This is a genomic window from Amycolatopsis sp. N2S4-7, from assembly GCF_058119595.1.
In genome coordinates this window covers 5097561-5153816 of sequence record NZ_CP172299.1, presented here as the reverse complement: position 1 = coordinate 5153816, position 56256 = coordinate 5097561, and the positions used below count along the sequence as shown (strand labels likewise).

52 protein-coding genes (2 of these 52 running past the window's edge) are annotated in these 56256 nt (G+C 72.7%); 33 read left to right on the top strand and 19 right to left on the bottom strand.

What is annotated here, in order from left to right:
* On the top strand, positions 1 to 101 hold the 3' end of the coding sequence (gene nirD / locus ACH54P_RS23840; RefSeq protein ID WP_489916258.1) for a nitrite reductase small subunit NirD. It extends 244 nt beyond the left edge of the window; the window shows 101 of its 345 coding nt (coding positions 245-345); its start codon lies off the left edge, out of view; it ends in the stop codon at positions 99 to 101.
* On the top strand, positions 98 to 1201 hold the full coding sequence (locus ACH54P_RS23835; RefSeq protein WP_489916256.1) for a uroporphyrinogen-III synthase: 1104 nt from the start codon (positions 98 to 100) through the stop codon (positions 1199 to 1201). The genes nirD and ACH54P_RS23835 overlap by 4 nt, the downstream gene beginning before the upstream one ends.
* 48 nt (positions 1202 to 1249) lie before the next feature.
* Here the strand turns inward: ACH54P_RS23835 and ACH54P_RS23830 are convergent, their stop codons facing one another.
* The gene (locus ACH54P_RS23830; protein ID WP_489916254.1) at positions 1250 to 1684 is read right to left on the bottom strand and encodes a hypothetical protein; all 435 of its coding nucleotides are present in this window, start codon (positions 1682 to 1684) and stop codon (positions 1250 to 1252) included.
* 162 nt (positions 1685 to 1846) lie between these two features.
* On the opposite strand from ACH54P_RS23830, the gene ACH54P_RS23825 reads away from it, so the two are divergent.
* The gene (locus tag ACH54P_RS23825) at positions 1847 to 2512 is read left to right on the top strand and encodes a DUF4097 family beta strand repeat-containing protein (protein ID WP_489916252.1); all 666 of its coding nucleotides are present in this window, start codon (positions 1847 to 1849) and stop codon (positions 2510 to 2512) included.
* A 16-nt stretch (positions 2513 to 2528) separates the two neighbouring features.
* Here ACH54P_RS23825 and ACH54P_RS23820 read toward each other — a convergent pair whose 3' ends face one another.
* A complete protein-coding gene (locus tag ACH54P_RS23820; protein ID WP_489916250.1) occupies positions 2529 to 3632 on the bottom strand; it encodes a DNA glycosylase AlkZ-like family protein in 1104 nt (367 codons plus the stop codon).
* Positions 3633 to 3640: 8 nt separating this feature from the next.
* The gene (locus ACH54P_RS23815) at positions 3641 to 4036 is read right to left on the bottom strand and encodes a DUF3224 domain-containing protein (protein WP_489916248.1); all 396 of its coding nucleotides are present in this window, start codon (positions 4034 to 4036) and stop codon (positions 3641 to 3643) included.
* 62 nt (positions 4037 to 4098) lie between these two features.
* On the opposite strand from ACH54P_RS23815, the gene ACH54P_RS23810 reads away from it, so the two are divergent.
* Together ACH54P_RS23810 and ACH54P_RS23805 are read left to right on the top strand one after the other, a co-directional pair.
* Positions 4099 to 5067 carry a helix-turn-helix transcriptional regulator gene (locus tag ACH54P_RS23810; RefSeq protein WP_489916246.1) on the top strand — a complete coding sequence of 323 codons (969 nt, stop codon included), beginning with the start codon at positions 4099 to 4101 and terminating at the stop codon, positions 5065 to 5067.
* A complete protein-coding gene (locus tag ACH54P_RS23805) occupies positions 5060 to 5869 on the top strand; it encodes a uroporphyrinogen-III synthase (protein ID WP_489916244.1) in 810 nt (269 codons plus the stop codon). Before ACH54P_RS23810 ends, ACH54P_RS23805 begins: the two co-directional genes overlap by 8 nt.
* Here the strand turns inward: ACH54P_RS23805 and ACH54P_RS23800 are convergent.
* Both ACH54P_RS23800 and ACH54P_RS23795 read right to left on the bottom strand, forming a co-directional pair.
* Entirely contained in the window at positions 5866 to 6714 is an 849-nt protein-coding gene (locus tag ACH54P_RS23800; RefSeq protein ID WP_489916242.1) for a siderophore-interacting protein, read from the bottom strand. The genes ACH54P_RS23805 and ACH54P_RS23800 overlap by 4 nt on opposite strands.
* Before the next feature lie 28 nt (positions 6715 to 6742).
* Positions 6743 to 7066, bottom strand: coding sequence for an MGMT family protein (locus ACH54P_RS23795; protein ID WP_489916240.1), 324 nt, complete (start codon positions 7064 to 7066; stop codon positions 6743 to 6745).
* Positions 7067 to 7270: 204 nt separating this feature from the next.
* Here ACH54P_RS23795 and ACH54P_RS23790 point away from each other — a divergent pair, with 204 nt between their 5' ends.
* The 4 genes from ACH54P_RS23790 (at position 7271) to ACH54P_RS23775 (ending at position 15491) form a co-directional block, all read left to right on the top strand.
* Positions 7271 to 10444: an ATP-dependent helicase gene (locus ACH54P_RS23790; RefSeq protein ID WP_489916602.1), complete on the top strand. Its 3174-nt coding sequence runs from the start codon at positions 7271 to 7273 to the stop codon at positions 10442 to 10444.
* Positions 10445 to 10475: 31 nt separating this feature from the next.
* Positions 10476 to 13721 (top strand): ATP-dependent helicase, encoded by a 3246-nt coding sequence (locus tag ACH54P_RS23785; protein WP_489916238.1) that lies wholly within the window; start codon positions 10476 to 10478, stop codon positions 13719 to 13721.
* 172 nt (positions 13722 to 13893) lie between these two features.
* Entirely contained in the window at positions 13894 to 14976 is a 1083-nt protein-coding gene (locus tag ACH54P_RS23780) for a potassium channel family protein (protein ID WP_489916236.1), read from the top strand.
* Between the two features lie 86 nt (positions 14977 to 15062).
* Positions 15063 to 15491: a hypothetical protein gene (locus tag ACH54P_RS23775; RefSeq protein ID WP_489916600.1), complete on the top strand. Its 429-nt coding sequence runs from the start codon at positions 15063 to 15065 to the stop codon at positions 15489 to 15491.
* Here the strand turns inward: ACH54P_RS23775 and ACH54P_RS23770 are convergent.
* Positions 15484 to 16503 (bottom strand): neutral zinc metallopeptidase, encoded by a 1020-nt coding sequence (locus ACH54P_RS23770; protein ID WP_489916234.1) that lies wholly within the window; start codon positions 16501 to 16503, stop codon positions 15484 to 15486. The genes ACH54P_RS23775 and ACH54P_RS23770 overlap by 8 nt on opposite strands.
* A 251-nt stretch (positions 16504 to 16754) precedes the next feature.
* Between ACH54P_RS23770 and ACH54P_RS23765 the strand changes: the two genes are divergently transcribed.
* From ACH54P_RS23765 to ACH54P_RS23745, 5 genes are read left to right on the top strand one after another with little or no spacing between them, the layout of a single operon-like run.
* Positions 16755 to 17963, top strand: coding sequence for a hypothetical protein (locus ACH54P_RS23765; protein ID WP_489916232.1), 1209 nt, complete (start codon positions 16755 to 16757; stop codon positions 17961 to 17963).
* Positions 17957 to 18598: a DUF4129 domain-containing protein gene (locus tag ACH54P_RS23760; RefSeq protein ID WP_489916230.1), complete on the top strand. Its 642-nt coding sequence runs from the start codon at positions 17957 to 17959 to the stop codon at positions 18596 to 18598. Before ACH54P_RS23765 ends, ACH54P_RS23760 begins: the two co-directional genes overlap by 7 nt.
* Entirely contained in the window at positions 18595 to 19731 is a 1137-nt protein-coding gene (locus tag ACH54P_RS23755) for a DUF4350 domain-containing protein (protein WP_489916228.1), read from the top strand. The genes ACH54P_RS23760 and ACH54P_RS23755 overlap by 4 nt, the downstream gene beginning before the upstream one ends.
* Positions 19728 to 20699 carry an AAA family ATPase gene (locus ACH54P_RS23750; RefSeq protein WP_489916226.1) on the top strand — a complete coding sequence of 324 codons (972 nt, stop codon included), beginning with the start codon at positions 19728 to 19730 and terminating at the stop codon, positions 20697 to 20699. Before ACH54P_RS23755 ends, ACH54P_RS23750 begins: the two co-directional genes overlap by 4 nt.
* Before the next feature lies 1 nt (position 20700).
* Positions 20701 to 21993, top strand: coding sequence for a DUF58 domain-containing protein (locus ACH54P_RS23745; protein ID WP_489916224.1), 1293 nt, complete (start codon positions 20701 to 20703; stop codon positions 21991 to 21993).
* On the opposite strand, the gene ACH54P_RS23740 is transcribed toward ACH54P_RS23745, so the two are convergent.
* Positions 21990 to 22997, bottom strand: a complete 1008-nt coding sequence (locus ACH54P_RS23740; protein WP_489916222.1) for a stage II sporulation protein M — start codon at positions 22995 to 22997, stop codon at positions 21990 to 21992. The two genes, ACH54P_RS23745 and ACH54P_RS23740, sit on opposite strands and share 4 nt — an antisense overlap.
* 43 nt (positions 22998 to 23040) lie before the next feature.
* On the opposite strand from ACH54P_RS23740, the gene ACH54P_RS23735 reads away from it, so the two are divergent.
* Positions 23041 to 24153 carry an RDD family protein gene (locus ACH54P_RS23735; RefSeq protein ID WP_489916220.1) on the top strand — a complete coding sequence of 371 codons (1113 nt, stop codon included), beginning with the start codon at positions 23041 to 23043 and terminating at the stop codon, positions 24151 to 24153.
* Here the strand turns inward: ACH54P_RS23735 and ACH54P_RS23730 are convergent.
* Positions 24150 to 25130: a neutral zinc metallopeptidase gene (locus ACH54P_RS23730; protein ID WP_489916218.1), complete on the bottom strand. Its 981-nt coding sequence runs from the start codon at positions 25128 to 25130 to the stop codon at positions 24150 to 24152. The genes ACH54P_RS23735 and ACH54P_RS23730 overlap by 4 nt on opposite strands.
* A 677-nt stretch (positions 25131 to 25807) precedes the next feature.
* Here ACH54P_RS23730 and ACH54P_RS23725 point away from each other — a divergent pair.
* The 6 genes from ACH54P_RS23725 to ACH54P_RS23700 all read left to right on the top strand — a co-directional run bounded on the left by ACH54P_RS23725 (position 25808) and on the right by ACH54P_RS23700 (position 34179).
* Complete coding sequence (locus ACH54P_RS23725) at positions 25808 to 27544, top strand: DUF2207 family protein (RefSeq protein ID WP_489916216.1); 1737 nt, start codon at positions 25808 to 25810, stop codon at positions 27542 to 27544.
* Positions 27545 to 27546: 2 nt separating this feature from the next.
* Entirely contained in the window at positions 27547 to 29178 is a 1632-nt protein-coding gene (locus ACH54P_RS23720) for a DUF2207 family protein (protein ID WP_489916214.1), read from the top strand.
* A gap of 9 nt (positions 29179 to 29187) precedes the next feature.
* Positions 29188 to 30480 (top strand): M16 family metallopeptidase, encoded by a 1293-nt coding sequence (locus ACH54P_RS23715; RefSeq protein WP_489916212.1) that lies wholly within the window; start codon positions 29188 to 29190, stop codon positions 30478 to 30480.
* Positions 30477 to 31856 (top strand): M16 family metallopeptidase, encoded by a 1380-nt coding sequence (locus ACH54P_RS23710; protein WP_489916210.1) that lies wholly within the window; start codon positions 30477 to 30479, stop codon positions 31854 to 31856. The genes ACH54P_RS23715 and ACH54P_RS23710 overlap by 4 nt, the downstream gene beginning before the upstream one ends.
* A complete protein-coding gene (gene nudC / locus ACH54P_RS23705) occupies positions 31856 to 32875 on the top strand; it encodes an NAD(+) diphosphatase (protein ID WP_489916208.1) in 1020 nt (339 codons plus the stop codon). Before ACH54P_RS23710 ends, nudC begins: the two co-directional genes overlap by 1 nt.
* A gap of 212 nt (positions 32876 to 33087) precedes the next feature.
* Positions 33088 to 34179: a hypothetical protein gene (locus tag ACH54P_RS23700; protein WP_489916206.1), complete on the top strand. Its 1092-nt coding sequence runs from the start codon at positions 33088 to 33090 to the stop codon at positions 34177 to 34179.
* A 30-nt stretch (positions 34180 to 34209) separates the two neighbouring features.
* Here the strand turns inward: ACH54P_RS23700 and ACH54P_RS23695 are convergent, their stop codons facing one another.
* The gene (locus ACH54P_RS23695) at positions 34210 to 34674 is read right to left on the bottom strand and encodes a hypothetical protein (protein WP_489916204.1); all 465 of its coding nucleotides are present in this window, start codon (positions 34672 to 34674) and stop codon (positions 34210 to 34212) included.
* 220 nt (positions 34675 to 34894) lie between these two features.
* Between ACH54P_RS23695 and ACH54P_RS23690 the strand changes: the two genes are divergently transcribed.
* Genes ACH54P_RS23690 through ACH54P_RS23665 form a run of 6 tightly spaced genes read left to right on the top strand, consistent with a single transcriptional unit; the run spans position 34895 to position 41570 of the window.
* A complete protein-coding gene (locus ACH54P_RS23690) occupies positions 34895 to 36106 on the top strand; it encodes an ROK family transcriptional regulator (protein ID WP_489916598.1) in 1212 nt (403 codons plus the stop codon).
* A gap of 11 nt (positions 36107 to 36117) precedes the next feature.
* On the top strand, positions 36118 to 37476 hold the full coding sequence (locus tag ACH54P_RS23685; protein WP_489916202.1) for an extracellular solute-binding protein: 1359 nt from the start codon (positions 36118 to 36120) through the stop codon (positions 37474 to 37476).
* On the top strand, positions 37473 to 38456 hold the full coding sequence (locus ACH54P_RS23680; protein WP_489916200.1) for a carbohydrate ABC transporter permease: 984 nt from the start codon (positions 37473 to 37475) through the stop codon (positions 38454 to 38456). The genes ACH54P_RS23685 and ACH54P_RS23680 overlap by 4 nt, the downstream gene beginning before the upstream one ends.
* Positions 38453 to 39343: a carbohydrate ABC transporter permease gene (locus ACH54P_RS23675; RefSeq protein ID WP_489916198.1), complete on the top strand. Its 891-nt coding sequence runs from the start codon at positions 38453 to 38455 to the stop codon at positions 39341 to 39343. Before ACH54P_RS23680 ends, ACH54P_RS23675 begins: the two co-directional genes overlap by 4 nt.
* Positions 39340 to 40605 carry a 6-phospho-beta-glucosidase gene (locus ACH54P_RS23670; protein WP_489916196.1) on the top strand — a complete coding sequence of 422 codons (1266 nt, stop codon included), beginning with the start codon at positions 39340 to 39342 and terminating at the stop codon, positions 40603 to 40605. Before ACH54P_RS23675 ends, ACH54P_RS23670 begins: the two co-directional genes overlap by 4 nt.
* A complete protein-coding gene (locus ACH54P_RS23665; protein ID WP_489916194.1) occupies positions 40602 to 41570 on the top strand; it encodes an N-acetylglucosamine kinase in 969 nt (322 codons plus the stop codon). The genes ACH54P_RS23670 and ACH54P_RS23665 overlap by 4 nt, the downstream gene beginning before the upstream one ends.
* A 55-nt stretch (positions 41571 to 41625) precedes the next feature.
* On the opposite strand, the gene ACH54P_RS23660 is transcribed toward ACH54P_RS23665, so the two are convergent.
* From ACH54P_RS23660 to ACH54P_RS23645, 4 genes are all read right to left on the bottom strand, one after another.
* Positions 41626 to 42138 carry an SRPBCC domain-containing protein gene (locus tag ACH54P_RS23660; RefSeq protein WP_489916192.1) on the bottom strand — a complete coding sequence of 171 codons (513 nt, stop codon included), beginning with the start codon at positions 42136 to 42138 and terminating at the stop codon, positions 41626 to 41628.
* Complete coding sequence (locus tag ACH54P_RS23655) at positions 42135 to 42458, bottom strand: ArsR/SmtB family transcription factor (RefSeq protein WP_489916190.1); 324 nt, start codon at positions 42456 to 42458, stop codon at positions 42135 to 42137. Before ACH54P_RS23655 ends, ACH54P_RS23660 begins: the two co-directional genes overlap by 4 nt.
* A 209-nt stretch (positions 42459 to 42667) precedes the next feature.
* Positions 42668 to 44035 carry a GntT/GntP/DsdX family permease gene (locus ACH54P_RS23650; protein WP_489916188.1) on the bottom strand — a complete coding sequence of 456 codons (1368 nt, stop codon included), beginning with the start codon at positions 44033 to 44035 and terminating at the stop codon, positions 42668 to 42670.
* Complete coding sequence (locus tag ACH54P_RS23645; RefSeq protein ID WP_489916186.1) at positions 44032 to 44526, bottom strand: gluconokinase; 495 nt, start codon at positions 44524 to 44526, stop codon at positions 44032 to 44034. The genes ACH54P_RS23650 and ACH54P_RS23645 overlap by 4 nt, the downstream gene beginning before the upstream one ends.
* A gap of 102 nt (positions 44527 to 44628) precedes the next feature.
* Here ACH54P_RS23645 and ACH54P_RS23640 point away from each other — a divergent pair, with 102 nt between their 5' ends.
* The gene (locus ACH54P_RS23640) at positions 44629 to 45312 is read left to right on the top strand and encodes a FadR/GntR family transcriptional regulator (protein WP_489916184.1); all 684 of its coding nucleotides are present in this window, start codon (positions 44629 to 44631) and stop codon (positions 45310 to 45312) included.
* Positions 45313 to 45353: 41 nt separating this feature from the next.
* Positions 45354 to 46250 (top strand): cobalamin biosynthesis protein CobD/CbiB, encoded by an 897-nt coding sequence (locus ACH54P_RS23635; RefSeq protein WP_489916182.1) that lies wholly within the window; start codon positions 45354 to 45356, stop codon positions 46248 to 46250.
* 20 nt (positions 46251 to 46270) lie between these two features.
* Here ACH54P_RS23635 and ACH54P_RS23630 read toward each other — a convergent pair whose 3' ends face one another.
* The 4 genes from ACH54P_RS23630 to ACH54P_RS23615 all read right to left on the bottom strand — a co-directional run bounded on the left by ACH54P_RS23630 (position 46271) and on the right by ACH54P_RS23615 (position 49085).
* The gene (locus tag ACH54P_RS23630; protein WP_489916180.1) at positions 46271 to 46891 is read right to left on the bottom strand and encodes an FMN-binding negative transcriptional regulator; all 621 of its coding nucleotides are present in this window, start codon (positions 46889 to 46891) and stop codon (positions 46271 to 46273) included.
* Positions 46892 to 46941: 50 nt separating this feature from the next.
* Complete coding sequence (locus ACH54P_RS23625; RefSeq protein WP_489916178.1) at positions 46942 to 47769, bottom strand: SURF1 family cytochrome oxidase biogenesis protein; 828 nt, start codon at positions 47767 to 47769, stop codon at positions 46942 to 46944.
* A gap of 60 nt (positions 47770 to 47829) precedes the next feature.
* Positions 47830 to 48291: a low molecular weight protein-tyrosine-phosphatase gene (locus tag ACH54P_RS23620; protein ID WP_489916176.1), complete on the bottom strand. Its 462-nt coding sequence runs from the start codon at positions 48289 to 48291 to the stop codon at positions 47830 to 47832.
* Positions 48292 to 48518: 227 nt separating this feature from the next.
* Positions 48519 to 49085, bottom strand: a complete 567-nt coding sequence (locus tag ACH54P_RS23615; protein ID WP_489916174.1) for a chorismate mutase — start codon at positions 49083 to 49085, stop codon at positions 48519 to 48521.
* A 31-nt stretch (positions 49086 to 49116) separates the two neighbouring features.
* Here ACH54P_RS23615 and ACH54P_RS23610 point away from each other — a divergent pair, with 31 nt between their 5' ends.
* From ACH54P_RS23610 to ACH54P_RS23595, 4 genes are all read left to right on the top strand, one after another.
* Entirely contained in the window at positions 49117 to 49938 is an 822-nt protein-coding gene (locus ACH54P_RS23610) for a Nif3-like dinuclear metal center hexameric protein (protein WP_489916172.1), read from the top strand.
* Between the two features lie 10 nt (positions 49939 to 49948).
* Positions 49949 to 50686, top strand: a complete 738-nt coding sequence (locus ACH54P_RS23605) for a zinc ribbon domain-containing protein (RefSeq protein WP_489916170.1) — start codon at positions 49949 to 49951, stop codon at positions 50684 to 50686.
* Positions 50683 to 51795 carry a bifunctional RNase H/acid phosphatase gene (locus tag ACH54P_RS23600; protein WP_489916168.1) on the top strand — a complete coding sequence of 371 codons (1113 nt, stop codon included), beginning with the start codon at positions 50683 to 50685 and terminating at the stop codon, positions 51793 to 51795. The genes ACH54P_RS23605 and ACH54P_RS23600 overlap by 4 nt, the downstream gene beginning before the upstream one ends.
* A 183-nt stretch (positions 51796 to 51978) precedes the next feature.
* Entirely contained in the window at positions 51979 to 53721 is a 1743-nt protein-coding gene (locus ACH54P_RS23595) for a hypothetical protein (protein ID WP_489916166.1), read from the top strand.
* Here ACH54P_RS23595 and ACH54P_RS23590 read toward each other — a convergent pair.
* Together ACH54P_RS23590 and ACH54P_RS23585 are read right to left on the bottom strand one after the other, a co-directional pair.
* Positions 53705 to 54946 carry an SLC13 family permease gene (locus ACH54P_RS23590; protein WP_489916164.1) on the bottom strand — a complete coding sequence of 414 codons (1242 nt, stop codon included), beginning with the start codon at positions 54944 to 54946 and terminating at the stop codon, positions 53705 to 53707. The genes ACH54P_RS23595 and ACH54P_RS23590 overlap by 17 nt on opposite strands.
* A 73-nt stretch (positions 54947 to 55019) precedes the next feature.
* A protein-coding gene (locus tag ACH54P_RS23585) for an AAA family ATPase (RefSeq protein WP_489916162.1) crosses the window boundary here: on the bottom strand, positions 55020 to 56256 show its end. The gene runs 1544 nt beyond the window's last position; 1237 of the gene's 2781 nt are visible here — the last part of the coding sequence; its start codon lies beyond the right edge, outside the window; its stop codon occupies positions 55020 to 55022.

Below are 56256 nucleotides of genomic sequence, written 5' to 3'. Positions count from 1 at the left end.
TCGCGCTGGACACCGGGCAGTGCCTGGACGCCGAGGACGTCTCCGTCCCGGTGTACGACGTGCGCGTGCGGGAGGGCGTAGTCGAAGTGGAGTCCCCGTGACGGAAGTGCTCCCGCTGGCCGGTTTCGTCATCGGCATCACCGCGGCGCGCCGGGCTGACGAGCTCGGCGCGCTGCTGGTGCGCAAGGGGGCGAGCGTCCGCTACGGCCCGGCGATCCGGATCGTGCCGCTGACGGACGACACCGAGCTGCACGCGGCGACCACCCGGTTGCTGTCCTCGCCGGTGGACGCGGTGGTGGCGACGACCGGTATCGGCTTCCGCGGCTGGCTGGAGGCCGCCGAGGGGTGGGGGCTGGGGGAAGCGCTGGTTTCCCGCCTTTCGGCGGCTTCCCTGCTCGCGCGCGGCCCGAAGGTGACGGGCGCGCTGCGGGCGGCGGGGCTGTCGGAGTCGTACTCGCCGGCGTCGGAGAGCAACGCGGAGCTGCTGCAGCACCTGCTCTCGTCGGGGGTCGAGGGCCTGCGGATCGCGGTCCAGCTGCACGGCGAGCCGCTGCCGTACTTCGTGGACACCCTGCGCGCGGCGGGGGCGGAGGTCATCGAGATCTCGGTGTACCGCTGGGTCGGCCCGGTGGACCCGGGCCCGGTCGACCGCCTGCTCGACGGGGTCCTGGACGGCTCGATCCACGCGTTGCCGTTCACGAGCGCCCCGGCGGCGGCCTCCCTGCTGGGGCTGGCCCGCCGGACGGGACGGCTGCCGGGGCTGGTCGCGGCGTTGTCGGGCCCGGTGGTGGCGGCCTGCGTCGGCCCGATCACGGCCGCGCCCCTGGCGGCACTGGGGGTGCCGACGGTCCAGCCCCACCGCGCGCGGATCGGGGCACTGGCCCGCACGGTGGCGGAGACCCTGGTGGCACGGTCCCCGAGGCTGCGAGCGGGAGGACGGTCCATCGAGCTACGCGGCCAGGCAGCCATCGTGGACGGCGAGTGGCGCGAGGTGGCCCCGGCCCCGATGGCGCTGCTGCGGGCGTTGGCGGCTTCGCCGGGCCGGGTGGTGTCGCGGCGCGAGCTGATCTCGGCGTTGCCGGGGGGTGGCGAGGAGCACGCGGTGGAGACGGCGATCGGGCGGTTGAGGACGTCGTTGGGGGGCGGGAAGGTGGTGCAGACGGTGGTGAAGCGGGGGTACCGCCTGGCGGTGGACGCCTGAGCTGCCGACGCTGGGCCCGCCCGCGCTTCGAGCGGGCCCAGCCTCGGATCAGTGCGCGTCCTCGCGGGCGTAGACCTGGCAGTCGCCGAGGGGTGCGTCCTGGCTGTCGGAGAGGCACGCGGAAACGAACGCCGCTCCGCCGGCGACGTCCGCCGGGACCGAGAAGGGCGTGAACGCCCCCTCGCGGACCGGGCACAGGAGATCGGTCTTCCCCATACCCAGCTCGTGCAGGCGCAGGTCCCAGGTCCGGACGTACAACCGCTGGCACACGCTGTAGACCTTGCGGGTCCCCGTCACCCCGACCGAGCGGTTGTACCAGGTCAGCGTGCCCTGGGTGTAGGAATTGCCGTAGGGGACGTTGAAGTGGGACGTCGGGTAGGTGGTCGCGGCGGCCTGCGCCACCGGTCCGGTCAGCAGACCCAGCGCGGTCGCGGCCACCGCCGCCGCGGCCGTCGCCCTGGTCCGTATCGGTCTCCGTCGCATCGGCTGCTCCTGGTCTCGAAGGTGGTCCGGCGACACCTTCACGCCTCGGGGTGCGGAACGGCTTAGCCGTGTCAGCGGCCGTGTCAGTGCGGTGGCTCCCGGATGTCAGCGCGACCGGCGATCGTGGCTTCACACCCGAAAACGAGACCACAGGAGACCACGATGCAGAAGTTCGCCACCGCCGCCCCGATCGCCACCGTCCTCGACATCCCCGCCGGCCGCGCCCGGTTCGTCGCCGGTGACCACGCCGACACCGCCGTCGACGTGCGGCCCGTCGATCCGGCGAAGAGCCGGGACGTCAAGGCCGTGGAGCAGACCAAGGTCGAGTACCGGGACGGCGTCCTGCGGATCGAGACCGCGGCGAAGAACCAGTTCTTCGGCCCGTCCGGCGCCGTCGACGTGACCGTCCAGCTGCCCGAAGGCTCCCGCGTCGAGGTCAAGGCCGCCAGCGCCGAGCTGCGGGGCGTCGGCCGGCTCGGCGACGTCACCGTCGACAGCGCCCACGGCGAGGTCACCTTCGACGAGGCCGCGAGCGTCCGCCTCACCACCCACGCCGGCGACGTCTCGATCGGGCGCCTCACCGGTTCCGCCGAGATCGGCACCGGCAAGGGCGACATCCGGATCGCCGAGGCGGTCGGCGGCACCCTGGTGCTGAGCACCCAGGCGGGGGACGTCTCGGTCGGCGCCGCCGCCGGGGTGTCCGCCTCCCTCGACGCGGGCACCACCTACGGCCGGATCCGCAACGCCCTCAAGAACAGCGAGGGCACCGCGGGCCTGACCATCCGGGCGACCACGGCTTACGGCGACATCGACGCCCGCAGCCTGTGACGGGACCGGGCCGGTGTCAGCCGACCCAGGTGACGGCGTGCTTCCCGAACCCCCGTGCCGCCGCGACCCGCTCCGCCTCCGCTTCCGCTTCCTCGCGGACCGCGGGGCGGAGCGGGTCGAACGCCGTCACCGTGAACGTCAGCTTCGCGCCGCTGCCCTTCGTGCGCCACGTCCCCGCGACGTCGCCGTCCGCCAGCAGCACCCCCGGGTTGCCCAGCATCTTCCAGACCTCCTTGCGGCGCGCCGGATCCGGCACCAGCAGGGCCTTGTCCCGCGCCTGGACGAACGGGTCCAGCGGCGGCAGCAGCCGCACCACGTCCGGTTCCGGCGGGTTCTCCAGCGCCGGGAGGCGGTCGGCGGGCAGGTGCCGGACCTTGCCGTCGACCTTCACCGAAGCCAGGTCCGACGGCCACGTCCGGTCCAGCACCGCGCGAGCCGTCCCCACGAACTCCGCCGCCTCGCCGGGGGACGCCGGGCCGTTGAGCCGCAGGTACCGCGAAACCACCGCGGTCGCCGCCGCCGGGTCCGGCGACTTCCGCATCCGGCCGCGGCCCTCCAGCGGGGCCAACGTCGCCGGCGACGCCCCGGCGACCAGGCGGACGCCGCCGTGCGGGGTCGCGATGCGCATCAGCTGCTCCTGGATGTGCGTCGCGTTGCAGCCCCGGCACCAGCGCGAGAACGACGGCGGCAGCTTCTTCGTCACCGCGGCCGAAACCGCCCCCTTCGTCATCGGCTCCTTGACGGCGGCCCGGATCGCGGCCGCCGCCGTGAACACCACTTCGCGCGCGTCCAGCCCGGTCGCCGCCATTTCCTTGCGCTGCCACAGCATCCGGGCCAGCGCGTCGGCGTCGTCCAGCGGAACCAGGGCCCGGACCACCTCGGGCAGGTCCGACCGCAGGTGGTAGTGCGGGGCGCCCCGCAACGTCCAAGCCAGGGCCAGCCGCTCGTCGTCCTCGAGGGACACCGGGCCGTCGAGCCGGGCCACGAGGGCGAGCAGCGCGGTGTCGCGCATGCTGTCCTGCAGCCCGGCCCGGACGACGGCGAGCCCGGCCAGGTCCCGCGCGGTGCGGTGCAGCCCGTGCTCGGCGATGCGGTAGGCGAGTACCTGACGGCGGTCCACGGCGACTCCTAGAACGCGTACTCGAAGGTGTACCCCAGCTTGTCCTCGCCCATCGCGCCGCCGACGGTGCCGCTGCCGGTGAGCCCGGCCAGCGCGCCGGTGCCCGAGCCGGGGACGACGCTGAACGTCGACGCGATGCCCTGGGCGTCGAACGTGAACTCGTGCCGCACGACGAACGTCCCTTCGCGACCGTCCACCTTGCCCTCGAAGCGCTCGAAGCTCGGCGACGTCGTCGCGCCGCTTTCGTAGCCTTCGCCCGCGTAGTACAGCAGAAGGTCGCAGATCGATTCACCCTCGATGACGCCGTCGTACGCCATCGTGGCGTGCGCGTACGCCACCCGGGGGCCGCCTTCGAGGCCGCTGACGATCTTCTCTTCCCAGTTCTTCATGGTGAATGCGTTCATGGGAAGCAGTCTGGCCGCCATACCTGTCAGCTCGTGTCAGGTATTTCTGCCAGAATCGGTCCATGCGCGCCAGCCGCCTCCTGTCCGTCCTCCTGCTGCTGCAGAACCGCGGCCGGATGACGGCCGAGGAGCTGGCCGAGGAGCTCGAGGTCTCGGTGCGCACGGTCTACCGGGACATCGACGCGCTGTCGGCGTCCGGCGTCCCGGTGTACGCCGACCGCGGGCGGACCGGCGGCTACCGGCTGGTCGACGGCTACCGCACCCGGCTCACCGGGATGACCGAGGAAGAGGCCCAGTCGCTGTCGCTGGCCGGGCTGCCGGTGGCCGCCGCGGAGCTGGGGCTCGGCACGGTCCTCGCGGCCGCCCAGCTCAAGCTGTACGCGGCGTTGCCTGCCGAGCTGCGCGACCGCGCCGGCCGCGTCGCCGAGCGGTTCTACCTCGACGTTCCCGGCTGGCACCGGGGCATCGAAAGCCTGCCGGCGCTGTCCGCGATCGCCGACGCCGTGTGGTCGTCGCACCGCATCCGCATCCGCTACGAACGGTGGGGGCAGCGGGTCGTCGAGCGGGACGTGGAGCCGCTCGGCCTGATCCTCAAGGCGGGCAACTGGTACCTGGCCGGGCGCTGCGACGGCACCGACCGGACCTACCGGATCTCGCGCGTGCTGGAGCTGACGGACCTCGGCGAGGTGTTCGAGCGGCCGGCCGGGTTCGACCTCGCGAAGTACTGGCAGGAGTGGTCCGAGCAGTTCGAACGCCGGATGTTCCCGCGCGTGGCGGTGGTGCGGCTGTCGCCGCGGGCACAGGCTCTCGTACCGTTCTACGCGGGCGCGGTCGGCGCTCGCGCGTTGCGTTCGGCGACCGGGGAACCCGACGCGGACGGCTGGCTCACCGTGGAGCTGCCGGTGGAGCCGGGCGAACCGGCCATCGGCGAGCTGCTGCGGTTCGGGCCGCACCTGGAGGTCCTCGAACCGGCGGACCTGCGTGCGGAGCTGGCGGAAGCGATCGAGGAGATGGGCGCGTTCTATGGGTGAGCTGAGCGGGATCGCCATCGGCGTCACAGCCGAACGCCGGGCCGAAGACTTCATCGCGGCGCTCGAACGCTACGGCGCCGACGTCCGGCACGCGCCGACGATCACCATCGTGCCCCTGGACGCCGACCCCGAGCTGCGCGCGGGCACCGAGGCGGTCCTGGCCGGGCGCGTGGACTTCACCGCGGTGACGACCGGCGCCGGCTTCCGCGGCTGGCTGACCGCGGCCGAGGCGTGGGGCCTGCGCGAGAGGCTGGTGACGGCGCTGGGCGAGTCCCGGATCTACGCGCGCGGCCCGAAGGCCGTCGGCGCGGTCCGCGGGGTCGGGCTGCGCGAGTCCTTTTCGGCCGCTTCGGAGAGCAACGCGGAACTGTTCGGCGCGCTGGCCTCGGCCGGGGTGGGCGGCACGCGAGTGGCCGTCCAGCTGCACGGAACGCCGCTGCCTGAGCACACGGACCCCCTGGAACAGGCGGGGGCGACGCTGCTGCCGGTGCAGCCGTACCGGTGGTTCTCCCCGCCGGACGTGAGCCCGGTGCACGCTCTCATCGACGCGGCCGTGGCGGGCGAGCTGGGCGCACTGGCGTTCACGAGCGCGCCGGCGGCGTCGAACTTCCTGGCGCTGGCCCGGTCCTACGGCCGCTACGACGAGCTCGTTGCGGCGTTGCGCGGTCCGGTGGTGTGTGCGTGCGTGGGTCCGGTGACGGCGGCTCCGCTGGAGGCGGTGGGCATCGAGACGCTGCAGCCGGAGCGTCAGCGGCTGGGTGCGTTGGTGAAGCTGCTGGTCACGGCGTTGAGCCCGGGTTAGTCCTCATCGGGCGGCAACTCACCGGCCGCCGCCGCCCGGACCGCCTCCCGGCCCGCCGCTTCCTCGCTCATCCCTTGCCGCCAGTAGCCCGTGAAGCAGATCAGCCGCTTGTCGACCTCCCGCTCCCGCACCAGGTGGCGCCGCACCGACTTCACCACCCCCGCTTCGCCGGACACCCACGCGTACGGCGTCCCGCCCGGGAACGCCGCTCCGCGGACCGCTTCCAGCAACGCCTCGCCCCGCGGCCGGGCCCCGCGCAGCACCCAGTGGATTTCCACCGCTCCGCGCGTCTCGAACACCTGCCGGTCCGCGCGGTCCGCCAGCTCGACGAACACCGAGGCCCGCGCGCCCGGCGGGAGCCGCTCGACGATCGCGCCGATCGCCGGCAGCGCCGTCTCGTCGCCCACCAGCAGCTGCCAGTCCGCGCCGGCCGGGACGTCGTACAGACCGTACGGGCTCAGGAACGCCACCCGGTCACCGAGGGCCGCGCGGGACGCCCACGCCGACGCCGGCCCGGTGTCGCCGTGCAGGACGAAGTCCACGTCGATCTCCGCCGCCTCCGGGCGGTGACCCCGGACCGTGTACGTGCGCATCGGCGGGCGGACGTCGTCCGGCATCGCCAGGTACGCCCGGTACCAGGACATGACGTCGGAGCCGGTCTCCGGCAGCACCGGCGCTTCCTGTCCCCGCGGCGGGAAGAACACCTTGACGTACTGGTCGGGCGCCCCGGCCGGTACGTCGCGGAAGCTCTCCGCGGCGAACGTCACGCGCACCATGTGCGGCGTGACCGGGCGGACCTTGGTCACCAAGGCACGGTGATAGGCGAGAGCCACCTGGGTCTTCATTAGGCGAGGCTAACCTAAGATCTAGGCTTCAGAACAGCCCCTCCGGGCCCGGATCCTCCTCACCCTCCGGCTTCCAGCGGTATTTCCGCAGGTCGACGCGCTGGCCGTCGGCGAGCACGCCTTCCGCCCGCAGCCGCTCCAGCTGGTCGTGGACCAGGTGCGGGGCCGGGGTCCCGTTCGCGCGCAGGATCCGGTGCCACGGCAGGTCGTGCCCGTCCTCGGCGAGGATCGCGCCGACCATCCGCGGCGACGGCGCCCCGGCCAGCGCCGCGATGTCGCCGTACGTCGCGACCGTGCCGGCCGGCACGGACTCGATGATTTCCCGCACGCGCTCGTGCAGAACGTCGTCCATGACCGACACTCTGCCGGACGGGTCCGACATTTTCGGGGTCCGGGTGGCGGAGCCCCGGACGTCACCGACACTTTTCGCGCCATCCACCGCACGGCCGGGCACCTTCACCGCCGCCAAGCCGTGCCGGTGCACCACCCGGGGGACCGGGCGTGGTTCCATCGCGGGGTGAACGGGAGGCGAACGGCGCAGGCGAACGCGCGGCTGGTGCGCACGCCGATCACCGACGCACCCACGTTCACCTGGGATTCCGGGGCCCGGCGCGTGCTCTCCGCGCCCGGCGGGTTCCTCCGCGTGCTCGGCGGGCCCGGCACCGCCAAGACGGCGCTGCTGGCCTCGGCCGCGACCCGCCGGATCGCCGAGGGCGCCGACCCGGAGAGCGTGCTGGTGCTCACCACGTCCCGCAAGTCCGCCGACGCGCTGCGCGCCGACATCACCCGGCGGCTCACCGCCGATCCCGATCTGGCGCGGCCGCTGCCCCGGACCGTCCGCGAACCGCTCGTCCGGACCGTCCACTCCTACGCCTACTCGCTGCTGCGCCTGGAGGCGATGGCCGAGGAACTCCCGCCACCGCGGCTGCTCGCCGGCGCCGAACAGGACGTCGTCGTCCGCGAACTGCTCGCCGGCGACCTGGACGAGGAGGCCGAGTACTGGCCGGAGCAGCTGCGGCCCGCCCTGATGGTCCCCGGGTTCGCCGAGGAGCTGCGTGACCTGCTGATGCGCGCGGCCGAGCGCGGGCTCGGCCCGGAGGACCTCGCCGAGCTGGGCCGCCGCCGCGGCCGCGAGGAGTGGGTCGCCGCCGGGCAGTTCTGGGCCCAGTACGAAGAGGTCACGCAGCTGCAGGGCGCGGGCGGCAACGCGCTGGGCGTCGCGAGCTCGCCCGCGCTGGACGCCGCCGAGCTGGTCACCTCCGCGCTGCTCGCCCTGGAGGACGACGACGAGCTGCGCGAACGCGAGCGCACCCGCGTCCGGCACCTGTTCGTCGACGACGCCCACCACCTCGACCCGCTGCAGACCAGCCTGGTCCGGCTGATCGGGCACACCGCCGCCGAGTTCGTCGTCGCCGGCGACCCCGACCAGAACGTGTTCTCCTTCCGGGGCGCCGACGCGAGCCTGTTCGCCGACGCCGACCCGGACGGCAGCCGGACCGTCACGCTCACCACGGCCCACCGGCTCGCCCCGGCCGTCCGCCTGGCGGTCGCGAAGATCGGCGCGACGCTGCCGGGCGCGTCGCCGCACCGCAAGATCGTCCCGCCTCCGGGGGCCACGGGCGGGAACGTGCGGGTCCGCGTGATGCCGACCCCCGCCGCCGAAGCGAGCTGGATCGCCGACCAGCTCCGCCGCGCGCACCTCGTCGACGGCGTGCCGTGGTCGGAGATCGCGGTGCTCGTCCGGTCGCCGGCGCGGACCTTCCTGGTGCTGCAACGCGCGTTGCGCGCGGCCGGCGTCCCGATCGGGTCGGCGACCGAGGAGCTGCCGCTGGCCAAGCAGCCCGCGGTCCGGCCGCTGCTGGCCGTGCTGAAGCTCGCGCCGCAGCCCGACCTGCTCGACGTCGACCTCGCCGAGATGCTGCTGTCGTCCGCGCTCGGTGGCGCGGACCCCTTGGCGCTGCGGCGGTTGCGACGCGGTCTGCGGCGGCTCGAGCTGGCCGGCGGCGGCCAGCGGTCGAGCGACGAGCTGCTCGTGGAAGCGTTGCGGGGCGGGGACATCCTCGCCGGGCTGGCCGACGCCGAGGCCGAGCCGGTGCGGCGCGTCGGCGGGCTGCTGCGCGTCACGCACCAGGCCGTGGCGCGCGGTGACGGCGTCGAGCAGGTGCTGTGGCAGCTGTGGAACGAAAGCCGCCTGCAGGACAAGCTGCTGAAGCAGGTCGAGCGCGGCGGGTCGCTGGGCGCGCAGGCCGACCGCGACCTCGACGCCGTCGTCGCGCTGTTCGACGCGGCCGGCCGGTACGTCGACCGGCTGCCCCGCGCGAGCGTCGCGTCCTTCGCGGACTACCTGGGCGCGCAGCAGATCGCGGGGGACACGCTCGCCCCGGCCGCCGTCCCGTCCGACGGCGTCTCGCTGCTCACCGCGCACGCCGCCGCCGGGCGCGAGTGGACGGTCGTCGCGGTCGCCGGTGTCCAGGAGGGCGCGTGGCCGGACCTGCGGCTGCGCGGGTCGGTGCTCGGCGTGGAACGCCTCAAGGACCTGATGGCGGGCGTGGACGACGACGCCGTGTCCCAGACCGCGCCGATCCTCGCCGAGGAACGGCGCCTGTTCTACCTCGCGATGAGCCGGGCGAAGCAGACGCTGCTGGTCACGGCGGTGTCGGGGGAGGACGAGCAGCCGTCGCGGTTCCTCGACAACCTCGAGGAGAACGGCGCCGACGACGGCGGCCTCGACTCGCGGATGAAGCCGCCGGGCCGGTCGCTGGTGCTCGCCGAGCTGGTCGGGGAGCTGCGCGAGGTCGTCTGCGACGACAAGGCCGATCCCGGACGCCGTCGCCGCGCGGCGAAGCAGCTCGCGCGCCTGGCCGAGGCGAAGGTCCCCGGCGCGCACCCGTCGACCTGGTACGGCCTGCTCCCGGCGTCGACCGACGAGCCGGTGCACCCGCCGGGCGACCTGATCCGGATCTCACCGTCCACAGTGGAAATCCTGACGAAGTGCCCGCTGCGCTGGATGATCGAGCGCCACGGCGGCAGCGACCCGGCGCAGCTGGCCGCCGTCACCGGGACGCTGGTGCACGGGCTCGCCCAGGCCGTCGCGTCCGGCAGCACCGACGCCGAGCTGCAGGCCGCGCTCGACGAGGCCTGGGTGCGCGTCGACGCCGGCGCGCCGTGGTTCTCGCGGCGCGAGCGGCGCCGCGTCGAGCAGATGCTGCGGAACTTCACGACCTGGCTGGAGCGCAGCCGGGCGGAGCTCAAGGAAGCCGGCGTCGAGCAGGACATCGAGGTCGAGCTGCCGGCCGGCGGCGAGGACGAGGTCCGCGTGCTGCTGCGCGGCCGCGTCGACCGGGTCGAGCTCGACAGCGAGGGCCGCCCGGTGATCGTCGACATCAAGACCGGCAAGGTGCCGGTGTCGGGCGCGGACGCCGAGGCCCACCCGCAGCTGGCGGCGTACCAGCTGGCGGTGCTGCTCGGCGCGATCGAGGGCCGCGACGCCCCCGGCGGCGCGCGGCTCGTGTACGTCGCGAAGGCCAACAACAAGACCGGGTCGACCGAGCGCTCCCAGCCGCCGCTGGACGAAACGGGCGGCAAGCAGTGGCTGGAGCTGGTGCAGAAGGCGGCCGCTTCGGCGACCGGGCCGGACTACCAGGCGCAGGAGAACCCGGACTGCGACCGCTGCCCGGCGCGCGGCAGCTGCCCGCTGCGGCCCGAAGGCAGGCAGGTACCGGGTCCGTGACCGCATCGTCCTCCCGGGGTGAGGTGGGCGCGTGAGTCCCCTTCTCATCGCGAACCCGGTCGAACCCGCCGAGCTCGCCGACGCCCTCGGCCTGCACCGCCCGACGCCCGAACAGGCCACGGTGATCGCCGCGCCGGTCGAGCCGTCGCTGGTGGTCGCCGGGGCGGGCGCGGGCAAGACCGAGACCATGGCCGCGCGCGTGGTCTGGCTGGTGGCCAACGGGATCGTCAGCCCCGACCGCGTGCTGGGCCTGACGTTCACCCGCAAGGCCGCGCGCCAGCTCGGCGAACGCGTCCGCGCGCGGCTGCGGCGGCTCGCGGGCTCCGGGCTGCTCGACCGGCTCGACCCGACCGGTGGCCTGCGGTCCACCGTGGTCGCCGGCGAACCGACGGTGCTCACCTACCACGCCTACGCCGGGCGGCTGCTGTCCGAACACGGGCTCCGGCTGCCGGTGCAGCCCGGCGTGCGGCTGCTGTCCGAGACGTCGTCGTGGCAGATCGCGCACCGCGTCGTGTCCACCTGGGACAACGAGCTGGACACCGATCGCGTCCCGCCGACGGTGACCGCGGACCTGCTCGCGCTGGCCGGGGAGCTGGGCGAGCACCTGATCTCGGTCGAGGAGCTCGCCGAGTACACGACGTGGATGTGCCGCGTCATCGAGAACGCGCCGCGCGTCAAGGGACAGCGGGCCGCGCTGCCGCAGAAGCTCACGGAAATCATGGCGGCGCAGCACTTCCGGCTCGCATTGCTGCCGCTGGTGGAGGAGTACCACCGGCGCAAGCGCAACGAAGGCGCCCTGGACTTCGCCGACCAGATGTCCCTGGCCGCCCAGCTGGCGAGCGGGTACCCGTCGGTCGTGCGCGGCGAGCGGGAGCGCTTCGGCGCCGTGCTGCTCGACGAGTACCAGGACACCGGGCACGCCCAGCGCGTGCTGCTGCGGGCGCTGTTCGGCGGCGTCGAGAACCCGCCGATGCCGGTGACCGCGGTCGGCGACCCGGCGCAGGCGATCTACGGCTGGCGTGGCGCCAGCGCGGCCAACCTGCCCCGGTTCACCACGGACTTCCCGCGCTCCGACGGCGAACGCCTCGTCCCGGCGAGCGAATACGGGCTGCTGACGAGCTTCCGCAACCCGCCGGAGATCCTCGACCTCGCCAACGCGATCGCCGAACCGCTGCGGGCCCGCGGCCTCGGCGTCGAACGGCTGCGGGCGCGCGAAGGTGCCGGGCCGGCGGACATCGCGTGCGCGCTGCTGCCGGACGTCCGCGCCGAGCGCGACTGGGTGGCCGACGCGCTCGCCCGGCGCTGGTACGCCCACCAGGAAGAGACCGGGAAGCCGCCGACCGCCGCGGTGCTGGTGCGCCGCCGCGCCGACATGGCCCCGATCGCCGCCGAACTGCGGGCGCGCGGCCTGCCGGTCGAGGTCGTCGGGCTCGGCGGGCTGCTGGACGAACCCGAGGTCGCCGACCTCGTCGCGACGTTGAAGGTGCTCGCCGACCCGTTGTCGGGCAGCGCGGCGGCCCGGCTGCTGACCGGCGCCCGCTGGCGGCTCGCGGCCGCCGACGTCGCCGCGCTGTGGCGGCGGGCCGGGGAGCTGTCCAGCCCGGAGAAGGCGGCTTCGGACGCGCCGGAGCTCGTCGTGGAGCGCGTCGAGCAGGCCGGGCTGATCGACGCGATCGACGAGCCGGGGGACCCCGCGCGGTACTCCGAGGAGGGGTACCGGCGCATCAAGCGGATCGGCTGGGAGCTGTCGGCGTTGCGGCGGCGGCTCGACCAGTCGCTGCCGGAGCTGGTCGCCGACGTCGAACGGACGATGCTCCTGGACGTGGAGTCCTTGGCGCGCCCGGGTTCCGCCGGGCGCGCGCACCTGGACGCGTTCGCCGAAGTCGTCACCGACTACGCCGAGACGGCCCCGACGGCGACGCTTCTGTCCTTTGTGGACTACCTGAACACGGCGGCGCACGCCGAGGACGGGCTCACCCCGGGCGAGGTCGAGGTCGTCCCGGACCGCGTGCAGGTGCTCACCGTGCACTCGGCGAAGGGGCTCGAGTGGCAGGTCGTCGCCGTCCCGCACCTGGTGCACGAGGTGTTCCCCGGCCGGCGGCGGTCGTCGTCGTGGCTGCGGACCGCGACGTCGCTGCCCGCGGCGTTGCGCGGGGACTCGGAGGACCTGCCGGAGCTGCGGATCGCCGAGGGCTACGACCGCAAGGAAGTCCAAGAAGGACTGGAGCTGCACGAAGCCGGGTTCGTCGAGCGGGAGCAGTCGGAGGAACGGCGGCTCTGCTACGTCGCGCTGACGCGGTCCGAACACGCGCTGATCGTTTCCGGGCACTGGTGGAACGAAAGCAGCAGCCGGGCGAAGGGGCCGTCGGAATTCCTGACGGAGATCGCCGACGTGGTGCGGGAGACCGGCGTCGGCCAGCTCGCCGAGTGGGCGCCGGAGCCGGACTCCGACGACGAGAACCCGCTGGTGTCGGACTCGCGGGCGGGCCGCTGGCCGGTCGACCCCCTGGCCGACCGCCGCACCGGCGTGCAGACCGGCGTGGAGCTGGTGTTCGAGGCGTTGTCCGCCGCTCCGGAGGACGAGGAGTCCGAAGAGGACGATCCGGACGGCTGGCTGACCGACACCGACGTCCTGCTGGAGGAGTGGGCGCGCAAGGACGACCAAGTCAGGCGGGTCGCGCTGCCGTCGCGGCTTTCGGTGAGCCAGCTGGTCGCGCTGGCCGACGACGCCGACCGGCTGGCGGCGGACCTGCGCCGTCCGCTTCCGGTGGAGCCCAACAGCTTCGCCCGCCGCGGCACGGAGTTCCACGGCTGGCTGGAACGCCGGTTCGCCGGCGACCAGCTCATCGAGATCGACGACCTCCCCGGCGCGGCCGACTTCGGCGAGGCCCCCGACGCCGACTTCGAAGAGCTCCAGACGGAGTTCGAGAAGAGCGAGTGGGCCCCGCGCGTCCCGGTGGCGGTGGAGGTCTCGTTCTCGGCCGACGTCGAGGGCATCACGCTGCGGGGCCGCATGGACGCGGTCTTCGCCGACCCCGACGGCGGCTGGACGGTGGTCGACTGGAAGACCGGCGCGGTCCCCCCGGAGTCCCGGATCCCGGCGTTGGCGGTCCAGCTGGCGGCGTACCGCATGGCGTGGGCGGCACTGAAGAACGTCCCGGTGGACCGGGTCCGCGCGGCGTTCCACTACGTCCGGGCGAACCGCACGATCCGCCCGGCGGACCTCCTGGACGCCGACGGTCTGAGGCAGATCCTCCGCGACATCCCCGAGGCGTGAAGCCCGCTCAGTCACGCGTGAGGCCCGTCCGATCACGGGGCAGGCCGCCAGGAGGTGCGCCGGCCGTTGCGAGGTTGCCATCGACTCGTCGTTCCACGCGGCGGCCCGCCGCCCGGTTCGGCTATCCTCCGGGCGTGAGTGACGCTGGACACCCGCCGCTGGGAGCGGGTGCATGAAGGCACTGAAGCGGTTGCCGCTGGGCAGTCTCACCGATCGGCCGGACCACGAGCTCGTCGGCGTCCTGCGGATGCCGGAGCTGACCGTCAGCCCGCTCCGCGCGATCGTCAAGCGGATCATCGGTGCGCTGCTCGCCCTGCTGGCCACGGTCGTGATCGTCTACATCGACCGCGACGGCTACCGCGACGCCAACGGCGACGGCCTGTCCCTGCTGGACAGCCTGTACTACGCCACCGTCTCCTTGTCGACGACCGGCTACGGCGACATCGCGCCGGCCACGTCGTCCGCCCGGCTGGTGAACGTGCTGGTGATCACCCCGCTGCGGGTGCTCTTCCTCATCGTGCTGGTCGGGACCACCCTGGAGGTGCTCACCGAGCGCTCCCGGCAGGCGTTCAAGATCCAGAAGTGGAGGACGAAGGTGCGCGACCACACGGTTGTCGTCGGGTTCGGCACCAAGGGCCGGTCCGCCGTCAACGCGCTGCTCGGCGACGAGAACGTCGCCCCGGGACAGATCGTCGTCGTGGACACCGACCAGCAGGCCCTCGACGCGGCGAGCGCGCTCGGCCTCGTCGCCGTGCACGGCTCGGCCACCCGCGCGGACGTCCTGCGCGTCGCCGCGGTGCAGCACGCGCGCGCGGTCGTCGTCGCCCCGAACCGGGACGACACGGCCGTCCTCGTCACGCTCACCGCCCGCGAGCTGGCGCCCAAGGCGCACATCGTGGCGTCGGTGCGGGAGGCGGAGAACGTCCACCTGCTCAAGCAGTCCGGCGCCAACCAGGTCGTCGTGTCCAGCGAGACGGCCGGGCGGCTGCTCGGCATGGCGACGTCGACGCCGCTGGTCGTGGACATCATGGAGGACCTGCTGACCCCGGAGTCGGGGCTGGCGATCGCCGAGCGGCCGGTCGAGCCGTCGGAGGAGGGCGGGTCGCCGCGGCACCTGCCGGACATCGTTCTCGGCGTGGTCCGCGACGGCGTTCTCTACCGCGTCGACGCCCCGCAGGCCGACGCGATCGAGCCCGGCGACAAGCTGCTGTACGTCAAGAAGGTCACGCAGGCGGAGAAGATCCAGCAGCGGTAGCCCCGACCAGGCACCTGGGTTTTGGCAGCGGGATCTGGAACCATGACCGGGTGCCCCCGCGATCCCTCGCCCTGAAGTGGCCCACGGTGGCGATCCCCGCCGCGGCGGGCGTGCTCGTCGTGCTCCTCGCCTGGCTCGCCGGGCCCGGGCTGCTGGGCATCGCCAACGACGACCTGGGCGCGCCGGTGCAGGCCGAAGTCACGAAGCCGGCGTCGTGCGACCAGCCGGACGCCGTCGAGACCGTGCGGTTCACCATCGCCGGGAAGACCCACGAAGGCACGCTCAACGGCTGCGGGCACGGCCAGGGCGAGCGCGTCGAGGTCGGCGTGCCGGAGGTGCTGCCGGACCAGGGCACGGTGACCGTCAGCGCCGCGGACACCTCGGCGGGGGCGTCGGACGCCCGCCGCCCGGTGGGGCTCGCGCTGCTCGTGTTCGCCTGTTTCTCCGGCGGGATGTTCGTCTACCTCTGGCTGAGCATCCCGCTGCGGCCGAAGCCCGCCGCGAAGGTCAGCTGACCTCGGACGACGGCGCCGCGAAGGTGTTGCAGTCGGCGATCCGGTTGCTCGTCGCGCCCGCCCGCCACCAGGACGCGTAGTGCGCGTTGGTGCCGTGGTCGTGGCTGCGGGAGGTGTTGTCGCCGCGGGTCTCCTGGTCGTTCCAGGCCTTGTTGTACATGTCGCGGCTGATCGTGCCGCCCTGGTCGACGTGCGCGCCGAGGAACATGCCCGAGAAGCACTGGGCCTGCAGTTCCTTGCGCCGCGACATCTCGAGTCCGGCCGGGCTGTTCTGGCCGGCCTCGTAGATCTTCTGCCAGGCCGCGTCCATCAGCCCGGCGACCTCCTGGACGTGGTGGCCGTACTCGTGGGCGAACAGGGCCAGGTAGACGCCGGGGTTGTTGCCGTACTGGTCGGTCTGCAGGCCGCGGAACGGGACGTACAGGTTGTTTTCGCAGTAGTACGCGGCGGTCGCGATGCCGACCTGGATGGTGCCGCACTCGGTCTCGAAGCTCGCGCCGGTCGGGAAGTGCAGCGCCGGCGGCGTGAACGGCAGGTGGTAGGCCTCGAGGAACGGGCCCCACGCCGCGTCCAGGCACTTGCTGGCGGCGGTGAAGAACGCTTCCGCGCCGTCCTGGGTGCTCTGCCAGGCCGGCAGCGTGCAGACACGGTTCTGCAGCCCGGCGTTCGGGTCCTGCAGGATCGGGTGGTCGGCGAGCTTGAGGACCTTCTGCGGGCCGGTCGCGCTGGGGACCGACGCCTCGGACGACGGGCTCGACGCCGAGGCCGGGGCACCCGCGCCGCCGGGCGGCAGCTGCGAAGGACTGTCCTGGGACGACGGTGCGTCGCGGTAGTTCGCGTTCGCCAGCGGCGTCTCGGTGCGGTTGAGCGCCACGATCGCGACGAGCCCGAGCACCAGCACGGCCACCGCGCCGAGGCAGACGCCGATCACCGCCGCCGGCGAACGGCGCTTCGGCGCGGACACGGTGTGGGGGCGGCCCAGCCACGGGAGATCCGGTTGCGCATCCGGCACCGGCGGCGGCTGGACGGTTCCGCGAGGCGGTACCCGGCCGTGGGGCGGTTGCGTCATCTAGGCAGTCCCGAAGGGTCTCGGTACGGAGCGGGGGTACCCGATCCCGGCGTTCAGCATATCGGGGGAACGGGGCCTCCCGCACCCGTCCGTGCGCGTGCTGTCACGGCGCGCGGACGTCACCCCAGGTCTGGCCGGGTGCAGGCGGCTCTGAGAGAGTGTCGTCAAGCAGGTACTGCAGGCGAGGGGCTTCGATGACAGACACCGGTGGCGCGCCCGGCGGAGAGGGCGCCGACACGCCGACACCGAGCCAGGGGATCCCCCAGGCTCCGGCCCCCGGATCGGGTGAACCGAAGCCGTCGCAAGATCACGCGGCGTCACCGGCGACGCCGCCGCGGGGGTGGGAGGCTCCGGACCCGCAGGCGGCGCAGCCGCAGCCGCCCGCCGGCTGGCAGCCGCCGGATCCGCAGGCTCCGCCGCCGTCGCAGGGCTGGCGGCCGGAGGCGCTGCCGCCCTTCTCCGGGCAGCAGCCGCGCTACGCGGCGGCACCGGGCTGGAACCCGCACGGGCTCGGCAAACCGGGCGTGATCGCGCTGCGCCCGCTCAACGTCGGCGACATCCTCGACGGCGCGATCACCGCGATCCGCCGTCACCCGCTGCTCATCCTCGGCATCGGCGCGGTGATGGCCGTGCTCACCGCCGGGATCACGTTCCTGGTGCAGAAGTACGCGCTCGCCGACCTGGAGAACCTCGCCTCGACGGCCGAAATCGGGCCGGGTTCGACCGACGCGGAGGTGCGCGACGCCCTGTTCGGCACGTTCGGCGACCTCTTCCTCGTGCTGATCCCGACGACGCTGGTCTCGACGCTGCTGATGACCCTCACCACCGGCCTGATGGCCGCGGTGATGGGCCGGGCCGCGCTGGGCCGCGAGGTCAGCTTCGGCATCGCGTGGCGCGAGGTGCAGCCGCGGCTGCTGCCGCTGTTCGGGGTGGCGTTCGTGTACGCGCTGGTCACCACGGTGGGCGTGCTGCTGTGCATCATCCCCGGCGTGCTGGCCTGGGTGTTCTGGGCGCTGGCGGCGCCGGCGCTCGTGCTCGAGCGCGGAACGCTCCGGCAGGCGTTCTCCCGCTCGGTCAAGCTGGTGAGCGGCGCGTTCTGGCGGGTGCTCGGCGTCCTGCTCCTGGCGCGGATCATCGAGTCGTTCTTCGAGAACATCATCCAGCTGCCGTTCACCCTCGGCACCGGCGTGTTCGACCAGGTGCTGAACCCGGGCAAGGCGTTCGTGCCGAGCACCGGCGACCTGCTGCTGCAGTCGGCCGGGCAGATCATCGCCGGCACGATCGCGATCCCGTTCGTCACGCTGGTCACCGTGATCGTCTACCTCGACCAGCGGATGCGCCGCGAGGGCATGGACATCGAGCTGGCCCGCGCCGCCGGGGTGACGCCGCCGCAGGCATGGTGACGCTGGTGCTGCGAGACGTCCCGGTCGACATCGGCCGGGACGACGCGCGCCGCGCCGCCGCGCAGGAGCTGTCCGACCCGAAGTACCGGGACGCGCAGCCGAACATCCTGCAGCAGATCGGGCAGTGGCTCGGTGAGCAGCTCGAAAAGCTGCTGAACGGCCTGTCGTCGGTGGTTCCGGGCGGGCCCCTCGGGCTGCTGCTGGTCGTCGTGCTGCTGATCGTGCTCGTCGTCGTGGTCCGGCTGCGCACCGGCAAGGTCGCCCGGACCTCGCGCGCCGGCCGGGCCGTGTTCGGCGGGCAGCGCCGGAGCGCCGACGACTACCGCCGCTCGGCCGCCGAAGCCGCGGCCGGAGGCCGGTACGGCGACGCCGTCCGTGACCGCTTCCGCGCCGTCGTGCGGGCGCTGGAGGAACGCGCGCTGCTCGACACCCGCTCCGGCCGGACGGCGGACGAGGCCGCCGCCGAGGCCGGGCTGCTGCTGCCGAACGTCGCGAACGAGCTGCGTCAGGGCGCGCGGCTCTTCGACGACGTCCACTACGGCGGCCGCGAAGGCACCGAAGGGGCCTACCGTGCGCTGACCGAGCTGGACGAACGCTGCCGCCGCGAGCGGCCGGTCGCCATGGCGGGCTCGTGAGTACCTCGGTTTCGCCCGACCTGCGCCGGATCTGGCGCGGTGCGCGGGTTCCCCTCGCCCTCGTCGCGCTGATCTTCGCCGCCGGCGCGCTCCTGCTGCTCGGCCGCGGCGAGCAGACGCACGGCGCGCTCGAACCCGGCTCCTACGAACCCGGCGGCGCCCACGCGCTCGCGAAGCTGTTGCGGGACCAGGGCGTCGACGTCCGGACGGCGCACACGATGGCCGAAGCGGACGAGGCGGGCGAAGGCGCGACGCTGCTGGTCACCCAGCCGGACCTGGTCCCCGCGAAGCGCCTCGACGCGCTGCGGGAGCGCGCCGAGGACGTCGTCCTCGTGACGCCGGGAGCGCCGACGCTGCACGATTCGCTGCCGCTGGTGCACCCGGTCGGCCAGAGCGACGTCGGCACCCTGAGCCCGCAGTGCACGGTGGCCGCGGCGGTCGCGGCCGGCGACGTCACGCTCGGCGGGATCGGCTACTCCTCGCCCGGCGCGCGCTCGTGCTACCCCGGCGAGGACGGCGGCGGCACGCTGCTGCAGCTGGCCGACGCGGGCGGCACGACGACGTTGCTCGGTTCCCCGGCGCCGCTGACCAACGCGCAGCTCGCCGAGGACGGCAACGCGGCGCTGGCGCTGCACCTGCTCGGGGCGCACCCCAAGCTCATCTGGTACCTGCCGTCGGTGACCGACCCGGGGCTGGACGACACCCGCAAGTCGATCTTCGACCTGATCCCGGACGGCTGGTACTACGGGGCCGCGCAGGCGTTCATCGCCGTGGCGCTGCTGGCGTTGTGGCGGGCGCGGCGGCTCGGCCCGGTGGTCACCGAGCCGCTGCCGATCGTCGTCCGCGCGGCCGAAACCGCCGAGGGGCGCGCCCGGCTGTACCGGCGGGCGAAGGCGGCCGGGCACGCGGGTGAGACCCTGCGGGAGGCGGCGCGGACCCGGCTGCGGACCACGCTGGGCCTGCCGCGCGACGCCGATCCGGCGGCGCTGGTGACCTCGGTGAGCGAGCGGACCGGGCGGCAGGCCAACGACGTCGGCGCGGTGCTCTACGGCCCGCCGGTGCCGGACGACCCGGCGCTGGTCCGGCTGGCCGGCGAACTGGACAGGGTGGAACGAGAGGTGGGGCGAACTTGACCAGCGGTACCGAAAACGCGACCGGGGCCCGCGACGCGCTGATCGCGCTGCGCGCCGAGGTCGGCAAGGCCGTCGTCGGCAACGACGCCGCGGTCACCGGGCTGATCCTGGCCCTGCTCTGCCGGGGGCACGTGCTGCTCGAAGGCGTTCCGGGGGTGGCGAAGACGCTGCTCGTGCGGGCACTGGCCGCGGCACTGGACCTGGAGATGACGCGCGTCCAGTTCACGCCCGATCTGATGCCCGGCGACGTCACCGGCTCGATCGTCTACGACGCCCACAGCGGCGAGTTCTCCTTCCGCGAGGGGCCGGTGTTCACGAACCTGCTGCTCGCCGACGAGATCAACCGGACGCCGCCGAAGACGCAGTCGTCGCTGCTGGAGGCGATGGAGGAGCGGCAGGTCTCGATCGACGGCAAGTCGCGGCCGCTGCCGGACCCGTTCATCGTGATCGCCACGCAGAACCCGGTGGAGTACGAGGGCACCTACCCGCTGCCGGAGGCGCAGCTGGACCGGTTCCTCCTCAAGCTCACCATGCCGACGCCGTCGCGTGAAGACGAGATCGGCATCCTGCTGCGGCACGCGCAGGGCTTCGACCCGCGCAACCTGGCCGCGGCGGGGCTGAAGTCCGTCGCGGGCGCGGCCGAGCTGGCGGCCGCGCGGGAAGCGGTGGCGCGCGTGACGATCGGACCCGAGGTGATCGGGTACGTCGTCGACCTCTGCCGGGCCACGCGGCAGCTGCCTTCGGTGCGGATCGGCGTCTCGCCGCGCGGTGCGACGGCGCTGCTCGCGGTCGCCCGGGCCTGGGCCTGGCTCGCCGGACGCGACTACGCGACCCCCGACGACGTCAAGGCGCTGGCGCGGCCCGCGTTGCGGCACCGCTTGGACGTGCGGCCGGAGGCCGAGCTCGAAGGCGTCACCGCGGACGGCGTCCTGGACCGCGTGCTCGCGTCCGTGCCCGTGCCGCGCTGACATGGCGGTCACCGGAAGGCTCGGGCTGGTGGCGCTGTTCGGCGCGCTCGTGGTCGGGCTGCTCGTGCCGTCGGACACCGGGATCCTGCTGGTCGGCGGGGTGCTGCTGGTGCTGGTCGTCGTCGACCTGGTGCTGGCCGGGAGCGTGCGGCCGCTGACGTTCGCCCGCTCCGGGGACACGTCGGTGCGGCTCGGCGAGCCGTGCGAGGTGACGCTGGTGGTGGCGAACCCCGGCCGCCGCACGGTGCGCGGGCGGCTGCGTGACGCGTGGCCGCCGAGCGCGGGGGCGGCGGAGCGGCACGCCCTGCGCGTCCCGCCGGGGGAGCGGCGCGCGTTGGTGACCGCGTTGCGTCCTTCGCGGCGGGGTGACCGGACGGCGGCGCGGGTGACGGTCCGGTCGGTGGGACCGCTGGGACTGGCCGCGCGGCAGGGTTCGCACGTGGTGCCGTGGTCGGTGCGCGTGCTGCCGCCGTTCCACAGCCGCAAGCACCTGCCTTCGCGGCTGGCGCGGCTGCAGCAGCTCGACGGCCGCAACGCCGTGCTGATCCGGGGCCAGGGCACGGAATTCGACTCGCTGCGCGAGTACGTGATCGGCGACGACGTCCGGTCGATCGACTGGCGGGCGACCGCGCGGGCGGCGGACGTGATGGTCCGGACCTGGCGCCCGGAACGCGACCGGCACGTGGTGCTGGTGCTCGACACGGGCCGCGTCTCGGCGGGCCGGGTGGGGGACGCGCCGCGGCTGGACGCGGCGATGGACGCGGCGTTGCTGCTGGCGGCCTTGGCTTCCCGGGCCGGCGACCGCGTCGACCTGCTGGCCTACGACCGCCGGTTGCGGGCGGCGGTGCAGGGGTCGTCCGGGGCCGCGCTGCTGACGTCGCTGGTGAACGCGATGGCGCCGCTGGAGCCGTCGCTGATCGAGACGGACGCGCGCGGGATGGTCGCCGAGGTGCTCCGGCGGACCCGCCGCCGGGCGCTGGTGGTGTTGCTGACCGGCTTGGACGCGGCGCCGCTGGAGGAGGGGCTCTTCCCGGTGCTGAGTTCTCTGACGGCGCGGCACGAGCTGATCGTGGCGTCGGTGGCGGACCCGCGGGTCGCGGAGATGCTCACCGGCCGCGGCGACGCGGAAGCGGTGTACGACGCGGCGTCGGCGTCGCGGACCGTGGCGGAGCGGCAGCGCGTGACGGAACGCCTGGGGCGCCACGGGATCAGCGTCGTCGACGCGGTGCCCGAGGAACTGCCGCCGGCGCTGGCGGACCGGTACCTGGCGTTGAAGGCCGCGGGGCGGCTCTAGGCCGACTCGGGCAGGGCGTCCCCGGCGTCGCGCGCGTCGAGGTCGCCGACCTCGCCGTCCTTCGCCGCGCGCCGGCCGAGGGTGAAGACGTAGACCAGGAAAGCCACTTCGACGACGACGCCGATCCCCACGCGCAGCCACGTCGGCCAGCCGGACGGCGTCACGAACGCTTCGATGATCCCCGACACGAACAGCACGCACGCCAGCCCGAGCGCCATCACGACCACCGACCGGCCCTGTTCGGCCAGCGCCGCGGTCCGGGACCGGCGGCCGGGGTCGATCACCGTCCAGCCGAGCTTCAGGCCGGTGCCCGCCGCGACGAACACCGCCGTCAGCTCCAGGAGGCCGTGCGGGAGCAGGAGGCCGATCATCACGTCGCCGCGGCCCGCCGCGCTCATCGCGCCGATGATCACCCCCGCGTTGAGGGCGTTCAGCCAGAGCGCGCCGATCACCGGCAGGCCCAGCGCGATGCCGAGGAACAGGCAGGTCGCGGCCACCCAGGCGTTGTTCGTCCACACGCGCGCCGCGAACGACGTCGCCGGCCCGGTCGAGTAGTAGGTCTCCGCGTCGCCGCCGGGCTTGGTCAGCTGGTTCAGCTCGTCCGGGGTCGCGATCGCCGCCCGCACCTGCGGGTCGCCCGCGACCCAGACGGCGATCACCGCCATCACCGCGATCGACACCAGCGCGGCGGGGATCCACCAGCGCCGCGAGAGGTAGACGGCGGCGGGGAACCGGCGCGTGAAGAACAGCGCGACCTCGCGCCACGCCGGGTTGTGCGACCCCGAGACCGCCGACCGGCCTCGCGCGACCAGGCCCGACAGCCTGCCGACCAGCGCCGGGTCGGGCGCGACCGAGCGGACGATCGACAGGTGTGTCGCGGTCCGCTGGTAGAGCGTCACCAGCTCGTCGGCCTCGGCACCGGTCAGCTTGCCGCCGCGGTGGGTCAGCTCGCCGAGCCGGTTCCACTCCGCCGCGTGCGCCGCGACGAAGACGTCAACATCCACGAGGCCAGCCTAGCTGGCGCCCGCCGCCGCTAGGCTGGGTTCCGTGCACGAGGAATCCGAGCTGGTCACCGGCGAAGCCGTCGTCCTGGACCTGCGCGTGGCCAAGCTCGCCAGCCGCGCGCTGGCGATGGCGCTGGACGTCCTCGTGCAGGGCGCGCTGCTGCTGGGCGCGATCTTCGTGCTGACGATCGCGATCCCGGAGGCGGACGAGGCGCTCGCGCTCACCCTCGTGCTGGTGTTCCTGGTGCTGATCATGGTCGGCTACCCGGTGCTGTTCGAGACGCTCTCGCGCGGCCGTTCGCTGGGCAAGCTGGCGGTGGGGTTGCGCGTGGTGCGCGTCGACGGCGGGCCGATCCGGTTCCGGCACGCGATGGTCCGCGGGCTCGCCGGGTTCATCGTGGACTTCTGGATGCTCGGGCTGTTCGGCGCGGTCGCGGTGATCGTGTCGCTGTGCTCGTCCGACGGCCGCCGCGTCGGCGACTTCCTGGCCGGGACGCTCGTGGTGCGCGAGCGGGTGCCGGACAGTGCCGGTTACCCGGCGATCGGCATGCCCCCGGGCCTCGAGGGCTGGGCGGCCCAGCTCGACCTGACCCGGTTGCCGGACGACCTCGCGCTGGCGAGCCGTCAGTTCCTGGCGCGGTTCCGCGAGCTGCGCCCGGAGGCGGCGCACGCGCTCGGCTGGGGGCTGGCGCAGCAGGTGGGCAACGCGCTGGGCACGCCGGTGCCGCCCGGGGTGCCCCCGTGGGCGTTCCTGGCGGCGGTGCTGGCGGAACGGCGCAACCGCGACCACGCCCGGGCGTACCAGGCGTATGCGGCCCAGGTGGAAGCGGCGCGGGGCGGCCCTTTCGCGGCGACGGGCCAGGCGGGATATCCGGGGCAGGTTCCGGCGGGGTATCCGCAGGCCGGCCATCCGGGCTCTCCGGCGGCCGGCTCGCCGGGGTACCCGGCGGCCGACCAGCCGGGGTTCATGCGGGCGGGCCACTCCGCTTCGGCCGCTCAGCACGGCTACGCGACCCCCGCACAGCCGTCTTCAGGACCGGCCGTGCCGCCTGAGCCGTCGCCTTGGTCGGCGGCCGAATCCGCTGCCGAGCCGACTCCGCCGTCGGGCACCCCGGTGGCCGTTCCGGTCGAAAACCCGTTCACGCCACCGAGCTAGGACACGTCTCCCGAGGCCGAGAGCCACGTGTTGCACTGCTGGTTGCGGTTCTTCGTCGCGCCGTGCTGCCACCAGGAGATGTTGTGCTTGGCGCTGCCGTGGTCGCGTTTGCCGTTGCGGGCGTAGTCGTCGCCGCGGTCCTGGGCGTTCCAGGCTTCGTTGTAGACGTTCTTGTCGACCGAGCCACCGGAGACCGACGCCGAGCCGAGGAACATGCCCGAGAAGCACTGCGCCTCGAGCTCCATGCGCCGTGACAGCTCCAGGCCGGCGGCCGAATCGGCGCCGGCGTCGTAGCGCTGTTCGCCGTACGCGTCGGTGATGCCGGACAGGTTCTGCACGTGGTGGCCGTATTCGTGGGCCAGGATCGACAGGTACGGGCCGGGGTGGTTCCCCCACACGTCGACCTCGATGCGGTCCATCGGCATGTAGATCGTGTTGTTCGTGGGGCAGTAGAACGGCGTGACGCCGGTGGTGGTCCCACCGCTGCCGCACGGCGTCGACGACTCCGAAAGCGATTGCGGCACCGCCAGGTTCGGCGACCGGAACGGCAGGTTCGCGGCGCCGAGCATCCGCGACCACATCGCGTCGAGGCAGCCGATGCCGGACTGGAAGAACCGGGTGGCGCTGTTCTGGTCGGTCGCCCAGCGGCTCAGCGAGCACGGGATGTTCTGCAGGCCGTAGTCGGGATCGCCGAACAGCGGGTTGTCGCCGGTGCGCGCGACCGGCCGCGGGCCGGACGGGGTCTGCGACGCCGGGGTCTGGCGCGCGGTGGTGGTGCGGGAGGTCGTTCGCTCGGTCGACGACGTGGTCTCGGTGGTTTCTTCGGTGGTGTAGGTGGGCGAGTAGGTGTCGCTCGGGTAGGTGCTCGAGTAGCCGGCGTCGGCGACGTGCCGGGTGTTGCCGCTCATCAGCGCAACGGCCGCGACAAGCCCCCCGACGACGGCAACGATCCCGATGATCGCCACGGCGACGATCACCCCGGCGTTCGACTTCTTCGCAACGTAGGGCGTGTAACCGGGAGCGAAGCGCGGCCCGAAGGACGGCGGCCCGGCATAGCCGGGGATGAAGACGGGCGGCGCGGCCGCAACGGGAGGCGGCAGAGGAGCCCGCCCCGGCGGCGGCGCGGGGTAACCGAACGGCGGCGTACCCGGCGGCGGCCCGCCGAAGGGGCGCCCCTGGCCACCAGGAGTTTGCGGCGCGCCCGCAGGCCCCTGCGGCGGGCGGTTCGGCGCTCCGGCCGGACCGGGCGAGCCCGGCCTCCCGCCGTGCCCCGGCCAACCGCTCGGGCCTGGTTGTCCCGCCGAGCCCGGCCCCAGTGGCGCCTGCCCTGGGGAACCGGGTCCCTGCGGCCCCTGCCCCGCCGAGCCCGGCCCCTGTGGCACCTGCCCCGGCGAACCCGGCCCCTGCGGCCTGCCCTGCGGCAGCGGCCGCACCCCCGGCGGCGGCAGCGGCGGCCGCCCCGGTGGGGGCAGCGGGCGGCGCGGGTCGTGCGGGCCAGGGCCAGAGCCAGGGCCAGGACCGGAGCCAGGACCCTGCGGGCCGTGCGTCATCGAGTGGAACCCCCCGTGCGATTTCCCCGTCGGAAGCGGCGTACCTGCGAAGATCTCGCCGTTCCGGGCGTCAGCATAGATCGGGTGCTCTAGGGTGTGGTGCTGTGTTGAGGAAATGGGGGACAGCGGCCTGCGTCGCCGCGGCCGTGCTGGCCGCCGCCGGGCCCGCCGTCGCGCAGGACGGTCCCTCGGCCGGGCCCGTCCTGCCGAACCTGCCGGCCGACCAGGTCAAGAAACCCCAGCTGCTCAGCGGGAACGACCTCCAGCCGCCGGACGGCGCCACCGCCGACGTCGCCCTCAAGGTCCTCCGCGACGGTTCGCTCGAAGTCACCGAGAAGGTCACCGTCCCCGGCGGGAAGCAGCTCACCTCGCGCGTCCCCCTGCGGGTCGCCGCCAGTGACGACCAGGACCGCGTCTTCGCCGTCCGCGACGTCAAAACCGAAGGCGCGGCCACCAGCCGGCTCACCGGCGACCAGCTCGTCCTCACCTTCACCGGCGGCAGCTCCACCGTCACCTACACCGTCGACGGCGCCATCGCCGACCAGAGCGGCCGCCAGCAGGCCCGCTGGCAGGTCGCGAGCGGCTTCGACACCCCGCTCGACAAGCTCACGGCGTCGTTCCTCGCCCCGTCGCCCCAATTGTCCCCTGTGGACTGTTTCGCCGGCCCGATCGGTTCCAGCCAGCGCTGCACCCTCGCCGAGCTCGACCACACCGGCGTCGTCCGCCTGGAACAGAACGACGTCCGGCCCGGCGACCGCGTCGACCTCCTCGTCGGCCTGCCGGCGGGCACCACGCCGGCGAACGCGAAGTTCGCCGACATCGGCCTGCTGGCCAACGCCTTCGCGCCGACGCCGCTGACCGGCGTCGTCTTCGCCCTCCTGCTCGTCTTCCTCGTCGTGGGCGGGCTCGTCGTCCGGCGGCGCCGCAAGGCGGACGCGGGCGCGCTGCACACCGCCACCGGCCCGGTCGAGGTGCTGCTGCGCGACGGCGGACGCGTCTGCTTCGCGAGCCCGGACGGCGTGCTGCCCGGCCAGGTCGGCACGGTCGTCGACGAGACCGTGGACGTCGTCGACATCAGCGCCACCGTCGTCGACCTCGCCGTCCGCAACTACCTCTGGCTCGCGGAAGTCCCCGGCCACCACGGCCCCGACTGGCAGCTCGCCCGCCGCAACCCGCCCGACGAGCACCTGCACGACTTCGAGCGCGCCGTCTACCGGACCCTGCTGCCGGAGGGCACCGACACCGTGCTGGTGTCGCAGCTGCGGGCCCGCGGCGGGCTCGACCTGCGCCCGATCAGCGACGCGATGTACGCCGACGTCGTCACCAAGCGCTGGTTCTCCCGCCGCCCGGACACCGCCCGCGGGCGGCTGACCTGGCTCGGCGCCGGTGTCTTCACGCTCGGCCTGGTCGCCACCGCGGTGCTCACCTTCACCGTCGGGGACGCGCTGATCGGCGTCGCCGTCGCGCTGGCCGGGCTCGCCGTCGCCGCGGCGGCCGCGCTGCTGCCGTCGCGCACCGCGCGCGGCCGGGCCCTGGTGGGCCAGGTCCGGGGGCTCCTCGACTACCTGCACACCGCCAAGGCCGAGGACATCCCGCCCGCCGACCGCGAGCTGGTGTTCTCCCGGTCGTTGCCGTACGCGGTCGTGCTGGGCGACACCGAGCGCTGGCTCGGCGCCTTCGCCGCGCTCAACCCGGCGTCGGACGGCTCGGCCGGGCTGTACTGGTACGGCGGGATGGAGTCCGAGCGCGACCTGCGCCGGTTCGGCGCGCACTTCCCGTCCTTCCTGACCGCGCTCGACGGGCTGCTCACCGAGTCCGGCCGCGCCACCGCGACGCGCTGACCGTGCTCGGCCGGGCCGTCGGCGGGGCGGCGCTGACGCTCTTCCTGGCCGCGGTGCCCGCCGCCGCGCAGGACCAGCCGCCGCTGCCCGCGCTGCCGCAGAGCGCGGAGATCCAGCTCAAGGTCCAGCGCGACGGCTCGCTGTCGGTCGCCGAAGCGATCTCGGTCCCCAACGGCACGACCATGGACCGCCGCGTCCCGCTGCGGGTCGCCGCGCCCCACCACCGCGACCGCGTCTACGGCGTCCGCGACGTCGTGCTCGAAGGCAGCGGGACGGCGTCGGTGGACAAGGACGCGTTCACGGTCCACCTCACCGCGGGCACGTCGATCGTCCGGTACACAGTGGACGGTGCCGTCGCCGCGGACGGCGGCGTCGAGCGGGTCACCTGGGAGCTGGCCGGCGGCTGGAGCACCGAGCTGAAGTTCCTCCGGGCCTCCTTCGCGGCGCCCGAGATCCCGACCGCCGTCGACTGCCTCGCCGGGCCGCCGGACTCCGACTTCAAGTGCGGCGCGGCGCAGATCGACCACGCCGGGCTGACCCGGTTCAGCCAGCAGAACCTGGCCGCGGGGCAGCGGATGACGGCGACGGTCGAGCTGCCCGCGGGCACCGTCCCCGCGAACGCGGACCTGGTCCCGGCGAAGACGATCGGCGGCGCGTTCGTGCTCACCGCCCCGGTCGGCTGGGCCTGGGCGGGCTTCGGCGTGCTGCTGCTCGCCGCGTTCGCACTGGTCTGGCTCGCACGCCGCCGTGACGCCGGGACGGGGGAGCCACCGAAGGCCGAACTGGTCGCCAAGGGCGGCGAGTTCGCGTCACCGGAAGGCGTGCTGCCGGGCCACACCGGGGTCCTCCTGGACGGCCGGCCCGGGGCCGCCGACCTCGCCGCGACCGTGCTCGACCTCGCCGTCCGCAATTACCTGTGGGTGAGCGCCGAGGACGGCGGCTGGCGCCTCTCCCGCCGCAACCCGGCCGACGAGCACCTCACCGCCTTCGAACGTGCCGTCTTCACGGCCGTCGTGCCGGAGGAGTCGGTGACGCTGGCCGAACTGCGGCGGCAGCACGTCGAGATCGGCCCCGCCGAGCTGACCGCCGACCTCGTCCGGCGCGGCTGGCTCGCGGCCCGGCCGCGGCGGCTCGGCCGGGCCGGGATCCGGGTCGTCTTCTACGGCGCGTTCCTCACCGTCCTGCTGGCGCTGACCGTCGGCTTCGCCCAGCTCGGCGTCATCGTCGTGCTGGCCGGGGCCGCCGCCGTCGCGGTCTCGGCCGCCCTGCCCGCGCGCCGGCGGGCGGGTGCCGACGTCGCCCGGCGCCTTCGCGGGGTCGCCGGGAAGCTGGCGTCGGTGCGGCCCGGTGACCTGACGAAGCCGCAGCGCGAGCTGGTGTTCTCGCGCGGCCTGCCGTACGCGCTCGCTCTGGGCGAACTGGGGCCGTGGGTGGCCGCGTTCGACGGGCTCGACCACCCGCCGCCGGTGTACTGGCACGACGGCGACGTCACCCCTGACCAGGCCGGATCGTTCGCGACGGCGCTCGCGGGCACGTTCGCCGGTGCCCGTCGCGGGCGTCTGCTCGACGCCGTGGGCCGGGACACCGGTTCTCATTCGCCAGGCGTGCCGCACCCGGACGCCGACCCGTCGTAGGGTGGGGTCATGGCCGATCCCGAGCTCGTCCGATACACCCTCGACAACGGTCTGCGCGTGGTTCTCGCCCCCGACGCGACCGCGCCGGTGGTCGGCGTCAGCGTGCACTACGACGTGGGTTTCCGCTCCGAGCCGGAGGGGCGCACCGGTTTCGCGCACCTCTTCGAGCACCTGATGTTCCAGGGCTCCGAGAGCCTGGAGAAACTCGCCCACTTCCGGCACGTCCAGTCCAGCGGGGGCACCTTCAACGGGTCCACCCACCCGGACTACACCGACTACTTCGAGGTGCTGCCGAGCGCCGCGCTCGAGCGCGCGCTGTTCCTCGAAGCCGACCGGATGCGCGCGCCGAAGCTGACCGCGGAGAACCTCGCGAACCAGATCGACGTCGTCAAGGAGGAGATCCGCCTCAACGTGCTGAACCGGCCCTACGGCGGGTTCCCGTGGATCACCCTGCCGCCGGTCCTGTACTCGACGTTCCCGAACGCGCACAACGGCTACGGCGGGTTCGAGGACCTCGAGAGCGCCACGGTCGACGACTGCGCCGCGTTCTTCGACACCTTCTACTCGCCGGCGAACGCCGTGCTCACGGTGGCCGGTGACTTCGCGGTCGGCACGGCCAAGGACCTGATCGAGCAGCACTTCGGCGACGTCCCGCACCGGCCGGCGCCGCAGCGGCCGTCGTTCGCCGAGCCGCTGCCGACCACCGAGCTGCGCGGCGAGGTCGAAGACCCGCACGCCCCGCTGCCCGCGCTCGGCATCGGCTACCGGATGCCGGACCCGATCAACGACGTCGACGGCTACCTGGCGTACCTCGTGCTGGCCGGCGTGCTCACCGACGGCGACGGCTCCCGCCTGCAGCAGCGGCTGGTGCACAAGGAGCCGCTGGTCGTCGACATCGGCGCCGGCGCCGGGCTGTTCGGCCCGTTCGAGGCCCGCGACCCGGACACGTTCACCATCACGCTGATCCACCCGCACGAGGTACCGCGCGAGCGCGTGCTGGCGGCGCTGGACGACGAGCTGGAGAAGCTCGCCGAGACCCCGCCGAGCGAGGAGGAGCTGCGCAAGGTCACCGCCCGCTGGGCGGCGAGCCTGCACTCCGAGCACGACAGGCTGGTCTCCCGGACGCTCGCGCTCGGCGCGTTCGAACTGCTCTACGGCGACGCGTCGCTGGTGTACCGGCTCGCGGACCGGATGTCCGCCGTCACCTCGGAAGCCGTGTCGGCCGCGGCGAAGGCGCTGCGCCCGGACGCGCGCGCCGTGCTGGTGGTCAAGCCCGCTTCGGAAGGGAACAACGAGCAGTGACTTCTGCAACGCACCGCAGCGCGGAGGAAATCGGCCGCACCGAGCGGGGCCCGCGCCCGCTGCCGCCGCTGGGCGAGCAGCGCGCCGCCGCCGACCTGTCCCATGTGGACACTTCGCTGTCGAACGGCCTGCGGGTGCTGGCCGTGCGCAAGGCGACCGTGCCGATGGTCGAGGCCCGGCTGTGGATCCCGTTCGCGGGCGACGACGCGCTGCACCCGGCGATCGCCGAGGTCCTCGCCGAGACGATCCTGACCGGCACCGCGCGCCGCAACCGCGTCGAGATCGACGCCGAGCTGGCGCTGATCGGCGGTGACATCGGCGCCGGCGTCGACCCGGAACGCCTGGTGCTGACCGGGTCCGCGCTCGCCGACAAGCTGCCGACGTTCCTCGACGTGCTCGGCGACGTCCTCACCGGAGCGACGTACGCCGACGAGGAGATCGCCCGCGAGAAGGAGCGGCTGGTCGAGCGGATCGCCGTCTCCCGGACCCAGCCGCGCACGATCGCGCGCGAGGCCCTGCAGAAGCACCGCTACGGCGACCACCCGGCCACGCGCGAGGTGCCTCGCGCCGAAGACGTCGCGGTCGTGACGCCCGAGCAGGTCCGTGCGCTGCACCAGGCGTCGGTGCTGCCGCGCGGTTCCGTGCTGGTCCTGGTCGGCGACATCGACCCCGACGGGGTCGTCGGTGACCTGGAGAAGGTGCTTGCCGGCTGGGCGTCGGACCGCTCCGCCGTGCGGCTGCCGCCGCTGCCGGACCTGACCGGGCCGAGCGTGCGGCTGGTGCCGCGGGCCGGCGCGGTGCAGTCGCAGATCCGGCTCTCGGCGCAGGCCGTGCCGCGCACCGACCCGGGCTACGCGGCGCTGAAGCTGGCGAACCTGGCCTACGGCGGGTACTTCTCGTCGCGGCTGGTGGAGAACATCCGCGAGAACAAGGGGTACACCTACTCCGCGCACTCCGGGTTCGAATACACCGACGGCGCCGCGGTCGTCAACGTCGACGCGGACACCGCCACCGACGCGACGGCGCCGGCGCTGCTGGAGACCCGGTACGAACTGGGCCGCATCGGCCAGGTTCCGCCGACCGGCGACGAGCTGGAATCGGTGCGGCAGTACGCGATCGGCTCCCTGCTGACCTCGACGTCGTCGCAGTCCGGGCTGGCCGGGCAGGTGCTCGCGCTGGCTTCGACCGGGCTGGGCCTGGAGTGGCTGATCGAGCACCCGGCGCGGGTCGCCGAGGTGACCGCCGAAGAGGTGGCCGACGCGGCGCTGAAGTTCTTCGCCCCCAAGCGGTTCACCGGCGTGGTGGTCGGTGACGCCGCGGTGCTGGAGCGCAAACTGCTGGCGCTCGGCGACGTCGTCGTGGGCGAGCCGGCCTGATGTCCGTCCCGTTCACCCTCGGTGCCCTGCCGACACTCTCGCGGTCCACAGTGGACCGTCAGGAAGGCTTGCGCACCAACCCCTCGCGGCTGTTGTCGCGATGGGCCGACGCCCGGGTCGTCCTCCTGGACGACACCGGGCGCACCCCGGTTGTCGAGGGCTCTTCGGTGCTGGCGTTCCGCAAAGCCGTCGACTTCGGCACGGCGCCGCCCGCGGACGCGGTGTTCCTCGGCGAGTGGCAGGGCGTGGACTACTGGTCGCTGCCGGGCGGCCCGTCGGGCGAAGCCGACACGGTGAAGATGGCGGGCAGCTGGGGCTTCGTCGAGGAGGTCCCGCGCGCCGACGGCGAGGTCTGGGTCGAGCTCCGCGGCTACGGCGACCTGCTGGACGACACGTCGGCGGGCCTGTTCACGACGGCGCAGGCGTTGCGCAACTGGCGCCGCCAGGCGAAGTTCTGCACCCGCTGCGGCCACCCGACGGAGCTGATCCAGTTCGGCTGGGCGAGCAAGTGCACGAACGACGGGCGTGAGGAGTACCCCCGCACGGACCCGGCGGTGATCTGCCTGGTCCACTCGTGGGAGGGCACGAACGGTTCCCACGTGCTGCTGGCGCGCCAGCCGATCTGGCCGGCGGGCCGGTATTCGGTGCTGGCCGGGTTCGTGGAAGCGGGCGAGTCGCTCGAGGCGTGCGTGGTCCGCGAGATCCGCGAAGAGGTGGGGGCTGCCGTTTCGGACGTCCGCTACCTCGGGAGCCAGCCGTGGCCGTTCCCGCGCTCGATCATGCTGGGCTTCACGGCCCGGGCGGACCGGTCGGCCCCGTTGGTGCCCGCGGACGGGGAGATCGAAGAGGCGCTGTGGGTGTCCCGCGCCGAGCTGCGCGAGGCGTTCGCGAACAGTGACGTGCGCGGCGAGGGAGCCCGGCCGACGCCGATCGCCGATGGCGCGGCGGAGATCATCCTGCCGGGCAACTCGTCCATCGCCCGAGTGATGCTCAAAGCCTGGGCGGACGCGGAGGAGTGATCGAAGTGTCGTGAAGGGCGTACCTTCACGACACTTCTCACCCGTTCGCGGACTGCAACCAGCAGCTCTTGCGGTTGCTGTGGCGTGCGGGATTTATGGGGCCAACTCTCGTCACTGACCGCTACCTTGTCATTACCAACGTGGCGGTATGGCGCGCTCCGGTCCGCTCGGAAGATCGAGCGAGGAGGGGTTGTCGAGCGAGGGGCCGGCCCGTGGCATCGATCAGAAAGCATCCGGAGAACTGCGAGAAGGCGACGCGGCCCGGCTGCAAATGCGGCAACTGTGGTGGATCACAACACGGCTGGAGCAACTGGGTCGAGATCGCCCGCGAACCAGAGCCGGTTCGCACCGAGAGGCGTTCGGAGATCATCCGCGTGCTGACCGCTTGGCGGTCGGCGAAGCGTGGGGAGAAGCCGAAGACGAAGGTCCGCCCCAAGGACGCGGCCATGGACTTGGTGCGGATCGAGTGCGCCGGCTGGCTCGCGCGGAGCGCCGCCGGCGCCGCTCCCGATTCCGCCCCGATACCGCGCCGCACCGTGCGGACCGAGGCAGGGGGACCTGTCTCCGGTCAGCCGATCGCGGTCGAGCAAGCCGGTGCACAGGCACCTGTCGCCGAACCCGGGGGTTCGGCGTCTGAAGTGGCGGTTACGCCGGTTCCGGACGAGGTCGACCCGGATCGGCCGGACGCTGTCGAGCAGGTCGACGCCTTCGCTCGAGCGATGACTGAAGACATCTGGCAAGACGTGCTCGCGGAACTTGAGGGGAGCCCGGAGGAGATCAAGATGATCCGCCTCCAATTGGCTCACCACGGCTGGTGCGACCTGTTCATCGGTTTTGTGCAGGCGCTGGAGATGTTCGGCAAGGTGGTCGAAAGGATCCCGGACAAGGCCAAGGAGCTGATCACCGAAGCCATTTGCGCGTCCAGCAAGCAGAAAAAGCGGTCGGAGCTCACCAAGCGGGTCGTGGACATGGTCGTGGACAAGGCGTGGTCAGCGTTCAAAGCCGCCGCCGTCGCCCATTCACCCTTGTTCGGTCTGCTCAGCGGTGAAGACCTGCTGAGGAACCTCCGCATCATCGCGATCTTCATCTGCCCGGCGCCCGGAAGCCACAAGGAAGTGCAGGAGCACGCCGTCGATCCACTCCTGCGAGATGCGCACGCCTACGTCTCGGACGAAACGAAGCAGTGGCTGGCGACCCAGTTCAAGCAGTGGGCAGACGGGGTGACGAGACCGGCAGTGCCCGGCAGTCGCGAGGGCGAGGGACGCAGCGGAGCGCTTCCGCCCCATCGCCCCTCTCCAGAGTGACGCTCCGAGCCTGAGCCGCGAAAGAGTAGGTCATCGCAGGTCACGGCGTTCGATCACCGAGCGGGCCGGGGCGCCGGTGAAGCCCGCGGGCCGGCGGTACGCGAGGTTGAGCGTCTCCAGCCGGTAAGTCCACTCGCTGCCGCGTGAAGAAGTTGCGCCGAAGCGCTGGTTGACCTGCCAGCGGAGCCACTCGCCCGGTTCGAGGCGCACCGGAGGCGGCCGCCACTTCTGTCCCGGGTACCCCCACGGTGACAGCACGACCCGCACCAGCAGTCCGCCGTCCGCTTCCCGGAGCGTGACTCCGTCCAGGTCGCCGAGCGGCTGGACCGCGAACCGCGGCTCGAAGCCGGTCGACTCGTCGACATGCACCTCGTGGAGCTCCACGCCCCCCGGCAACGGGAAGACCACCGGCACGCGGTTGCGCAGCGAGGCGGTCGGGCCACCCCTGGACCGCTTGGTCCAGGTGGTCCGCACCCGCTGGGCCACGACGTCCACGCCTCCAATATCCCCGGCCGCGCAAGCGGAAATCCCCTGACCAGGTCCCCAAGCCCCGGCGTCTGTTTCGGCCAGGTGGCCTACCGCCCCGGCAAGCGTTACCTCGCCGTTTCCGAAGGCCCGTTGACGGCTGTGCCGCGGCTCACTACAGTCCCCGGAAACCGTCTGTAAAGTATCCTAATTAAGTCGGGAGCGACGAGTGCGAGCCGGTAGCCCGCGGATGCTGCGCGAGATCAACGATCGCGCGGCCATCGAGGTCCTCCTCCGGGAGGGCCCGCTCACGCGTGCCGAGCTCGAGCTCGCCATCGGGCTGTCCAAGCCCGCCACCGCGCAGCTGCTGACCCGGCTCGAGCTGGACGACCTCGTCGTCAAGGCCGGCGTGCGGGGTGGCGGCCGCGGGCCGCGGGCCCAGCTCTGGGCGGCCAACGGCAGCCTCGCCTTCGTCGCCGCCGTCGATCTGACGCCGCACCAAGCGGACTTCGTCGTCGCCGACGTCGCCGGGATCGTGCTCGCCGAGCACCAGACCCCGCTGCCCGTCCACGAAGGCGCCGACGTCGTCGGGACCTTCGGTGAAGCCCTCGCCAAAGTCGCCGGAGAAGCGGGCATCACCCGGGACCAGCTCGCGCACGTCGTGATCGGCGCGCAGGGGGCGTTCGATCCGCGCACCGGGCTGCTCTCCTCCGCCCCGCACATCCCCGGCTGGCTCGGCTTCGACGTCCCGCAGAAGCTCAGCGACGAGCTCGGCGTCGACGTCCTGATCGAGAACGACGTCAACCTCGTCGCCGTCGAGGAGATGACCGCCGGGAAGGCCCAGGACGTCGACGACTTCGTCATGGTGTGGCTGTCCGAAGGCGTCGGCGGCGCGGTCGTCATCGGACGGCGGCTCCTGCGCGGCGCCACCGGCGGCGGCGGCGAGATCGACTGGATGCGCGTGCCCGATCCGGCCACTGTGGACACCGGTGACGTCTGGCCCGAGGCCGGCGCCCGGTTCGGCAACCTCGTCGACTCGCCCGCGATCTGCCGCCTCGCCGCGGCCCACGGCATCCAGGCCGACACCGCCTGGGAAGCCGTGGCGAAAACCGAACCGCACCACCCCTTCCGCCACGACCTGGCGAGAAGGGTCGCGGGCGGCGTCGCCAACCTCGTCGCGGTCGCCGACCCGCAGCTCGTGCTCCTCTGCGGCGACACCAGCCGCGCCGGCGGCGAGGAGTTCGCCGCGCTGGTGCAGGAAAAGCTGCACGAACTGGTCCTGCCGCGCACGCCCGTCGGCTGCGCGTCGGTGCAGGGCAACGCCGTCCGCGCGGGCGCGCTGCAGTCCGCGCTCGCCACCACCCGTGAGGACGTCTTCGGCGTCATCACCCCCACGCTCCTCGGGTCGCGCCGGCCCGAGGGCGACAGCACCCGTCCCCGACCGAGTAGCCCCAACCGATGAGGAGGAGGGCCATGCCCCCTACCACCCGGATCCGCCGCGGCTCGCTGTTAGCCGTCGCCGCCGCGGCGTCCGTCCTGCTGACCAGCGCCTGTTCCGGCGCCGCCGCCCCGAGCGGCGGCGATGCGGCGGCCGCGCCCGGCAAGGACGACAAGCTGACCATCACGGTGTACTCCAAGTTCACCGACCGCGAGTACGGCGTGGTCACCGCGGGCCTCAACAAGCTCAAGGCGAAGTTCCCGAACATCGAGATCAAGCACGAGGGCAACCAGGACGACGACAAGCTCACCCAGTCGATCCGCGGCGGCAACCCACCCGACGTCGCGATCTCGTTCTACACCGACAACCTCGGCGCCTGGTGCTCCACCGGCAGCTTCCAGGACCTCAAGCCCTACATCGAGCGCGACAAGATCGACCTGAACCAGATCCCGGAAGCCGTCCGCAACTACACCGAGTACCAGGGCAAGCGGTGCGCGATGCCGATGCTCGCCGACGTCTACGGGCTCTACTACAACAAGGACATGTTTGCGGCGAAGGGCATCACCTCGCCGCCGAAGACCACCTCGGAACTGTTCGAGGCCACCAAGAAGCTGACCGAGTTCAACCCGGACGGGTCGATCAAGGTCGCCGGGTTCCTGCCCTCGATGCCGTTCTACGCCAACCAGGCCCAGTACTGGGCGCCGAACTTCGGCGCGCCGTTCCTCGGCCCGGACGGCAAGTCGGACCTCGCCACCAACCCCGGCTGGAAGGCGATGTTCGAGTTCCAGAAGCAGCTCATCGACTTCTACGGCGGCCACGACAAGGTCGAGCAGTTCAAGGCCGGGCTCGGCGACGAGTACTCCGCCGACAACGGCTTCCACAAGGGCAAGCTGGCGATGATCTACGACGGCGAGTTCCGCACGGCGTTCCTCAAGGACCAGGCGCCGAACGTCAACTACGCCACCGCGCCCGCGCCGGTGCTCGACACCATGGCCGACCACTACGGCGGCGGCTTCACCACCGGCACGATCATCGCGATCCCCAAGGGCGCCAAGAACCCCGGCGCCGCGTGGGAGCTCATCAAGCAGGTCACCCTGGACACCGACACCCTGGTGGACATGGCCAACGGCCTGAAGAACGTGCCCAGCACCAAGGCGGCGCTCACCTCGCCGAAGCTGGACCTGCAGCCGCAGTTCAAGACGTTCCTCGACATCTACGACAGCGGCAAGCTGGTGGCCAACCAGACCACCCCGATCGGTGACGCGCACCTCAAGGCGGTCAACGACTTCGCCGAGAAGTGGCAGGCCGGTTCGGTGCCGGACCTCACCGAAGGCCTGAAGAAGGTGGACGCGCAGATCGACGACGAACTGAAGCAGAAGGGCGCGGGCGGATGACGACGCTCGCCGAAAAGGTTTCCCCGTCCGCACCTGCGAAGGTGCGGGCGGGGGCCCGCCGGGCCAAGCGCCGCCGGACCGTCCTGTTCTTCATGGCTCCGGCGCTCCTCGGGTTCCTGATCTTCTTCGGCTACCCGCTGATCGCCACGGTCTACTACTCCTTCACCCGGTACGACCTGATCAACCCGCCGCAGTTCATCGGGTTCGACAACTACGTCCGGATGTTCACGACCGAGCCGCTGGTCGGCACGGCCGCGTACAACACGCTGTGGCTGGTGGTCGTCCTGACGGTCTGCCGCGTGGTGTTCTCCCTCGGCATCGCCTCGGTGATCTCGCGGCTCAAGTCGGGCGTCGGGCTCGTCCGGACGCTCTGCTACCTGCCGACGCTCGCCCCGCCCGCGGCGGCGACGCTGGCCTTCGTCTTCGTGTTCAACCCCGAGTTCGGGCCGGTCAACCGGTTCCTGCGGCTCGTCGGCATCGACGGCGGGCTCTGGTTCAACAGCCCGGCGATGTCGAAGCCCGCGCTGACGCTGCTGGCGCTGTGGGGCTCCGGCGAGCTGATGATCATCATCCTGGCCGCCCTGCTGGACGTCCCGACCGAGCAGTACGAGGCCGCCGAGCTCGACGGCGCCGGCCCGGTCCGCCGGTTCTGGCACGTCACGCTGCCGTCGATCTCGCCGGTGCTGCTGTTCGGCGTGGTCAACTCGATCATCTACGCGCTGCAGTTCTTCACCCAGGCGATCGTGGCGGCCTCGGCAAGTGCCGGCACCGCCGACGTCGCCGGCAACTCGAAGCTCATCGGGGCGCCGCAGAACTCGACGCTGACGTACCCGATCTGGCTGTACGTCCAGGGTTTCCGCTACTTCAACATGGGTTACGCGGCGGCGATGGCGGTGCTGCTGTTCATCGTGAGCTCGGCCTTCACGTGGATTCTCGTACGGCAGCTCCGGAAGTCCCAGCACCAGGAGGAGGGCGCATGACCGCCGTGGCCGAAGCGCCGCAGCGCGCGGCGGGCGTACCGCCGAAGGTGCGGTTCAAGCGGAATTGGGACAAGCGCCTGTCCTTCATCGCCACGCACGCGATCGGCATCGCGCTCGGCGTGATCTTCATGCTGCCGCTGCTGTTCGTGTTCCTCACGGCGGTGATGGCGAGCGACCAGGCGATGACGGCGAGCCTGTGGCCGACCGAATGGCACTTCGAGAACTTCGTCAAGGTGTTCCAGAAGGCGCCGCTGCTGGAGTACTTCGGCAACAGCCTGCTGTATTCGGCGCTGGCGACGCTGGGCGCGCTGCTCTCGGCGATCCCGGCGGCGTACGCCCTGGCGAAACTGCGGTGGCGCGGGCAGAACCTGTTCTTCATGCTGACCGTGGCGGCGATGCTGCTGCCGCCGCAGGTCACCGTCGTGCCGCTGTACGACCTCTGGGTGCGGATGGGGCTCACCGGCACGCTGGTGCCGCTGATCGTGCCGTACTTCTTCTTCGATGCGTTTTCGATCTTCCTGCTCCGGCAGTTCTTCCTCACCATTCCGAAGGACTACCTCGAAGCCGCGAAGATCGACGGCTGCAACGAGTTCCAGGCCATGTACCGGGTGCTGATCCCGATGGCCAAGCCGGGGATCGCGGCCACCGCGATGTTCTGCTTCCTGTTCACCTGGAACGACTACTTCGGCCCGCTGCTCTACACGGGTGAGAACCAGGACCACTGGCCGCTGTCGCTGGCGATCGCGTCCTTCCGCGGGATGCACCACGTCGAGTGGAACATGACGATGGCGGCGACCGCGCTGATCATGGCGCCGGTGATCGTGCTGTTCATCTTCGCGCAGAAGTCGTTCGTCAAGGGCATCACATTCACGGGAGTCAAGGGATGAAGCTGGCAGTCGTCGGTGGCGGGTCCACCTACACGCCGGAGCTGATCGACGGGATCGCCGGGCGCCGGTCCACTTTGGACGTCGACGAGATCGTGCTGGTCGATCCGGACGCCTACCGCGTCGAGGCCGTCGGCGGGTTCAGCCAGCGCCTGCTCGACCACGCCGGCCACCCCGCGCGGGTGCGGACGACGCAGTCGCTGGAGGAGGGCGTCGACGGCGCTTCGGCGGTGCTGATCCAGCTGCGGGTCGGCGGGCAGCGGGCGCGGCGCTCCGACGAGACGTTCCCGCACGCCTGCGGCTGCGTCGGGCAGGAGACGACCGGCGCCGGCGGGCTGGCGAAGGCACTGCGGACGGTCCCGGTGGTGCTCGACATCGCCGACCGCGTCCGCAAGATCGCCGGTGACGACACGTGGATCGTCAACTTCACCAACCCGGTCGGCATCGTGACGCGCGCCCTGCTCGACGAGGGCCACCGCGCGGTCGGGCTGTGCAACGTCGCCATCAACCTGCAGCGGCAGTTCGGCAAGCTCCTGGGTGTCGGCGCGGACGACGTCAAGCTCGTCCACACCGGGCTCAACCACCTCAGCTGGGAGCGCGGCGCGCTCGTCGACGGCGTCGACCGGCTGCCGGAGCTGCTGGAGAAGCACCTCGATTACCTCTCCAACGAGGTGAGCGTGCCGGAGAAGTGGCTGCGGCGGATGAACGTCGTGCCGTCGTACTACCTGAAGTACTTCTACGCGCACGACGAGCAGGTCACCAAGCAGCGCACCGAACGGCCACGCGCGGACGTCGTCAGCGACGTCGAGGAGGAGCTGCTGAAGATCTACCTCGACCCGGAGCAGAACACGAAGCCGGAGTCGCTGGAGAAGCGCGGCGGGGCGTACTACTCGGAGGCGGCCGTGCAACTGGTGCACGCGCTGACCGCGGGCGGGCCGGCCGAGGAGCACGTGGTGAACGTCCGCAACGACGGCACGTTCCCCTTCCTGCCGGACGACGCCGTCATCGAGGCGCGGTCCACTGTGGACTCTTCAGGCGCGGTGGCGATCCCGCAGCCGGCGGTGGAGCCCCGGTTCTCGGGCCTCATCGCGGCGACGACGGCGTACGAGTTCCTCGCGCTGGAGGCGGCCGTGAAGGGCGGCCGAGACCGGGTGGCGGACGCGCTGCTCGCGCACCCGCTGGTCGGCCAGTACAGCAAGGCCGACACGCTGGCCGACTCCCTGGTGCAGATCAACCGCGAGTACCTGCCCTGGGCGCGCGGATGAGGCCTGCAGTCATCGCGATCGACGGCGGCAACAGCAAGACCGAGGTCCTGGTGGTCTCGGAAGACGGCGTCGTGCTGGGGAGCTCGCGCGGCCCCGGCGCGTCGCCGCAGAACATCGGTGTCGCGGCCTGCGTCACGGCGCTGGAGGGCCTGGTCCTGGAGGCCTACCCGGACTTCGGGGAGAAGCCGTTCGCCGTGCACACCTCGGCGTACCTGGCCGGGCTCGACTTCCCGCGCGAAGAGGAGGCGCTGCACGCGGCGCTGGCGGCCCGCGGCTGGAGTGACACGCTGGTCGTCGGCAACGACACCCTCGCGCTGCTTCGGGCGGGCAGCGCGGGGGTGGGGGTGGCAGTCGTGTGCGGGGCCGGGATCAACGGCGCCGGCGTCGGCCCCGACGGCCGCGTGCACCGCTTTCCCGCGCTGGGCAAGATCTCCGGCGACTGGGGCGGCGGCTACCGGCTCGGCGAAGAGGCGCTGTGGTGGGCGGTCCGCGCCGAGGACGGCCGCGGCCCGCGCACGGCGCTGCACCCGGCCGTGGCCCGCTACTTCGGCAAGCCGACGTTGCTGGACGTGGTGCAGGGGCTGCACTTCGAGGAGATCGACCCGGCGTCGATCCACGGCCTGTGCCCGCTGCTGTTCGAGGTGGCCGCGGCCGGCGACGAGGTCGCGCAGGACATCGTCACCCGGTTCGTCGAAGAGGTGAGCGTGTTCGCGGCGGTGATCCTGCGCAACCTCGACCTCACCGAGGAAGCGCCGGAGATCGTCCTCGGCGGCGGCGTCCTGACCGGGATCGGCGCACCGGTGATCGCGGAGATCGAGCGCCGGTGCCTCAAAGTGGCGCCGCGCGCGGTGGTCCGGGTCGTCGACGTGAACCCGGTGGTGGGAGCGGCGTTGTTCGGACTCGACACGCTGGGTGCGCCGGAGGCCGCGAAGACGGCCTTGAAGGCGGCGACCCAGCGCGTCTGAAGACCCTGGCGGGACCTGTCTCGAAGCGGCGCGAGACAGGTCCCGCCAGACCCCCTCACGGCGCCGGAACCAGGATTTCGCCGGTCTCCAGCAGCGACTTGAGGTCCGACAGGATCCAGTCCCAGCCGCCGCCCGCGTTCTCCCCCGGCCCGGCGTTGACGTCTTCGTGCACCCCGGCGACCATGTCGGCGGTCAGCGGCGCCCCGGTGACGTCGTGGGTGACGGTGAGTCTGGTGCCGGCGGTCTTCGTCGCCTCGATGTCGTAGGTGAGCGTGGTGTACGGCTCGGCGCCCATCCCTTCCGGGCCCATGAGCAGTTTCCAGGTGATGACGAGCCTGCGCGGCGGGTCGACCTCGAGGACTTCACCGTCGACGAGGTCACCGGTCAAGCCGGCGTCGATGAACGCCTGCGTCGGCCGGGTCCGGTGCTTGCCGCCGGGCTTGAGGTCGAAGTCGACCAGGCCGGTGTAGCCGTACTTCTGCGTCCATTCGGGCTTGGTGATGGCCTCCCAGATGCGCTCCGGCGTGGCCTTGATGTAGACGCGGTGGACCTGCACGGTGTTCGTCATGGCTCGTTGCCTTCCAGTTCGTTCTTGAGGTCGAGCAGGGCTTCGACCTGGCGCTCGGTGTACTTGTCGATCCACCGGTCGTGGATCTCCCGGATCGGGACGGGGTTGAGGAAGTGCCGCTTCTCGCGGCCTTCCTTCTGCGTGACGACGAGCCCGGCCTCTTCGAGGAGCTTGAGGTGCTTCATGACGCCGAAGCGGGTCATCTCCACCTGCGTCTCCAGCTCGGTGAGCGTGCGGCCGTCACGCTCGAAGAGCAGGTCGAGCAGGAACCGGCGGGTCGGATCCGCCAGCGCCTTGAACACCAGGTCGTCGTCGGGCACGTCGCCGAGAATAGGTGACCAAAAGGTCACATGTCAACGGTTGCGAGGATGGCTGTGGTCCACCTGGTTCGTCATGTCGGTTCCGGCGGAACAGGCCACGACCCGCACCGGCGTGCGCCGGCGAGTGTGCTGTTCGCTGCGCTGACCGTTACGGTCGCGAAAAGGCCGCCACCCCGGCTGGGGTGACGGCCTCCTCGTTCGTGCGGTGGCTAAACGACCAGCGACAGCGGCAGGATCAGCGCGATCGCGACCACCGAAATCAGCGTCTCCATCACCGACCAGCTCTTCAGCGTCTGCCCGACCGACAGCCCGAAGTACTCCTTCACCAGCCAGAACCCGGCGTCGTTGACGTGCGAGAAGAACAGCGACCCGGCGCCGATCGCCAGCACCAGCAGCGCGCTCTGGGACGGGTCCATCCCCGCGGCCAACGGCGCCACGATGCCCGCCGCGGAGACCGTCGCCACCGTGGCCGAGCCCGTGGCCAGGCGGATCGCCACCGCGACCAGCCAGCCGAGCAGCAGCGGCGACAGGTGCGCGTCCTTGGCCAGGCCGGTGATGACGTCGCCGACCCCGGCGTCGACCAGCGTCTGCTTGAACCCGCCGCCCGCGCCGACGATGAGGATGATCCCGGCGATCGGCCCGAGCGAGTCACCGACCACAGTGGACAGCCGCGCGCGGTCGAGCCCGGCCGGGCGGCCGAGCAGCACCATGCCCACCAGCACCGCCGCGAGCAGCGCGATCAGCGGGTCGCCGACGAAGTCGAGGACCTTCCTGGCCTGGCTTTCCTTGGCCAGCAGGATGTCCGAAACCGCCTTGGCCAGCATGAGCACGACCGGCAGCAGCACCGTCGTGAGCGTCGCGGCGAAGCTCGGCCGCGGCTTGTCCGTGTCGGCGCGCTCGGGGATGAGCCGCTCGGGCGGCTGCGCGTCGGGCACCAGCCGGGCGGCCACCTTGCCGAACAGCGGACCCGCGATGACCAGCGTCGGAATGCCGACGAGCAGGCCGAACGCCAGCGTGAGCCCGACGTTCGCGTTGAGCGCCCCGGCGGCGGCGAGCGGGCCGGGGTGCGGCGGGACGAGACCGTGCAGCACGGACAGCCCCGCGACGGCCGGGATCCCCAGCAGCATCAACGGTTTCCCGGTGCGCTTGGCCGCGAGCAGCACCACCGGGATCAGCATGACCAGGCCGATCTCGAAGAACATCGGCAGCCCGATCAACGCCGCCACGAGCGCCATCGCCCAGGGCAGCGCGCCGCCGCGGGCCTTGCCGAGCACGGTGTCGACGATCTGGTCGGCCCCGCCGGAGTCGGCCAGCAGCTTGCCGAGCATCGCGCCCAGCGCGATCAGGATGCCGACGGACGCGACCGTGCTGCCGACGCCGGCGGAGAACTTCTTGATGACGTCGGCGATCGGCATCCCGGCGGTCAGCCCGAGCACGAGCGAGCCGAGCACCAGCGACAGGAACGGGTGCAGCTTCACCTTGGTGATGAGCACGACGATGACCGCGATCGCGACGAGGGTCGCGGCGATCAGGCGGGTGTCGTGGCCGGTCCAGGCGGCCGCGAGGACGGTGTTCATGCGTGCTCCCGGAAGGCGGTGAGGGCGGCCTCGGTGATCTGGGCGGGTGTGTCGCGGATGTCGAAGACCGCGCCGGGCTCGTCCGCCTCGAGTGGCTCGAGATCGGCGAGCTGGGAGTCCAGCAGGGACACCGGCATGAAGTGCCCCGAGCGGGACTGCATGCGCTCGGCGAGGATCTCGCGGTCGCCGTGCAGGTGGGCGAACCAGACGTCGCCGCCGGCGCGGAGGACGTCGCGGTACCGGCGCTTGAGCGCGGACGACGTCACGACGCCGCCGGACGCCTGGTGCTCCCGGATCCAGCCGGCGATGGCCTCGAGCCAGGGGGCGCGGTCTTCGTCCGTCAGCGGGGTGCCGGCGGTCATCTTGTCGATGTTGGCCTTCGGATGGAACGTGTCCGCTTCGGCGTATTCGACGTCCAGCGCCCGCGCGAGCGCCGTGCCGATCGTCGTCTTCCCGGAGCCTGACACGCCCATCACCACGATGACGGTCATCCGCACCTCCCACTTCGTTGTGCCCAGGTGAGTCAAACTCAAAAGTACTACTTATTCAAGATGAAGTACTACTTAATCGAATCAGACCGCTAGGTTGACCTGGTGAGGCACGAGCAGGTCCTGGACGCCCTCGGCGCGGCGATCGCGAACGGTTCCCTGGAACCGGGCACGGTGCTGCGCTCCGAAGAGCTCCAGGAGCGCTTCGGCGCTTCGCGGACGGTGGCCCGCGAAGTCGTCCGGGTGCTGGAGACGATGCAGCTGACCAGCAGCAAGCGGCGGGTCGGGGTGATCGTCCGGGAGCCCGCGGAGTGGAACCACTACGACCCGCGGCTGATCCGCTGGCAGCTCGACGGGCCCGGGCGCCCGGCGGCGCTCGCCACGCTGAACGAGCTGCGGTCGGCGATCGAGCCGTGCGCGGCGCGGTACGCGGCCCTGCGCGCGACGCCGGAGGAGCGCGGCCGGCTGGGCGCCCTGGGGGAGCGGCTGGCCCGGACGGCCCGGGCGCGGGACCTCACGACGTTCCTCGAGTTCGACATCGCGTTCCACGACCTGCTGCTGTCGGCGTCCCGGAACCCGATGTTCGCGCAGCTGTCCGAGGTTGTCGCGGAGGTGCTCACCGGGCGGACCGGGCACGGCCTGATGCCGCCGGAACCGCAGCCCGAGGCCGTGGCGCTGCACCTGGAGGTGGCCGCCGCGGTGGCCGGCGGGGACGCGGACCGGGCCGAGCGGGCGATGCGGGACATCGTCGTCCAGGCGCGTGAGGAGATCGCGGCGCTGGTCGAGTAGCCTCGACGGGTACTGGAGTTTTCTTCCGCCGGGGGGCACGGGTGAGCGCGGCGCGCGCGATCGGACTGGTGTTGGGCGTGGCGGCCGACGGCGCCCTCGGCGACCCCCGGCGGCGACCTCCCGTGACGGCGTTCCGCCGGCTCGCGCACCGGCCGGGCCCCGGCGCGTTGGTGGCCGGCGCCGCGGTGGCCGGTGGTCTCCTGCTGGAGCGCGCCGGCCGAGGCCGCCCCCTGGTGCAGGCTTCGGCGACGGCGGTGACGACGTGGGCGGTGCTCGGTGCGGCCGGGCTGGCCCTGCACGGCACCGAGCTGGCGCGCGACCTCGAGGAGTGCCGCTTCGAGCCGGCCCGCTCGACACTGTCCGAACTGGACCCCCGGGTGGCCGACGGGCTGGGCGCGATCGCGCTGTCCCGCGCCTCGGTGGAGACGTTGGCGGAGAACACTTCCGACGCGGTGGTGGCCCCGCTGGTGTGGGGCGCGGTGGCGGGCGTCCCCGGCCTGCTGGGCGCGCGGGCGATCAGCCTGCTGCGCCGAGCTCGCGCGGGCCGCCAGGGCCATTGGGCGATCGACCGCCTCGACGAGCTGGTCCACCTGGTCCCGACCCGGGTGGCGGCGGCCTTGACGGTCCTGGCAGCTCCGGTGGTGGGCGGCTCGGCGGGCGGAGCGTGGCGGGCGTGGCGCCGCGACACGATCGCCCACCCCAGCCCGAACGCGGGCCGCGTGGAGGCGGCGTTCGCGGGAGCGCTGGAGGTCCGGGTGGGTGGCCGGACGGTGTACCCGCACGGGGTGGCGGAGCTGCCGGTGCTGGGTGTCGGGCGCAACCCGGACGCGGGGCACGTGACGCGGGCGGTGGAGTTGTCCCGGGTGGTGGGCTGGCTGGCCGGGGTGACTTCGGTGCTGGTGGCGGTGGTCGCGGGGCTGGGACGCCGGGGGCGTTGACGGTTCGCCCCTGAACTTTTTCAGCCCCGGCGGCGCAATTGGCTCAACGCCTCCGCGTCCAACCGCCCACCCCGCTCCGCCAGCCGGCTCCCGATCCGCTCCCGGTCCTCGGCCGCCTTGTTCCCCCCGAACTTGAACTTCGCCCGGACCCCCGTGATCGTGAACTCGATCCCCCGGATCCCCGGCAGCAACCGCCGATCCGGGGCCTCGGAGGCGCTCACCGGCGCCCGCTCGCCATCCGGCTCGAAGTGCCGCAGCTGCCGGTCCAGCAGCGCCGCCTTCGCCGCCGGGTCGTCGACCAGCCGGACGTCGCCCTCGAGCTGCACCGTCGCGTAGTACGACGTCGGTACGCCGAAAGCCGGGTCCGCTCCCTCGGCCGTGTTCCAGTCCGCCCGGATGTACGTGTAGTCGTCGACCACCGTCAGCAACGCCCGCGGGTGCTCCTCCAGCAGCGGCCAGATCGGGTTCGGCCGCGCCAGGTGCGTGACGATCGTGCGGTCGCCGTCGAAGGCGAAGTGGGCCGGGGTCACCACCGGGAGGTCGCGGCCGGTACCGCCGGCGATCAGCTGGCCGAAGTCGTGGCCGGACAGCCACTCCCGCCATTCCGAGTCCGAAGCGGCGTCCCACGGGTGGATCAACATGACCCGAGTATCACCCCGCCAAGTGGCCACATCACAGGGCCATTTCCGCCCTATTTGAGAGGTCCACTCGCGTACTCGTCCTCGGCCAGGATCTCCGCGACGGACTTGCGCCGGGGCGTCCCGGAAGGAGCCGTCAGGGCCCCGCCGGGCTTCAACTCACGCACCGTGAAGTACAGCCAGCCGAGCAGGGCCATCGCCCCGAACGCGATCCACTGCAGCGCGTACGACAGGAACGGCCCCGAATCCGTCTGCGGCAGCGGCAGCGCACCCAGCACGCCCGGCTGGTCGGTGTCGAGCTGGAAGTAGCCGGGCCGGATGTCGAGCTTGCCCGCGCGCCCGACCACCCGCGAATCGACGACGTAGCTCTGCAGCTGCCCGCCGGTCGACGCGTCGGCGAACGCGTCGCGGTTCTTCGGGTCGGTCTCGTCCGCGCGCACCCGGGCCGTGACCTGCACGGTCCCGGCCGGCGGCGGCGGGTACGGGAGCACGCCGGACTTGCTGTCCAGCCGGACGAAGCCGCGGTCGATCAGCACGACCGTGCCCTCGGTGGTCCGCATCGGGGTCAGCACCTCGAAGGCGCCTTCGCCCTGGACCGTCCGCAGCCGCGCGACGACCTCCTTGTCCGGCAGGTACTGGCCGGTGATCGACACGAGGTGCCATTCGGTGTGCTGGTCGGGCACGCTCCCCGGCGGCAGCAGCTGCGGCAGCGGCACCGGCGCCGCGGTGAACGACGCCTCCAGCGCGGCGTTCTGCTGCTCGCGTTCGGTGTTGCGGCTGAACTGCCAGGGCGACAAGAGCGTGAAGCAGCAGATGGCGAAGGTGAACACCACCGCCGTCAGAGCCAGCCACCCGGGCCGGAGCAGGAACCGCAACCGCACCCCACCACGGTAGGCCGTGGCCCCTCCGCGCCGCCCGCCGACCTCCGCCGGGTGTGACGTTCAGCCGCGCGAACGGACCCAATCGAGCAAACCGGGCACCGCGCGTTCGATCATGCCGAGGACGTCTTCGAAGCCCTCGTCGCCGCCGTAGTACGGGTCCGGGACTTCGGCTCCTTCGGGCGCCGACGGGTCGAACGACCGCAGCAGCCGGACCTTCTCCGGGGCACCCACCCGGGCCCGCAGGAAGTCCGCGTGGTCGGCGTCCGCCGCCAGCAGGAGGTCGGCGGCCAGGTCCTCGTCCGACACCTCGGCCGCCACGTGCGCGGTCGGGTAGCCGTGCGCCTTCAGCGTCGCGCGGGCGCGCTTGTCGGCCGGCTCCCCGGCGTGCCACGGACCGGTGCCCGCGCTCGTCACGCGGACGGCGTCGCCGAGACCCGCGTCCTCGAGGTGGGCGCGGAAGACCAGCTCGGCCATCGGGGAGCGGCAGATGTTGCCGGAGCAGACGAAGACGATGTGCGTCACGTCGCGAGCGTAACCACCGGGATCACCCGGTCACCCGCCCGCTCGGCGGTACCCGGGGCCCGCGACCGGCACTTAGCTTCGATCTCGCGGGGACGCGAACCGGAAGGAGAGCGATCATGCACGGGTGCTGCTCGAAGTGCACGGGCCAGGGCTGCGGCTGCTGCGGCAACTGCAACTGACGCTTGACCCGGCGCTCTCGGCGGCGTGCTGACGCCGCCGGGGCGCCGTCAGCGCGGAGAGCAGGTCGCCGACGTCGCTTCGCCGAGGGCTCGCGCGTGCAGGACGTCGAAGTGGTGGACGACGTCCGCCACCCCGGCCGCCAGCCGCTGCTTGACCGGGCACGAGCGGGCCGTCCGCGCGGAGATGGTCGCCGCCAGCTCGGTCAGCAAGCCCGTGTTCAGCCGGTCGATCACCGGGCGGATCTGTCCGAGGTCCGGACGGGTGGTGGGTACCTCGGACGGGTGAGCGTCCCAGCGGGCGTAGAGGCCGCGCTGCACCAGCTTGTTCGCCTCGATCTGGGCGTGGAAGAACCGCACGGCGTCCGCCGGGGCGAGCCCCAGCTCCGGCGCCCGCGCCGCGACCGAGTCGTAGATCTGCTGTTCGCGCACCGGGTCGTCGATCGGGGACGGCGTGCCGTACTTGGCCGCGGCCACCTGGTCGGCGATCCGCACCCGCTGCGCGGCGAGATCGGTGAGCCGCCACAGGGTCGTGCCCGAGGCGGAAGCCGGGACCGCGGCGACGAGGAGCGCCGCGAAGACCGCGAGGAGCACGGCGAGCCCGGACCGAAGGCGCATGGCCCCGCACCGTACATGCGAAGATCCCCGGGTGCCCGCACTTTCCGAAATCATCACCGCGCTGGAGCAGGCCTACCCGCCCGCGCTCGCCGAGTCGTGGGACGCCGTCGGCCTCGTCTGCGGCGACCCCGCCGAACCCGTCACGCGGGTGCTGTTCTGCGTCGACCCCGTCGCCGAGACCGTCGACGAAGCCGCCGAGCTCGGCGCGCAGCTGATCGTCGCGCACCACCCGCTGCTGCTGCGCGGCGTGCACGGCGTCCCCGCCGACACCGCCAAGGGCGCGCTGGTGCACCGGATGATCCGTGAAGGCATCGCCCTCTACTGCGCGCACACCAACGCCGACTCGGCCGACCCCGGCGTCTCCGACGCGCTGGCCGCGGCGATCGGGCTGCGCGTGACCGGGCCACTGGAACCGAACGCCGACGGCGTCACCGGCATCGGCCGCGTCGGCGAACTGCCCGCGCCCGAGCCGTTCGCGACCTTCGTCCAGCGCGTCGCCGACGCCCTGCCCGCGACCGTGCCGGGCGTGCTCGGGGCGGGCGCCGCGGACCGCCCGATCCGCACCGTCGCCGTCTCCGGCGGCGCCGGGGACTCCTACCTGAAGCAGGCCGTCGCGGCCGGCGTCGACGCCTACGTCACCGCCGACCTGCGGCATCACCCCGCCGGCGAGCACCTGGCGAGCCGGGGCGCGGTGCCCGCGCTGGTCGGGCTGACCCACTGGGCCAGCGAATGGCCCTGGTGCGGGCAAGCCTCGGCGGTCGTGGCGCAGGCGTTTGCGGGTAACGTCGACGTTCACGTCTCCACGCGGTGCACCGACCCGTGGAGCGTCCGCGCCGAGCGCAAATCGAATTAAGAGGAGCACCGTGAAGGCCGAACCCGCCGTGCAGCGCCAGTTGCTCGAGCTCGCCAAGGTGGACGCCGAGCTCTCGCGCACCGCGCACCGCCGCCGCACCCTCCCCGAGCTGGCCGAGATCGACGCGGGGGAGAAGACCGTCCGCGAGCGCCGCGACGCGCTCGTGTCCGTGGAGACCGCCGCCTCCGACCTCGACCGGGAGATCGCCCGGCAGGAGAAGGAGATCGAGTCGGTCCGCGCCCGCGAGGACCGCGACCGCAAGCTGCTGGCCTCCGGCACGGTCGTCGCCAAGCAGATGGCCGACATCGAGCACGAGCTGCAGTCGCTGGAACGCCGCCAGAGCGCGCTCGAGGACGACCTGCTGGAGCTGATGGAGCAGCGCGAGGCGCTGGGCCTGGACGCGCAGCGCACCGGCGCCGAGGTCGACAAGGCCGAGGCCGAGGTCGCCGCCGCGATCGTCCGCCGCGACGAGGCGTTCAAGGACCTCGACACCACCCGCGCGCGCCGCGACGAAGACCGCGCGAAGCTGCTGCCGCGCTTCCCGGAGCCGCTGCTCAAGCTGTACGAGCGGGTCCGCGAGCACAAGGGCATCGGCGCCGCGCTGCTGCGCGCCCGCCGCTGCGGGGCCTGCCAGCTGGAGCTGGACCGCAACACCGTCAACGAGATCAAGGGCGCGCCCGAGGACGACGTCATCCAGTGCGAGAACTGCGGCGCGATCCTCGTCCGGACCGTGGAGTCGGGTCTGTGACTTCGCATGTCGTCGTCGAAGCCGACGGTGGTTCCCGGGGCAACCCCGGGCCCGCCGGCTACGGCGCGGTCGTCAAGGACGCCGATGGCGCGATCCTGGCCGAGCGCAAGGAAAGCCTCGGCGTCGTCACCAACAACGTCGCCGAGTACAACGGCCTGATCGCCGGGCTCGCCGCCGCCGCCGAACTCGGGGCGTCCACTGTGGACGTCCGGATGGACTCGAAGCTCGTGGTGGAGCAGATGTCCGGGCGCTGGAAGATCAAGCACCCCGACATGCAGCCGCTGGCCGAGCGGGCCAAGGAGCTGGCCGCCGGCTTCACCCGCGTCAAGTACGAGTGGATCCCGCGGGCGCAGAACTCCCACGCCGACCGGCTGGCCAACGAAGCCATGGACGCGGCCGCCGGCAAGCCCGCCGCCCCGCCGAAGCTGCCGACCCGGAAGCCCGACCGCGCGGCGGTGGCCTGGACCGGCGCGCAGGGCACGCCGACCCGGTTGCTCCTGCTGCGCCACGGCCAGACGGAGATGTCGGCGCTGCGGCGCTACTCCGGCCGCGGCGACGTCCCGCTGACCGAGCTGGGCCGGGCGCAGGCCGCGGCGGCGGCGAAGCGGCTGGCCGCCACCGAGGGCCTGGTCGTCGACGGCGAGGCCGTCCCGATCATCTCCTCGCCGCTGACGCGCACGAAGCAGACCGCGCAGGCCGTCGCCGACGCGCTCGGCGGCCGCGTCGAGACCCACCCGGGCCTCATCGAGACCGACTTCGGCGAGTGGGAGGGCCTGACGTTCGCCGAAGCGGCCGACCGCGACCCGGAACTGCACCGCTCCTGGCTGGGCGACAGCTCGGTGCCGCCGCCCGGCGGGGAGAGCTTCGACGTCGTGCACCGGCGCGTCCGCCGGGCCCGTGACGAGCTCATCGCCGAGCACGGCGGGCGGACGCTGGTGCTGGTCAGCCACGTGACGCCGATCAAGACGCTGCTCCGGATGGGCCTCGACGCGGGGCCGCAGCTGCTCTTCCGGCTGCACCTCGATCTGGCGTCGTTGTCGATCGTCGAGTTCTACCCGGACGGGAACGCTTCGGTCCGGTTGGTCAACGACACCTCACACCTGGCCTGACCGGGGAAAATGTGGGGTGGATCACGCTCGATGCCGACGCGTGGCGGACCCCGGATGGGGTATTGGCTACAGTGTCTCGACCGCGTCGCCGCGGTGGCGGATCCTCCAGGGGTCCACTTCAGGGGGCGCCAGCTCGCGCGTATCCCACCGGCAGAAGCCTGCGGGCGGAACAGTGACGAGGACATGACGGCTAGCGCACTCACCGAGACCTCTCCCAGCGACCTCCCCGAGGACCCCGAGACCACCGCGACCAAGCGGGGCTGGGGCGCGCGGCTGGCGCCGGTACTGGCCGTGCTCGCCGGCGTCGCGGCGGTCGCCGTGCACGCCACCCGCTACGGCCACTGGATCGTCGACGACGCGGCCATCACGTTCTCCTACGCCCGCAGCTTCGCCGACGGCCTCGGCCCGGTGCTGCAGCCGGGCGCCCCGCCGGTCGAGGGCTTCTCCGACCCGACGTGGATGGTGCTGCTCGGCCTCGGCAAGCTCGTCGGCCTCTTCGACCACGGCCTGCTGTTCGGCCTCCCCGACTACGTGCTGTTCCCGAAGGCGCTGGGCCTGCTGTTCACCGGCGGCGTCCTGACGGCGTGCTACATCGCCGCGAAGCAGATCTTCACGCGCTTCGCGTGGCTGGTCACGCTGGTCGCGGGCCTGACGCTGGCGACGATCCCGTCGTACGTCATCTGGGTCGTGTCCGGCCTGGAGAACTCGCTGTTCGCGTTCGCGGTCGTCACGCTGGCCGTGACGCTGTTCGTGTCGGTCAAGCGGGACAAGCTGCTGACCCCGAAGGTCGCGCTGTGGTCCGGCGTGCTCGTCGCGTTCGCCGCGCTGACCCGCCCGGAAGGCCTGATCTACGCGGGCGCGTACCCGCTGGCGGCGCTGTTCCTGCTGCGTTCGGGCCTGTTCTGGAAGAGCTTCCGGCTGGCGCTGCTGTCGGTGGCGGCGTTCGCCGTGCCGTTCGGCGCGTACGTCGTCTGGCGGCACGCGGAGTTCGGTCGGCTGCTGGCCAACCCGTCGGTGGCGAAGCAGCAGGGCCTGCCGGGGATGGACGCCCTGAAGCGGCCCTTCGAGCTGGCCGGCTACGCGGGCTGGGCCGGGGTGGTCCTGCTCGCGCTGGTGATCGCGTTCGCACTGGTCAAGGCGCCGTGGCGGCGGTCGCTGATCGCGCTGCTGGTGCCGCTGGGGCTCGGGATCGTCGCGTACGGCGTGATGGTCGCCGACTGGATGTACCAGCACCGGTTCGCCAGCCCGATCTGGGCGCTGGCGGTCATCGCGGGGACGTTGTCGGCGGGTGAGCTGCTGCGCAACCGGCGGGCGCTGCTGCGCGTCGGTGTCGTCGTGGTGCTGGTCGGGGCGTTCGTCCCGTCGGCCGTCGGCTTCGCGGCCGCGGCGGACAAGTTCGCGAAGAACCCGAACATCACGGCGTGCCTGGTGGCGGACCGCTTCGGCCGCGGCTTCAACACGTACGCGGACATCCTCGGCCTGCAGAAGGCGTCGCTGCTGCTGCCGGACCTCGGCGGCTCGTCGATGACCAGCCGGCTCGAGCTGGTCGACATGGCGGGCCTGGTCAACAAGCCGATCGCCGACCTGGTGCACGACAACGACCTGGCCGGGCTGCGGAACTACGTGTTCGACACGGTGAAGCCGACGTTCATCCACTCGTGGGGCCCGTGGGCGGCGGGCAACGGCATCGCGCTGGACCCGCGGCTGGACCGCGACTACGTGCTGATCTACACCTCCCCGATCGAAGGCCTCCGCAACGGCGACTGGGTCCGCCGCGACGCGGTGACGGACCCGGCCAAGCTCAAGGCGGCCCAGGACTACGCGGCGAAGACGATCCCAGCGGTGGCGGCGGACCGCTTCGGCGGCCCCTTGGACGACTGCGGCGCGACGATGCACCCGGGCCAGACGATCACGATGCCCAGCTGAGGCTGAGCCACAACGCCACGGTCGCCGCCGCCAGGCACAAGGGGGTCGTGAGCGCCCCCAGTGCGTGGAACGTCCGGGCCGAGGGGTGCTCCGGGAGCGTCCGGCGCCACAGCAGCGTCGCCAGTGAGCCGAGGTAGGTCGCGTTCGGGCCGATGTTGACGCCCAGCAGCACCGCCAGCAGCACGCCCGGCGCCGGGTGCGGGCCGAGGACCGACAGCAGGATCAGCGTCGCCGGGAGGTTGTTGACCAGGTTGGCCAGCAGCGCCGCCACGCCGGCCGCCACCAGGAGGTCGGTGAGCCCGGCCGACGTCGGGAGGACGTCGCGGAGCAGCCCGCCGAGGACGTGCTCCGACACCGCCTCCACCACGACCGCCAGCCCCAGCACGAACAGCACCAGCTGCGGCGACGCCTCGGTGACCAGCTGCCACGGCTTGACCTTGCCCGACGCCAGCGCCCGGACGCCCAGGATCAGCGCGGCGAGCGCGGCGATCCACACGGGCTCGACGTGGCCCAGCTGGCCCACCGCGAACCCCGCGAGCGTCAGGCCGAGGATGACCAGCGCGAACGTCGGCGTCTCGAGGTGCTGCCGCGGCTCGGCGGTCTCCCGCGGCTCGAGATCGCGGGCGAAGAACCGCAGGAAGACGACCAGCTCGATGGCGATGGTGACCAGCCACGGCAACGCCATCAACGCCGTGAACCCGGCGAACGTCAGCCCCGACGCGGCGAACGCCAGGAGGTTCGTCAGGTTGGACACCGGCAGCAGCGTCGACGCCGAGTTCGCCAGGTGCGCGCAGGCGTAGACGTGCGGGCGCGCGGGCATCTTCAGGCTCGACGCGGTCGCGAGCACGACCGGGGTGAGCAGCACGACCGTGGCGTCCAGGCTGAGGATCGCGGTGACCCCGCTCGCCGCGGCGAAGGTCAGCACCAGCAGGCGCCGCGGTTTGCCGTGGCACGCCTCGGCGAGCCGGTTGCCGAGCCAGGTGAAGACACCGTCCACACTGGCCAAAAAGGACAAGAGGAGGATCGCGGCCAGAAACCCCAGCGTGGGCAGGATTTCGACGACCCGGTGCCCGGCCGCGGCCGGCCGCACCAGCCCGAGCAGGAGAGCGACCCCGGCCGCGGGCACGGCGGCCACGGCTTCGGGCCACCCCCGCGGCCGGATGATCGCGAAGACCAGCACCCCGGCCAGCAGCGCGAGGCTGCCCGCGGCCGCCCAGAAGTTCACTTGTGCACGCTAACCGACGGCTGGGAAGTCCCGCGCGCCGCCGGGGCCGCTCAGCCCGGTGTCCGAAGTGGACTCACCCGCCGCGCTGCGACTTCGCCAGCGCGCCACCCAGCTCCGCCCGTCCCGGAATCCCCAGCTTCCGGTACGCACCGGACAAATGCAGCTCAACCGTCCGCCGCGTCAGGTGCAGTGCCGTCGCGATCTCGCGGTTCGTCAGCCCTTGCGCCGCCATCACCGCGATCCGGTTCTCCTGCCGGGTCAAGCCGTACTCGTTGTCCTTCGCCGGGGTCAACGCTCGCCGCGCCGAGCGCAGCTCTTCCGCCGCGCGGCGGGCCAGCGGCCGTGCGCCGCAGTGCTCGCTCAGCTCGACCGCCTGCCGCAGGGTCTCGATCGCCTTTTCGGACTGGCCGTGCCGCGCCTGCAGCGTGCCCAGCTCCGTCAGCGCCGTGGCGAGCTGCAGCCGGGCCGGCGACGAACGCAGCGTCGTGATCGCCTTCTGCAGCGCCCGCTCGGCTTCGTCGTCCTCGCGGACCAGCCCGAGCGTCGTCAGTGCCGTGCCCAGCGGCCGTGCCGCGCCCCAGCGGGCCGACGCGTTCATGTCCTCTTCGGCCAGCCGGGCCGCGTCCTCGGCCTGGCCGAGCGCCAGCGCGGCCCGCGCCGCGTGCGCGCGCCACGGCACGAAACCCGGGAACCGCATGCCGTGGTGCGCGAGCCGGCGGCCGCAGCTGAGCAGGTCCTCGAAGCCGAAGCGGGTGTACCCCGTCGCGACGCGCAGGCGGCCGCGCGCGTACAGCAGGTAGGTGTGGGTGAACAGGCCCTGGCTGGCGACGAAGTCCATCCGGTCCAGCAGCGACGTCGCCGCCTCGAACCGTCCGAGGTCCACCCAGCACTCGACGAGCTTCGCCGCGCACAGCACGCCGACCGGGCAGGTCGTCGTCCCGCCACGCTCGTCGAACCGGCGCAGCAGCGACTCGAAGTGCACGCTGGCCCGCTGCAGGTCGCCGCTGGCCTGCAGCGCGATCCCGCGGGCGAGGGTGGGCAGCGCGCCGTGCGGCACGTGGACGTCCCACGGCTCGCGCTCGACGTCGAGGACCCGGCACAGCCGGTCGACGTGCGCCGGCTCGTCCGCGAGCACCGCGGTGGCCAGCGTGAAGAAGTAGTGCTGCTCGAACAGGACGCCGTCGTCGCCGGTCAGCGCGTCGGCGAAGTGCCCGAGCGCGTCCTGCGCCGAATCGCCGCTGCGGACGGCGTCGAGCGCCAGCAGCGCGGAGCGGCTCCGCTGGGCCGCCGGGTCGGTCAGCGGCGCCCAC

Bases quoted from the DNA above. Each gene is read 5' to 3' on its own strand.
- ACH54P_RS23830 (WP_489916254.1), bottom strand. From the start codon at position 1,684: ATGCGACGGAGACCGATACGGACCAGGGCGACGGCCGCGGCGGCGGTG.
- ACH54P_RS23825 (WP_489916252.1), top strand. From the start codon at position 1,847: ATGCAGAAGTTCGCCACCGCCGCCCCGATCGCCACCGTCCTCGACATC.
- ACH54P_RS23815 (WP_489916248.1), bottom strand. From the start codon at position 4,036: ATGAACGCATTCACCATGAAGAACTGGGAAGAGAAGATCGTCAGCGGC.
- ACH54P_RS23810 (WP_489916246.1), top strand. From the start codon at position 4,099: ATGCGCGCCAGCCGCCTCCTGTCCGTCCTCCTGCTGCTGCAGAACCGC.
- ACH54P_RS23805 (WP_489916244.1), top strand. From the start codon at position 5,060: ATGGGTGAGCTGAGCGGGATCGCCATCGGCGTCACAGCCGAACGCCGG.
- ACH54P_RS23800 (WP_489916242.1), bottom strand. From the start codon at position 6,714: ATGAAGACCCAGGTGGCTCTCGCCTATCACCGTGCCTTGGTGACCAAG.
- ACH54P_RS23795 (WP_489916240.1), bottom strand. From the start codon at position 7,066: ATGGACGACGTTCTGCACGAGCGCGTGCGGGAAATCATCGAGTCCGTG.
- ACH54P_RS23780 (WP_489916236.1), top strand. From the start codon at position 13,894: ATGAAGGCACTGAAGCGGTTGCCGCTGGGCAGTCTCACCGATCGGCCG.
- ACH54P_RS23765 (WP_489916232.1), top strand. From the start codon at position 16,755: ATGACAGACACCGGTGGCGCGCCCGGCGGAGAGGGCGCCGACACGCCG.
- ACH54P_RS23760 (WP_489916230.1), top strand. From the start codon at position 17,957: ATGGTGACGCTGGTGCTGCGAGACGTCCCGGTCGACATCGGCCGGGAC.
- ACH54P_RS23745 (WP_489916224.1), top strand. From the start codon at position 20,701: ATGGCGGTCACCGGAAGGCTCGGGCTGGTGGCGCTGTTCGGCGCGCTC.
- ACH54P_RS23715 (WP_489916212.1), top strand. From the start codon at position 29,188: ATGGCCGATCCCGAGCTCGTCCGATACACCCTCGACAACGGTCTGCGC.
- nudC (WP_489916208.1), top strand. From the start codon at position 31,856: ATGTCCGTCCCGTTCACCCTCGGTGCCCTGCCGACACTCTCGCGGTCC.
- ACH54P_RS23690 (WP_489916598.1), top strand. From the start codon at position 34,895: ATGCTGCGCGAGATCAACGATCGCGCGGCCATCGAGGTCCTCCTCCGG.
- ACH54P_RS23685 (WP_489916202.1), top strand. From the start codon at position 36,118: ATGCCCCCTACCACCCGGATCCGCCGCGGCTCGCTGTTAGCCGTCGCC.
- ACH54P_RS23680 (WP_489916200.1), top strand. From the start codon at position 37,473: ATGACGACGCTCGCCGAAAAGGTTTCCCCGTCCGCACCTGCGAAGGTG.
- ACH54P_RS23675 (WP_489916198.1), top strand. From the start codon at position 38,453: ATGACCGCCGTGGCCGAAGCGCCGCAGCGCGCGGCGGGCGTACCGCCG.
- ACH54P_RS23670 (WP_489916196.1), top strand. From the start codon at position 39,340: ATGAAGCTGGCAGTCGTCGGTGGCGGGTCCACCTACACGCCGGAGCTG.
- ACH54P_RS23665 (WP_489916194.1), top strand. From the start codon at position 40,602: ATGAGGCCTGCAGTCATCGCGATCGACGGCGGCAACAGCAAGACCGAG.
- ACH54P_RS23660 (WP_489916192.1), bottom strand. From the start codon at position 42,138: ATGACGAACACCGTGCAGGTCCACCGCGTCTACATCAAGGCCACGCCG.
- ACH54P_RS23650 (WP_489916188.1), bottom strand. From the start codon at position 44,035: ATGAACACCGTCCTCGCGGCCGCCTGGACCGGCCACGACACCCGCCTG.
- ACH54P_RS23645 (WP_489916186.1), bottom strand. From the start codon at position 44,526: ATGACCGTCATCGTGGTGATGGGCGTGTCAGGCTCCGGGAAGACGACG.
- ACH54P_RS23630 (WP_489916180.1), bottom strand. From the start codon at position 46,891: ATGTTGATCCACCCGTGGGACGCCGCTTCGGACTCGGAATGGCGGGAG.
- ACH54P_RS23615 (WP_489916174.1), bottom strand. From the start codon at position 49,085: ATGCGCCTTCGGTCCGGGCTCGCCGTGCTCCTCGCGGTCTTCGCGGCG.
- ACH54P_RS23595 (WP_489916166.1), top strand. From the start codon at position 51,979: ATGACGGCTAGCGCACTCACCGAGACCTCTCCCAGCGACCTCCCCGAG.